Annotated in this window: 40 protein-coding genes, 2 tRNA genes, 3 rRNA genes and 1 riboswitch (2 of these 46 only partly in view); of the genes, 15 read left to right on the top strand and 30 right to left on the bottom strand. The window is 62.6% G+C overall.

The genetic code is table 11. From position 1 onward, the window contains the following. The 3 genes from gmd to GGD40_RS35265 form a co-directional block, all read right to left on the bottom strand. Window positions 1–448, bottom strand: the 5' portion of a protein-coding gene (gene gmd / locus GGD40_RS35275) for a GDP-mannose 4,6-dehydratase (protein ID WP_179746834.1). It extends 587 nt beyond the left edge of the window; the window shows 448 of its 1,035 coding nt (coding positions 1–448); the start codon lies at window positions 446–448; its stop codon lies off the left edge, out of view. 142 nt (window positions 449–590) lie between these two features. After that, window positions 591–1,904: a glycosyltransferase family 4 protein gene (locus tag GGD40_RS35270; protein ID WP_179746833.1), complete on the bottom strand. Its 1,314-nt coding sequence runs from the start codon at window positions 1,902–1,904 to the stop codon at window positions 591–593. Between the two features lie 68 nt (window positions 1,905–1,972). After that, complete coding sequence (locus GGD40_RS35265) at window positions 1,973–3,139, bottom strand: polysaccharide biosynthesis/export family protein (RefSeq protein ID WP_179746832.1); 1,167 nt, start codon at window positions 3,137–3,139, stop codon at window positions 1,973–1,975. 160 nt (window positions 3,140–3,299) lie between these two features. Here GGD40_RS35265 and GGD40_RS35260 point away from each other — a divergent pair, with 160 nt between their 5' ends. Both GGD40_RS35260 and GGD40_RS35255 read left to right on the top strand, forming a co-directional pair. After that, the gene (locus GGD40_RS35260; protein ID WP_179746831.1) at window positions 3,300–4,448 is read left to right on the top strand and encodes a glycosyltransferase family 4 protein; all 1,149 of its coding nucleotides are present in this window, start codon (window positions 3,300–3,302) and stop codon (window positions 4,446–4,448) included. Beyond that, entirely contained in the window at window positions 4,449–6,359 is a 1,911-nt protein-coding gene (locus tag GGD40_RS35255) for a capsular polysaccharide export protein, LipB/KpsS family (protein WP_179746830.1), read from the top strand. Window positions 6,360–6,489: 130 nt separating this feature from the next. Here GGD40_RS35255 and cyoD read toward each other — a convergent pair whose 3' ends face one another. The 5 genes from cyoD to GGD40_RS35230 all read right to left on the bottom strand — a co-directional run bounded on the left by cyoD (window position 6,490) and on the right by GGD40_RS35230 (window position 12,258). Beyond that, window positions 6,490–6,822: a cytochrome o ubiquinol oxidase subunit IV gene (gene cyoD / locus GGD40_RS35250; RefSeq protein WP_035556882.1), complete on the bottom strand. Its 333-nt coding sequence runs from the start codon at window positions 6,820–6,822 to the stop codon at window positions 6,490–6,492. Next, window positions 6,823–7,443, bottom strand: a complete 621-nt coding sequence (gene cyoC / locus GGD40_RS35245) for a cytochrome o ubiquinol oxidase subunit III (protein ID WP_179713747.1) — start codon at window positions 7,441–7,443, stop codon at window positions 6,823–6,825. Beyond that, the gene (cyoB, locus tag GGD40_RS35240; RefSeq protein WP_179746829.1) at window positions 7,443–9,431 is read right to left on the bottom strand and encodes a cytochrome o ubiquinol oxidase subunit I; all 1,989 of its coding nucleotides are present in this window, start codon (window positions 9,429–9,431) and stop codon (window positions 7,443–7,445) included. The genes cyoC and cyoB overlap by 1 nt, the downstream gene beginning before the upstream one ends. Window positions 9,432–9,434: 3 nt before the next feature. After that, entirely contained in the window at window positions 9,435–10,334 is a 900-nt protein-coding gene (gene cyoA, locus GGD40_RS35235; protein WP_179713750.1) for a ubiquinol oxidase subunit II, read from the bottom strand. A gap of 370 nt (window positions 10,335–10,704) precedes the next feature. Then, the gene (locus GGD40_RS35230) at window positions 10,705–12,258 is read right to left on the bottom strand and encodes an NADH-quinone oxidoreductase subunit M (protein ID WP_179746828.1); all 1,554 of its coding nucleotides are present in this window, start codon (window positions 12,256–12,258) and stop codon (window positions 10,705–10,707) included. A gap of 690 nt (window positions 12,259–12,948) precedes the next feature. Between GGD40_RS35230 and GGD40_RS35225 the strand changes: the two genes are divergently transcribed. The 3 genes from GGD40_RS35225 (at window position 12,949) to GGD40_RS35215 (ending at window position 17,487) form a co-directional block, all read left to right on the top strand. Beyond that, on the top strand, window positions 12,949–13,710 hold the full coding sequence (locus GGD40_RS35225) for an ABC transporter ATP-binding protein (protein WP_257030668.1): 762 nt from the start codon (window positions 12,949–12,951) through the stop codon (window positions 13,708–13,710). Between the two features lie 19 nt (window positions 13,711–13,729). After that, entirely contained in the window at window positions 13,730–16,270 is a 2,541-nt protein-coding gene (locus GGD40_RS35220) for an FtsX-like permease family protein (protein ID WP_257030667.1), read from the top strand. 119 nt (window positions 16,271–16,389) lie between these two features. Beyond that, window positions 16,390–17,487: a lipocalin-like domain-containing protein gene (locus GGD40_RS35215; protein WP_257030666.1), complete on the top strand. Its 1,098-nt coding sequence runs from the start codon at window positions 16,390–16,392 to the stop codon at window positions 17,485–17,487. Between the two features lie 120 nt (window positions 17,488–17,607). Here GGD40_RS35215 and rrf read toward each other — a convergent pair. The 5 genes from rrf to GGD40_RS35190 form a co-directional block, all read right to left on the bottom strand. After that, a 5S ribosomal RNA gene (gene rrf / locus GGD40_RS35210) occupies window positions 17,608–17,721 on the bottom strand. 146 nt (window positions 17,722–17,867) lie between these two features. Then, window positions 17,868–20,748: ribosomal RNA gene (locus tag GGD40_RS35205) — 23S ribosomal RNA — on the bottom strand. A 322-nt stretch (window positions 20,749–21,070) separates the two neighbouring features. Then, window positions 21,071–21,146: transfer RNA gene (locus GGD40_RS35200), tRNA-Ala, on the bottom strand. Window positions 21,147–21,205: 59 nt separating this feature from the next. Then, a tRNA-Ile gene (locus GGD40_RS35195) sits at window positions 21,206–21,282 on the bottom strand. A 65-nt stretch (window positions 21,283–21,347) separates the two neighbouring features. Next, a 16S ribosomal RNA gene (locus tag GGD40_RS35190) occupies window positions 21,348–22,878 on the bottom strand. Together the 16S, 23S and 5S rRNA genes with 2 tRNA genes alongside form the textbook arrangement of a ribosomal RNA operon. Window positions 22,879–23,468: 590 nt before the next feature. Here GGD40_RS35190 and GGD40_RS35185 point away from each other — a divergent pair. Then, window positions 23,469–24,407, top strand: coding sequence for a flagellar brake protein (locus GGD40_RS35185; RefSeq protein ID WP_179746826.1), 939 nt, complete (start codon window positions 23,469–23,471; stop codon window positions 24,405–24,407). 267 nt (window positions 24,408–24,674) lie between these two features. Here GGD40_RS35185 and GGD40_RS35180 read toward each other — a convergent pair whose 3' ends face one another. From GGD40_RS35180 to cobW, 4 genes are all read right to left on the bottom strand, one after another. Beyond that, a complete protein-coding gene (locus tag GGD40_RS35180; RefSeq protein WP_179746825.1) occupies window positions 24,675–25,214 on the bottom strand; it encodes a vWA domain-containing protein in 540 nt (179 codons plus the stop codon). A gap of 149 nt (window positions 25,215–25,363) precedes the next feature. Further along, on the bottom strand, window positions 25,364–26,587 hold the full coding sequence (locus GGD40_RS35175; RefSeq protein WP_179746824.1) for an ATP-binding protein: 1,224 nt from the start codon (window positions 26,585–26,587) through the stop codon (window positions 25,364–25,366). After that, on the bottom strand, window positions 26,584–30,414 hold the full coding sequence (gene cobN / locus GGD40_RS35170) for a cobaltochelatase subunit CobN (RefSeq protein ID WP_179746823.1): 3,831 nt from the start codon (window positions 30,412–30,414) through the stop codon (window positions 26,584–26,586). The genes GGD40_RS35175 and cobN overlap by 4 nt, the downstream gene beginning before the upstream one ends. Before the next feature lie 6 nt (window positions 30,415–30,420). Beyond that, entirely contained in the window at window positions 30,421–31,512 is a 1,092-nt protein-coding gene (gene cobW / locus GGD40_RS35165; protein WP_179746822.1) for a cobalamin biosynthesis protein CobW, read from the bottom strand. A gap of 89 nt (window positions 31,513–31,601) precedes the next feature. Then, window positions 31,602–31,880: riboswitch (cobalamin riboswitch) on the bottom strand. A 294-nt stretch (window positions 31,881–32,174) separates the two neighbouring features. On the opposite strand from cobW, the gene GGD40_RS35160 reads away from it, so the two are divergent. From GGD40_RS35160 to bluB, 4 genes are read left to right on the top strand one after another with little or no spacing between them, the layout of a single operon-like run. After that, complete coding sequence (locus GGD40_RS35160; protein WP_179746821.1) at window positions 32,175–32,591, top strand: cobalamin biosynthesis protein; 417 nt, start codon at window positions 32,175–32,177, stop codon at window positions 32,589–32,591. Continuing rightward, window positions 32,588–33,190 (top strand): cob(I)yrinic acid a,c-diamide adenosyltransferase, encoded by a 603-nt coding sequence (gene cobO / locus GGD40_RS35155; RefSeq protein ID WP_179746820.1) that lies wholly within the window; start codon window positions 32,588–32,590, stop codon window positions 33,188–33,190. The genes GGD40_RS35160 and cobO overlap by 4 nt, the downstream gene beginning before the upstream one ends. A 3-nt stretch (window positions 33,191–33,193) precedes the next feature. Beyond that, the gene (locus GGD40_RS35150; RefSeq protein ID WP_179746819.1) at window positions 33,194–34,492 is read left to right on the top strand and encodes a cobyrinate a,c-diamide synthase; all 1,299 of its coding nucleotides are present in this window, start codon (window positions 33,194–33,196) and stop codon (window positions 34,490–34,492) included. After that, entirely contained in the window at window positions 34,476–35,147 is a 672-nt protein-coding gene (gene bluB, locus GGD40_RS35145; RefSeq protein WP_179746818.1) for a 5,6-dimethylbenzimidazole synthase, read from the top strand. Before GGD40_RS35150 ends, bluB begins: the two co-directional genes overlap by 17 nt. A gap of 32 nt (window positions 35,148–35,179) precedes the next feature. Here the strand turns inward: bluB and GGD40_RS35140 are convergent, their stop codons facing one another. The 7 genes from GGD40_RS35140 to GGD40_RS35110 form a co-directional block, all read right to left on the bottom strand. Next, window positions 35,180–35,788 carry a DUF4136 domain-containing protein gene (locus GGD40_RS35140; protein WP_179746817.1) on the bottom strand — a complete coding sequence of 203 codons (609 nt, stop codon included), beginning with the start codon at window positions 35,786–35,788 and terminating at the stop codon, window positions 35,180–35,182. 36 nt (window positions 35,789–35,824) lie between these two features. Next, window positions 35,825–38,410, bottom strand: coding sequence for a CHASE2 domain-containing protein (locus GGD40_RS35135; protein WP_179746816.1), 2,586 nt, complete (start codon window positions 38,408–38,410; stop codon window positions 35,825–35,827). Between the two features lie 66 nt (window positions 38,411–38,476). Further along, entirely contained in the window at window positions 38,477–39,934 is a 1,458-nt protein-coding gene (locus GGD40_RS35130; RefSeq protein ID WP_179746815.1) for a FecR domain-containing protein, read from the bottom strand. Beyond that, a complete protein-coding gene (locus tag GGD40_RS35125; protein ID WP_179713764.1) occupies window positions 39,931–40,668 on the bottom strand; it encodes a response regulator transcription factor in 738 nt (245 codons plus the stop codon). Before GGD40_RS35125 ends, GGD40_RS35130 begins: the two co-directional genes overlap by 4 nt. A gap of 964 nt (window positions 40,669–41,632) precedes the next feature. Next, window positions 41,633–45,142 (bottom strand): DEAD/DEAH box helicase, encoded by a 3,510-nt coding sequence (locus tag GGD40_RS35120; protein ID WP_179746814.1) that lies wholly within the window; start codon window positions 45,140–45,142, stop codon window positions 41,633–41,635. A 316-nt stretch (window positions 45,143–45,458) separates the two neighbouring features. Further along, window positions 45,459–46,244: a DeoR/GlpR family DNA-binding transcription regulator gene (locus GGD40_RS35115; RefSeq protein WP_179713765.1), complete on the bottom strand. Its 786-nt coding sequence runs from the start codon at window positions 46,242–46,244 to the stop codon at window positions 45,459–45,461. 105 nt (window positions 46,245–46,349) lie between these two features. Continuing rightward, window positions 46,350–46,757 (bottom strand): type II toxin-antitoxin system MqsA family antitoxin, encoded by a 408-nt coding sequence (locus tag GGD40_RS35110; RefSeq protein ID WP_179746813.1) that lies wholly within the window; start codon window positions 46,755–46,757, stop codon window positions 46,350–46,352. A 155-nt stretch (window positions 46,758–46,912) separates the two neighbouring features. Here GGD40_RS35110 and GGD40_RS35105 point away from each other — a divergent pair, with 155 nt between their 5' ends. Next, window positions 46,913–49,408, top strand: a complete 2,496-nt coding sequence (locus GGD40_RS35105; protein WP_179746812.1) for a GcvT family protein — start codon at window positions 46,913–46,915, stop codon at window positions 49,406–49,408. Between the two features lie 71 nt (window positions 49,409–49,479). On the opposite strand, the gene GGD40_RS35100 is transcribed toward GGD40_RS35105, so the two are convergent. The 3 genes from GGD40_RS35100 to GGD40_RS35090 all read right to left on the bottom strand — a co-directional run bounded on the left by GGD40_RS35100 (window position 49,480) and on the right by GGD40_RS35090 (window position 51,488). After that, a complete protein-coding gene (locus GGD40_RS35100) occupies window positions 49,480–50,007 on the bottom strand; it encodes a cytochrome b (protein WP_179746811.1) in 528 nt (175 codons plus the stop codon). Next, window positions 50,004–51,095: a catalase family peroxidase gene (locus GGD40_RS35095; RefSeq protein ID WP_179746810.1), complete on the bottom strand. Its 1,092-nt coding sequence runs from the start codon at window positions 51,093–51,095 to the stop codon at window positions 50,004–50,006. The genes GGD40_RS35100 and GGD40_RS35095 overlap by 4 nt, the downstream gene beginning before the upstream one ends. A gap of 114 nt (window positions 51,096–51,209) precedes the next feature. Then, entirely contained in the window at window positions 51,210–51,488 is a 279-nt protein-coding gene (locus GGD40_RS35090; RefSeq protein WP_179746809.1) for a DUF4148 domain-containing protein, read from the bottom strand. 280 nt (window positions 51,489–51,768) lie between these two features. Here GGD40_RS35090 and GGD40_RS35085 point away from each other — a divergent pair, with 280 nt between their 5' ends. From GGD40_RS35085 to GGD40_RS35075, 3 genes are all read left to right on the top strand, one after another. After that, window positions 51,769–52,494: an anti-sigma factor family protein gene (locus GGD40_RS35085; protein WP_179746808.1), complete on the top strand. Its 726-nt coding sequence runs from the start codon at window positions 51,769–51,771 to the stop codon at window positions 52,492–52,494. 150 nt (window positions 52,495–52,644) lie between these two features. Continuing rightward, window positions 52,645–53,163, top strand: coding sequence for a sigma-70 family RNA polymerase sigma factor (locus tag GGD40_RS35080; protein WP_179713771.1), 519 nt, complete (start codon window positions 52,645–52,647; stop codon window positions 53,161–53,163). Further along, on the top strand, window positions 53,160–53,984 hold the full coding sequence (locus GGD40_RS35075) for an anti-sigma factor family protein (protein ID WP_179746807.1): 825 nt from the start codon (window positions 53,160–53,162) through the stop codon (window positions 53,982–53,984). The genes GGD40_RS35080 and GGD40_RS35075 overlap by 4 nt, the downstream gene beginning before the upstream one ends. A 15-nt stretch (window positions 53,985–53,999) precedes the next feature. Here GGD40_RS35075 and GGD40_RS35070 read toward each other — a convergent pair whose 3' ends face one another. From GGD40_RS35070 to GGD40_RS35060, 3 genes are all read right to left on the bottom strand, one after another. Continuing rightward, window positions 54,000–55,076 carry a lipase secretion chaperone gene (locus GGD40_RS35070; protein ID WP_179746806.1) on the bottom strand — a complete coding sequence of 359 codons (1,077 nt, stop codon included), beginning with the start codon at window positions 55,074–55,076 and terminating at the stop codon, window positions 54,000–54,002. 4 nt (window positions 55,077–55,080) lie between these two features. After that, complete coding sequence (locus tag GGD40_RS35065) at window positions 55,081–56,181, bottom strand: triacylglycerol lipase (RefSeq protein WP_179746805.1); 1,101 nt, start codon at window positions 56,179–56,181, stop codon at window positions 55,081–55,083. A gap of 104 nt (window positions 56,182–56,285) precedes the next feature. Next, window positions 56,286–57,212: an AraC family transcriptional regulator gene (locus GGD40_RS35060; protein WP_179746804.1), complete on the bottom strand. Its 927-nt coding sequence runs from the start codon at window positions 57,210–57,212 to the stop codon at window positions 56,286–56,288. A 227-nt stretch (window positions 57,213–57,439) separates the two neighbouring features. Here GGD40_RS35060 and GGD40_RS35055 point away from each other — a divergent pair, with 227 nt between their 5' ends. After that, on the top strand, window positions 57,440–57,671 hold the start of the coding sequence (locus GGD40_RS35055; RefSeq protein ID WP_179746803.1) for an NAD(P)H-binding protein. Its footprint extends 671 nt past the window's final position; only the first 232 of its 903 coding nucleotides appear in the window; the start codon lies at window positions 57,440–57,442; the stop codon falls past the right edge of the window.

Below are 57,671 nucleotides of genomic sequence, written 5' to 3'. Positions count from 1 at the left end.
GACTGCGCGGATAGAACGGCGTGCTCTCGATCTGCGGAATCGCCTGTACCTTGCCGAACATCTCCGACGTGCTGGCCTGATAGAAGCGGATTTTCCGATTAACGATGCGAATGGCTTCCAGCAGGTTCACCGGGCCCACGCCGGTGATCTCGGCGGTCGTGATCGGCTGCTCGAACGAGACACCCACGAAACTTTGAGCGGCCAGGTTGTAGACCTCGGTTGCTTCGGTGGTTTGCAGGAGCCTGATACTCGCGCCCAGATCCGTCAGGTCATATTCGACCAGATGCAAGTTTTCGTGCTTATCAATACCGAGTTCTTCGATGCGCCAGAAATTGACCGAGGCCGTGCGGCGGTACGTGCCGAATACCTGGTACCCCTTGCTGAGCAACAGTTCGGCCAGATATGCCCCGTCCTGCCCCGTGATCCCGGTAATAACAGCTTTTTTCATTATAAAAACCTCGTCCAGTTAAACATCTTAAGCGTTCTGGCTGCCCGCAATTGCTCGACAGCGATGCCGGTTCCACAGGTGCAGTACCTTGCCGCATCTCACACAATGTCAGCGTTCACGACATGATCGTTAAAGGCACACCTTATACGGTCTCGCTTTGGATACGCGGCAGAGCTTGCGACCTGCCGGGCTGCACTTGATTGGCTGGCATTAGCCCCAAACAGGTGAGCAATTCGTTTGCAGCACTTTGCCAACTTGGCGCGGACAACGTGTCGAGTTGTCTTTCCTCGCTGCAGGGCCCCTCGAGCCACGCCACCACAGCGCGTGCGAGGTGCTCCGCGTCCGTACCGGAGAAATACGTGATCTTCTCGCCGGCGATCTCTCGAAACACAGGCAGATCGCGCGCAAGAACAGGTTTTTTATAGTGCGCTGCCTCGATCACGGGCAAGCCGAATCCTTCCCCTTCCGACGCAATGAGCACGCCGCTACATGCCTCGTAGAGATTCTTGAGCATCTCGTCGCTGATGTTTTGCAACCAGTCGACTCGCGTTTGCTTCAGTGGGTGATTCAATAGCCGTTGCTGAAGGGCCTCCGTTTTCCAACCCGATTTGCCGACAATAACGAGGTTGAGTTCGCGGCCCTCTTGCCACAGTTGCTCGAACGCCGCCAATGCTTGCGCATGCCCTTTTCGAGGCTCCAGTGTTCCGACCATCAATACAGTGGGTCGTGCCCTCAGGCGTTCCAGCAATTGCGCACTGCCGTCAGGTAATCCTGTGCTGGGAACACTCGCTTCTATATTGGCGCCAAGCACAATCGATTTGATCGGCAGCGTTTCTCTGGAAAAACCATAGCAGTCGACCAGCCATTCGGCCAACTCAGTTCCCACGGCATTGGAAATGCAAATCGCGCTGTCCGCAAATAAGGCCACCGTGCGCATCCAACGTCGGAAGTTCCTGGAAGTACTCGGATTGAACCAGTCGGAACGCTTGAGCGGCAGAAGATCGTAAATAACGACATGCACCCCGACACCCGATTTCTTCCAGACCGACAGTTGGGCGTGGTGACGGGGCAACAGATGCGCCGCCAGATCGAGTCCAAGGAAGATATCGCCCTGCTCCACGGTGACGCGCCCAGAGGCCGGACCCGCGTTCGCACCCAGTTGAAGAAAGTCTGGAGCGTAGTGGTAGTCGTGCTGGCGAGTCGCGAAAACCGGGCAAATCCGATAGCCGGGAGGCGGTGCGCAGAGCAACTGAGACAGTAGCGCTCTGACTACACGCTGAATACCGGTGCGAGCGTCGCCATGAACGATCACTGACACGTCGACCAGTATTTGCGCCTTTCCGGCATTCGGTCCAAGCACGCGGTTGCGCACCTTGCCCTGTTGAATAAGCCGACGCGCCACCGCCACCGGTAGAAATTTGATCAGCGAAAGCTGTTTTCCAATGAACACATTCATTATCAGACTGCACGTTTCAGAAGCGGATCAAGCCGTTCTCGCCACCGTCAAACCTTCGGCGACACCGCTTATCTGAACGTCTGAACCCCCGTAATCACCGGATACGCCACCGAGAACACCACATTCAAGAACTTCTGCACCTCGGCGATCGGCGCATTCGACACATACAGCAGATCCTTGTTATCCATCATGAAACTCTGCGCCACGAAAAACGAGTTCGGGTCACGCAGATTCACGCGATAAACCACCGGCACTTTGCCGTCCGCGGTAGTACGCACGGGCGTATTCGGCCACGGCAACGCTTTCGCGTCTTCGAGCCGGAAAATAAATACGCCTTGCGCGTCCGAGCGTGAATCTTCCAGACCGCCCGCGCGAGCCAAAGCCTGCGCCAGCGTAATGCCTTGCGCCTCGAAATTGATTTCCTGATTCTTGCCGGTCGCGCCGAGCGACGTAAAACTGAACGGCTGGAATAGTGCCGTCACCACGTCGCCCGCATGCAGCGGCACATTCTGGCGCGGATCGCGAATCACGGTTTCAAGCGGCAGCGACGCCACGATGTCGCCACGCGTGACCTGAAGCGTGATCTTGTCGACCGGCTGCTTGACGCCGCCGGCAGCCGCCAAAGCATCGAGCAGACGCTCGCCGCGCGCGCTCAGCGGCATCCGGTTGCTGCTCGCCACGTCGCCCACCACCGTCACGTACGACGTCGCATTGCGCGAGAGCTTCACCAGTACCTGCGGATCGTGCGCGATGTTCTTCAAGCGCGCCGTGATATCACGCTGCAATTGCGTCGGCGTACGGCCCACGGCTCTCAATTCGCCGGCAAACGGCACGTTGATCTTGCCATCGCCGTCGATGGTTTGATCGGGCAGAACCGTTACTCGCGCATTGGTCGTACCGCCCTTCGAATCGATTTGCGCAGCGCCGAACAGCGTGGCGGGCGGCGCTTCCCAGATCGATACTTCGATCGTGTCGCCCACGCCAAGCTGCTGCTGGAACGTCGTGCTATTACCCAACGTAGCCGAGAAGTCGCCAATACTGCGCTCCGCAAAAAGCTTGCGCGCGACGTCATCCGTCACATCGACAATCTGGATTCCCGCTGGATTGGCGGCAACACCGGCATTGTTAATCTGTGAAGTACTGGGCCCGGAAGTCGGAATACTCGAGCAACCACTCAGCGAGACCGCCCCAAAGGCGACTGCGGCAAAAACCATACGGCTAGACAGACGCGACATTTATTGCAACAGTAGGCAAGAGTTAGTAAGTAAAACTTCGGCGCGGATTGTCTCATGCACTCGGGTAGAATGGCGCATTCTCAAGAAAATTCATTAGCAGAAACACTAAAAAAGTTCTGCGCGCCAGATAACAATACCGCCAAAACCGCACTACGCTCTCGTGTCAACCCTCTTTCTCGACGTCACACGTCTTCTTACACGCCTATTTGACGGGCTTTTGCCGACCGGCGTAGATCGCGTCGGCCTTGCCTACATTGAAAAATATGGCGCAAAAGCGCGTGCCATTCTTAGTGAGCGCGGTTTTTCCACTCTGTTAAGCGAACGGGATTCGCAGCAAACGTTTGCATGGCTTCTCTCGTCCACTCGAAATCGGAATGCAATTCGCGCGCTTATCGCGCGCGCCTGCCTAAATCGCCTGCGAGAATCACGGCTTAACGGAATCCTGCTGCACACCAGTCACAACGGCATGGAATTCGGCCGTTATTACGACGCAATGGCACGGCGCCAGATTCGCTCCGTATTCATGGTTCACGATTTAATTCCGTTGACGCACCCAGAATATTGCCGGCCTGGCGTCGATTCGATTCATCGGCGCCGTATGCATACCGCATTAAAGCGGGCAAGCGGACTGATCATGAATTCGCAGGCCACGCTCGACTCGCTCACGGCCGAAGCGCAACGCGCCGGCCTCGAACAACCGCCCTGCGTGGTCGCACGCCTGGCCTCCGGCGTCATGCAACGCCCTCTTGCACCGCGTCCGCTGGCCACGCCTTACTTCGTGATGCTCGGCACTATCGAGCCGCGCAAGAACCACTGGTTCATCCTGCACGTATGGCGGCGTCTCGTCGAACAACTCGGTGCGGCCGCACCGAAGCTCGTCGTGGTCGGCCGGCGTGGTTGGGAATGCGAGAATGTCGTCGATATGCTGGAGCGCTGCGAGAGCCTGAAAAGCGTCGTGATAGAAGAATCGCACTGCTCCGACGAGCAGTTGCACGCTTATCTGCAGCACGCTCAGGCGCTGTTGTTTCCGTCGTTTGTCGAAGGCTATGGCATGCCGCTCGCCGAAGCACTCGCGCTCAAAGTACCGGTACTCGCGAGCGATCTGGATGTATTCCACGAAATCGCCGACCATATTCCCGAGTACCTCGACCCGCTGGACGGCCCCGGCTGGCTCACTCGTATTCAAGCCTATGCTCGCGCGAATAGTCCCGAGCGCAATGCTCAATTGAAGCGTATCGAGAACTTTCGAGAACCCACGTGGGCGGAGCATTTCGAACACGTCGACGGCTTTCTCGAGAGGCTGCGCTAGATGAAGCAAGGTGTCGATGCCACCTGGCCCGGTCCTGTCTGGTCACGCGGGCCGTCGGGCACACCTTTACTGTCGTGGTTCGTCGCACCGCTGCGCGATACGTGCGCCGAATCGTTCGCTGCCGCATTGAATTCGGCGCTAAGCCGTAGCAATGAAGAAGACCAACAGAACCTTGGCACGGCACGAGAACTCAACACCGAGTCAGCCGTCGAACGCCTGATGCAACGCTTCGCGCGTAGTCATGCGTCGATCGTGCGTCGCTCGCAAAACAACTGCCCTGCCGCGCTACTCGAAACCAGCCGCACAACTCGCGTCATGCTCATCGACGAGCGGGCGCGATCGAACGGCCTCGGCGCAATCGCGATACGCAACTCATCGCAAGCATTCACGCGCATGCTGCAAACCGCGCGCACGAATCATCCACACGCCGAATTCTGGCTCGCGCAATCGGACGATCAAGGCAGTGGGCGCTGGCTGTCGGCATCGGCGAACATGTTGCCGCACGACATTCAACGCGTGGCCGAACACGAATCGTTGTGCGCCGCGTTGGCGCATGTCGATCACGTCTATACGCTCGGCGCGTCGGAAGGCATGCAGGCGCTGCTCGCGGGTGTTCAGGTTCACACGTTCGGCGCGCCTTATTACGCCGGCTGGGGTTTAACCCACGACGACCGGCTCTTCCCGCAACGCACCGCCCGCCCCACGCTCACCACCTTGTTCGACGTAGTGTTCCTACGCTTCACCCGCTACCTGAACCCGGCCACGCACACACCCGGCACGCTCGACGATCTGCTCGACAGCATCGAATTGCAGCACGCCGTGCAACAGCGTTTCGCCGATCTGCGGAATGTGGTGGGTATCCGCTTCCAGTGGTGGAAGCGCCCGTTCGCGACGCCCTATATCAGCGCCGGTGGCGCCGCCTTGCGCTGGACGCAAACGCCGCAATCGGTGCGGACCAGCGAATGCGCGGTACTGTGGGGCGCTCGCAGCGCGGAAGGCCTCGCGCCCGAGGTTCAGCGCGTTCGCATTGAAGACGGCTTCTTTCATTCGACAGGGCTCGGCTCGGACATGATCGCGCCACGCAGCCAGGTGATCGATCGTCGCGGCCTCTATTTCGACGCGAGCCAGCCCAGCGATCTGAGCGTGCTGCTGAACGAAACCACCTTCTCCGAAGCCGAATTGGCGCGCGCGGCAGCCTTGCGCGACAAGGTTGTGAAACTCGGCGTCACCAAGTACAACCTCGGCCGTCGGCGGCCCGCCTGGACGGCGCCGGCGGGCAAGCACATCGTGCTGGTCCCAGGCCAGGTGGCCGACGACGCGTCGATTCGCCTCGGCACGCGCGCGATCGGCACGGCCGACGCATTGCTGCGCGAAGTGCGCAGACTACGTCCCGATGCCTTCGTGGTCTACAAACCGCACCCCGATGTGCTGTCGGGCAATCGCCGGGGACTCGTCGACGCACAACAACTCGCGGATGTCGTCGATACGGAAAGCGATCTGTTGTCGCTCGTCGACGCGGCGCATGAAGTTCACACGCTATCGTCGCTGGCCGGCTTCGACGCGCTATTACGCGGCAAGGCGGTCTTCACCTACGGACTGCCGTTTTACGCGGGCTGGGGATTGACTCACGACGCGCTCGCGCCGCTGCCGTGGCGGCATCGCACGTTGACGCTGGACATGCTGTGCGCGGGCGCGTTGCTGCGCTATCCGCTCTACTGGGACTGGCACACGCGCCTCTTCACCACACCGGAAGCCGTGGTGGAACAGCTCGCGCCGCAAGCCGCCCGCCCGCTCGACAAAGTGCGCGGCAACCGGATGCGGCCGCTGCTCAAAGCAATGCGTTGGACGCGCAACGGAATACGCCATGCCGCATGGCGCTTCCAGCAGCGGCGCCAGATTCGCGCGCAGTAGAACGTGAAATAGCCGCTGCGCTTCAGTCGCGCCGACACACAAGCGCGCCCCACGTCACGCCCACGACAAAGAAAAAGCCCCGCAAGACTTTCATCTTGCGGGGCTTTTCAACAACAAGCTGCGTTTCCGCTTAGCGGGACATCATGTGCATGCTGACGTTATGCATGACCCACAATGTGCCGCCGATCACGATCACCGCGGTCAGCACCGTGAAGGCGAACGCCATCACGTTCCAGCGCTGCGCCGACGACGAATTCAAATGCAGGAAGAACACCAGGTGAACGACGATCTGCACGAACGCGAGACCCGCGATCGCGAGCAGTGCATTCTCACCGGACAGCGTGCCCGTCATCACGAGCCCGAAGGCCGCCACGGTCAGAACGACGGAGAGAATGAAACCGATCGTATAGCTGCCGAGGCTGCCGTGACCTTCACCCGAGTGTGCGTTATGGCTATGGTCCATTTAGATCACGCTCGCAAGATAGACAAAGGTGAAGACGCCGATCCACACGACGTCCAGAAAGTGCCAGAAAAGACTCAGGCACGTCAGGCGAATCATGTCGCGTTCGGTCAGGTCGCGGTGCCGCGTTACCTGAATGGCGAGCACCACCATCCAGATCAGGCCGAACGTGACGTGCAGACCGTGCGTGCCGACCAGCGTGAAGAACGACGACAGGAACGCGCTACGGCTCGGACCCGCGCCTTCGGCGATCAGGTGCGAGAACTCGCGCAATTCCAGCACCAGGAACGACAGACCGAGCAGGAACGTCACGCCGAGCCAGAAGAGCAACACGCCCTTGCGGTTCTTGTACGCGCCCAGCATCGCGAAACCATACGTGATACTGCTGAGCAGCAGCATCGTGGTTTCGAGCGCGACGCCCGGAATCTCGAACAGGTCCTTGGCGGTCGGGCCGCCGGCGAACTGGTGACCCATCACCGCGAACACGGCGAACAGCGCCGCGAAGATGATGCAGTCGGTCATCAGGTACAGCCAGAAACCGAACACCGAATGCGACGGCACGTGGTCCGCGTCGTGGTGATGTGCCCCTGCGGCTGCGCCCACGTTAATTGTATTGCTCGACATCAATCCACCTCCATCGCCAGCTGGGCGCCTGCGCCCGAGCGCTTCTCTTCGATCGCCGCGACTTCAGCCGCCGGGATGTAATAGCCTTCGTTCTTCTGGAAGCTATAGACGATCACCGTGCCGATCGAGCCGACCAGACCGATGATAGCCAGCCACCAGATGTGCCAGACACCGGCAAAGCCGAGCACCAGCGAGAACATGGCCGCGATCAGACCTGCCGACGTGTTCGACGGCATATGAATGTCGCGATACACCGGCTTGGCTTGCACGCTCTTGTCTGCCTTCATGTCGGTGAACGCGTCCAGCTTGTGCACCGTCGGAATGATGGCGAAGTTATACGACGGCGGCGGCGAGCTCGTGGCCCATTCCAGCGTATGACCGTCCCACGGATCGCCCGTGAGGTCGCGGTTCTCCGGCAGATTGCGATCGCGAATGCTGACGACGATCTGCAGCACCTGGAAAGCAATACCGATAGCGATCAGGCCGGCACCGGCCGCGGCCAGGATCAGCCACGGGTGCCACAGCGGGTTGTCGTAGTGGTTGATACGACGCGTCATGCCCATGAAGCCGAGCACGTACAGCGGCGTGAACGCCACCCAGAAACCGATCTGCCAGAACCAGAACGAAGCCTTGCCCAGCTTTGCATTCAGCTTGAAGCCGAACGCCTTCGGGAACCAGTAGTTGAAGCCGGCCAGATAGCCGAACAGCACGCCACCGATAATCACGTTGTGGAAGTGAGCAATCAGGAACAGGCTGTTGTGCAGCACGAAGTCCGCGCCCGGGATCGCCATCATCACGCCGGTCATGCCGCCGATGGTGAAGGTGATCATGAAGCCGATGGTCCACAGGATCGGCGGCGTGAATTCCAGACGACCCTTGTAGATCGTGAACAACCAGTTGAACACCTTCACGCCGGTCGGGATCGCAATAACCATCGTGGCGATACCGAAGAACGCGTTGACGTCGGCGCCCGAACCCATCGTGAAGAAGTGATGCAGCCACACGAGGAACGACAGCACCATGATCGCGCAGGTCGCCCACACCATCGTCTTGTAGCCGAACAACGGCTTCTTGGCGAAGGTCGCCACGACTTCCGAGAAAATACCGAACGCCGGCAGGATCAGGATGTACACCTCAGGGTGACCCCATGCCCAGATCAGGTTCAGGTACATCATGGCGTTACCGCCACCGTCGTTCGTGAAGAAGTGCATGCCGAGGTAACGGTCCAGACCGAGCAGCGCGAGCGTCACGGTCAGGATCGGGAACGACGCCATGATCAGCACGTTGGTGCACAGCGCGGTCCACGTGAACACCGGCATCTTCATGAAGGTCATGCCCGGAGCGCGCATCTTCACGATCGTCGCGAAGAAGTTCACGCCGGTCAGCAACGTGCCGATACCGGAGAGCTGCAAGCTCCACAGGTAATAGTCGACCCCGACACCCGGACTGAACTGCAACTCGGACAGCGGCGGATAAGCCAGCCAGCCCGTTTGCGCGAATTCACCGATCACCAGCGAGATGTTGATCAGGATCGCGCTGACTGCCGTCATCCAGAAGCTCAGCGAGTTGATGAACGGGAACGCCACGTCGCGTGCGCCGATCTGCAGCGGCACGATGATGTTCATCAGGCCGATCATGAACGCCATCGCCATGAAGAAAATCATGATGACGCCGTGCGCCGTGAACACCTGGTCGTAGTGATGCGGCGGCAGATAGCCCGGGTTCGCATACGCGAGGGCCTGTTGCAGACGCATCATGATCGCGTCCGCGAAGCCGCGGAACAGCATGATCAGCGCGATCACGATGTACATCACACCGATCTTCTTGTGGTCGACCGACGTGAGCCACTCGGTCCACAGGTAGCGCCACTTGCCGAAATAGGTGATCAGACCCAGCACCGTCGCACCGCCGAGGGCGATCATCACGGCCGTGACCATGATGATGGGCTCGTGGTACGGAATCGAGTCTAGTGAGAGTTTGCCGAACATGCGTTACCCCTTACCCTTTGGCGCACAGTTAGCGTCATTCATGTTGTCGATGACGTTACCGTTGTTGTATCGGGCAATGATGTTGTGAAAGAGCTTCGGATCGACCGACGAGAAGTAGCGCACCGGGTCCTTCTCGCTCGGCGCCGATACCGTGTGGTAGCGGTCCATGCTGAGGTTGTCCGACGAAGCGCGTACTTTCGCGACCCACGCGTTGAACTCTTCCGGCGACGAAGCGAGCGTGCGGAACTTCATGTCCGAGAAGCCCTTGCCGCTGAAGTTGGCCGACTGGCCCGCGAAATTGCCGGCTTCGTCCGCGATCAGATGCAGACGCGTTTGCATGCCGGCCATGGCGTAGATCTGGCCGCCGAGTTGCGGAATGAAGAACGAGTTCATCACCGTGTCGGACGTGATCACGAAGTTCACCGGCGTGCCGACCGGAATCGCCAGCTGGTTCACGGACGCAATACCGAGGTCCGGATAGATGAACAGCCACTTCCAGTCGAGTGCGACGACTTCGACGTTGATCGGCTTGACCTGCGACTCGAGCGGCTTGTACGGATCGAGCTCGTGCGTGGTCTTCCACGTCAGGACAGCGAGGAACAGAATGATCAGCGTCGGAATCGTCCAGATGGCAATTTCAACACCGGTCGAATGCGTCCAGCCCGGTTGATAGTCCGCGCTCTTGTTCGACGCGCGATAACGCCAGGCGAACAGCAACGTCAGCGCAATCACCGGAATGACGACGATCAGCATGGCCCAGGTGGACGTTGCGATCAGCTCGCGTTCCGCCAGACCCACACTCCCCTTCGGATTCAAAATATCGAGGTTGCTGCAACCCGAGAGCAACAACACGAGGCTCGAGGACAGGAAACCGATCGACCCCCGCAGAGTCTTTCCTTTCATATCCATTGCCTCTTTTTTACGACTTCAACGAACGTCATTCGACCGCTCTCCATTAGTAAGCGCTCGCATAGTAGGGGCACGTCAAGCGCTAATAAAGCCTCGATTTAGCAACGATCTATTGCGTCGCAGCACTGTGCGACACGTTGCCGCAGGCCTGCGCAAGGATCAGTACTTGCCGTGCTCACTTGCTGAGCTTCAAACAACCGTCACAGCACGAAAGTCCCTTCAAACAAGCAATAAAACGCAGGGCGACCTCAAGGGTTGCGCTGCGTCAGAGGCATGCGACGAGACTTGTGCCAGACTGAAAAAAGCAGATCGACACTGCAGCCCCATTCACCGGATGCTGCAGCAGCGAAATGCTTCATTCCACTCAACCCGGCGTGCGGGTCGTTGCGGCAACCGGCGCGGGCGCCGCTGCCTGCAGATGCTCGCCACCATCAGGCGCGGAGTCCGACGGATGCACCGAACGTTCCGATTGAGCCAGCAGCGTGCCGACCGACGGATCGATCGCATCGGTGAACGGCTTCGGATTGAGGCCGATCGCCAGCACCAGCAGCGCCAACGCGCCGAGCAACATGAATTCGCGGTTGCCGAGATCCTTGAGTTTGGCGACGCGCGCATTGGCGATCGCGCCGAAGATCACGCGCTTGTACATCCACAGCGTGTACGCCGCGCTCAGGACCAGCGTGGAAGCGGCCATCGCGCCGATCCAGAAGTTGAAGCGGATCGCGCCCATCAGCACCATGAATTCGCCGACGAAACCCGACGTGCCCGGCAAGCCGATGTTCGCCATCGAGAACAGCATCACGAACGCGGCGAAGCGCGGCATGGTGTTCGCGACACCGCCGTATTCGGCGATCGAGGCGGTCCTGGTGCGGTCGTAGAGCATGCCCGTGCACAGCAGCATCGCGCCGGACACCACGCCGTACGACAGCATCTGCACGATCGCGCCGGCCTGGCCGATGCGGTTGAAGACGAACAGGCCGAGCGTCACGAGGCCCATGTGCGAGATCGTCGAATACGCGAGCAGGCGGCGCATGTCGGTTTGCACGAGCGCCAGCAGGCTCGAATAGATCACCGCGATCAGCGAGAGCGTGATCATCATCGGCGCGAAGAAGTGGCTCGCCTGCGGTGCGATCGGCAGCGCGAAACGCAGCAGACCGTAGCCGCCCAGCTTCAGCATGCCGATCATCACGGCGGCGCCGGTCGGGCCGTCCAGGTGAACGTCCGGCAGCCACGTATGCAGCGGCCACATCGGCACTTTCACGCCGAATGCCGCGAGGAAGCCCAGGAAAATCAGCACCTGCGGCCACGTGCCGAGATGCGTCTCGCGCCACAGGGCGAGGTCGAAGCTGTGCGTCTGGCTATATAGATAGAGCATCGACATCAGCATCAGCAGCGAGCCGAGGAACGACACGAAGAAGAACTTGATCGCGGCGTAGCGGCGGTTCGCCTGGCCCCATGTGCCGATCAGCAGGTACAGCGGAATCAGCGTGGCTTCGAACGAGATGAAGAACAGCATGCCGTCGAGCGACGTGAACACGCCCTGCATGAAACCCGACAGCATCAGGAACGCGCCGAAGTACTGCGCGGTGCGCTCGGTGATCGACTCCCACGAGGCGACCACGATGATGATCGTGGTCAGTGCCGTCAGCGCGACCAGCCACAGGGAAATGCCATCCACACCTACATGCCATGCGATGTCGAAGGTCGGCGACCACTGAACGTTCTCGACGAACTGCATCGACGTCACGTCATTGCGGAAATTCGCGACCAGCGGAATCACCGGCAGAAAACCCGCCACCGCACCAATCAGCGCGATCCAGCGGGTGCGGCTACGTGCCGCGTCGGACCCTGCGCGCAAGACCACCAGGCCAGCGACAATAGGGATCCAGATTAGTAGGCTAAGAAGAGGCAATGGCATGTGCTCTGTCGAAAACTCTGTCGAAAACTTGAAATACAAAACGCCGCGTCAACGCCTTCAAAAACGAAAGCATTGAAATGGATATGTAGGCTGAATTTCGCTGAAATTGACGTGGAAACGGCGGTGTCCGCCTCACGTTTACCCGCAGCCGAATGATCAAGGGTGGGAGATTACCAAGATAAGAATACTTTTGCAGCGCAACAATGCAGCAACGCCATAGTCAATGCGTCATTGCTACGCACGGCCTTGCGAAATGGATAAAAATGTGCAGACGCACAATGTTGTTTTGGCGTGTCGGCGAGTGCAAATTTTGCCGGTAAATGAACGCAATTAAGCGTCAGTTGAAGACTCTTGCAGGGACGCCTCGGCGTGGTGCATGTGGCGGAATAACGCCTGCTACGTCTCAGGGTCTTCCCGAGGTCATTTTCGGGTGGTTGGCAAAAATTTCGCTGATGTCGGAGCCGAAATATTTTTTGATCCAGCACTCTAGAGAAACGTCGGCATACGCTCAAAAACGGCGGCGCTGGCGCCCGATCAATCGCTTCTTCAGTGTGGTCTCGACAGTCGCGGCAGCCATCTGCGCACCTTACGGAAGCCGAATATACTTCGGCGATTCGGCAACGACATTCAGCCTGCAGTGCGCGTCGTGCGCACGCTTGATCGATCGTCGGCCTCACTTTCGGAAACCGCATGCCTGATGATGAAGACGTCGTTCCCGCACTCGAGTGCCGCGGCCTCAGCAAGACCTATGGCGCTGGACGCATCGTGTTGGCGCAGCTCGACTTCATACTCAGACCGGGTGAATTCGTCGCGATCATGGGCGACTCCGGCGTCGGCAAATCGACGCTGCTCAATCTGATCGCCGGCCTCGACAGCGCGGATAGTGGCGACGTGATCATCGACGGCAGTCCCGTTGCACATCTCGACGACAACGCGGCGACCCGCTTGCGTCGACAGAAACTCGGCTTCGTGTTTCAGGCGTTTCATGTGCTGCCGCATCTGACGCTGGCGCAGAACGTCGCGCTGCCGCTGCTGCTCAATGAGTTACCCACGGACGGCGCGCTCGACATGCTCGCGGCGGTCGGATTGAGCGGACGTGGCGACGATTTTCCGCGGCAACTCTCCGGCGGCGAACTGCAGCGCGTGGCGATTGCGCGCGCGCTCGTGCATCGCCCGAAACTGATTCTCGCCGACGAACCCACCGGCAACCTCGATCCCGATACCGCGCACGACGTGCTCGGTCTGTTCCGCGCGCAAAGCAAGGCGACCGGTGCGGCCACCATCATGGTCACGCACTCGGAGGCCGCGGCGGCGGTGGCCGATCGTATTCTGATTCTGAGCGAGGGGGGTTTGCATGCGTCGGCGGGACGGCCGGTGCGTGATGGTTCAGAGTCAGGTTCGAGTTCAGGCGAGGCTCGCGTCCCGGCACGCTCCTCCGGCCATGTCCGCTAACCCACGGTCACCGTTGCGCATGCAAGGACATCGCGTTCTCGCGCGCTGGTTACTGGGCGCTGAATGGCGCAGTCATCGCGGCCGCGCACTGGTTGCAATTGCAACGATCGCACTCGGCGTGGCGCTGGGTTACGCGGTGCAATTGATCAACAGCGCGGCGTTCAACGAATTCTCCGCGGCGACCCGCAGCCTTTCCGGCGAGGCGGATTTGCAGGTGCGCGGCGCACAAGCCTGGTTCGACGAGTCCGTCTATCCGCGACTCGCCGACCAACCCGGCGTGGCGCTCGCCAGTCCCGTGCTGGCGCTCGATGTCACCGTGCCGGGCCGGAACGCCGCCCTGCCGCTGCTCGGTATCGATGTCTTCAAGGCTGGCCGCATCGCGCCGGATCTGATCGGCGTGCCGTCGACGGAGCGCCCATTCGATACGCTCGCGTCCGATACGGTGTTCCTCTCCGCAGCCGCACAGCAATGGCTCAACGTGAAAACCGGCGATGTGCTCGCGCTGCAGAGCGGCACGGCGATCGTGCGGTTTCGCGTCGCGGGCGGCCTGGTCAGGACGCGGCCGGGTCAGCGGCTCGCGGTGATGGATATCGCTGCGGCGCAGTGGAAATTCGGCAAGCTCGGCAAGCTGTCGCGCGTCGACGTGCAACTCGAACGCGGCGTGAATCGCGAACGCTTCAAGCAGGATCTGCAGACGCAGCTCGGCAGCCGTTGGGTGATCGCCGAAACACGCGATGCCGAAAGCCGCACGGATCGCCTGTCGCGCGCTTACCGGATCAACATGAATGTGCTTGCGCTGGTCGCGTTGTTCACCGGCGCGTTTCTGGTGTTTTCGACCCAGGCGTTAGGCGTCGTGCGACGGCGCGCGCAGTTCGCCATGTTGCGCGTGCTGGGCCTGACGCGCGGCCAACTGCTACGTCAGATACTGATGGAAGGCGCGCTGCTCGGCCTGCTCGGCGCGCTGTCCGGACTCGCGCTCGGCTATGCATTGGCGAGTGGCGCGCTGCGGTTTTTCGGCAGCGATCTGGGCGGCGGCTATTTTCCTGGCGTGCAGCCTCAAGTCGGTTTCGAACCGCTGGCGACCGCCTTGTTTCTGACGCTCGGCGTTGCCGTGTCGGTATTGGGCAGCCTCGCGCCGGCATTGGAGGCGGCCCGCGCGCGGCCCGCCGCGGCGCTCAAGGCCGGCGCCGAAGAAGGCGCGTTGGCGCGGCTCGCCACGCCGTGGCCTGCGTTGTTGTGTTTGTTAGCCGCCGCCGTGCTCACACAGATGCCGCCGTGGTTCGATACGCCGATCGGCGGCTATCTGGCGGTCGCGTTGTTGCTGGTCGGCGGCATTGCGTTGATGCCGCGTGTCACCGCGCTGGTGTTCGGTGCGGCGAGCCGCGCTTTCGGCACGCGACGTCGTGCCGGTGCCGCGAGTACGCTGGCGCTGGCGCGTCTCGCGAATGCGCCGGGCCATGCGTCGATTGCCATGGGCGGTGTGTTGTCGAGCTTTGCGTTGATCGTCGCGATGGCGATCATGGTGGCGAGTTTCCGTGTTTCCGTCGAAGACTGGCTGGTCCATCTGCTCTCCGCGGATCTGTATGTACGGGTCGCGCCGAACGGCGACACCGGCGGCTTGCGGCCGGATGAGCAGGCGCTTGTCGCCGCCGTGCCCGGCATCAAGACGGCCGCGTTCGCCCGCACTGCGCGTCTCACACTCGATCCGGCACGGCCGGACGTCGTGATGCTCGCCCGCGAAATCGACGCGGCCGATCCCGGCGCGAATTTGCAGATGACGGGGGCGGTGCTGCGTCCTGTGGATTTTCATGCGGATGAAACGCCGATCTGGGTATCCGAAGCCATGGTCGATCTGTATGGCTACAAGCTGGGACAGCGTGTGCGATTGCCGCTCGGCAAACCGGGACAGGTGTTCGTGGTGGCAGGCGTATGGCGCGACTACGTACGGCAAACCGGCGCGATTCAGATACGGCTCGCCGACTACCGTCGCTTGACCGCCGACACGAGCGCAACCGATGTGGCCGTCACCGCTCAACCCGGTGAGCCGGTTGAACGCGTTATGGCGGGGCTGCGTGCGCTGCCCTTCGGCGCGTCGCTGGAGCTTGCGCAACCGGGTGAAATCCGCGCACATACGCTGGTCATCTTCGATCGAAGTTTCGCGGTCACCTATCTTCTCGAGGCGGTCGCGATTGTGATCGGCTTGTTCGGTGTGGCCGCGACGTTCTCCGCGCAGACGCTCGCGCGGGCACGTGAGTTCGGCATGCTGCGACACGTCGGCGTCACCCGTTCGCAGGTGCTTGGCATTCTCGCGCTCGAAGGCGGCATGCTCACGGCTTGCGGTATCGCGATGGGTTTCATGCTGGGTTTTGCGATCAGTTTAATTCTGGTGTTTGTGGTCAATCCGCAGTCGTTTCATTGGACCATGTCGTTGCATGTTCCGTGGACGGTGCTGGCCACCGTCGCGCTGGTGATGCTGGTGTCGTCGTGTTCGACGGCGGTGATCGCGGGACGCGGCGCGGTGTCGGTGAATGCCGTGCGCGCGGTGAAGGAGGATTGGTGATGGGGGTTCTGCCGCTGGAGCGGATTCGCGACGCGATGCGCACGATCCCACGCTCACGCTCACTCTCACTCTCTCGTTACGGATTGGGCACTTGCGCGCATGGCGTGAATCGACAGCGAATGCTTGGTCTGTTGTGCGTCGTTGCACTGACTGCATCGAACGCTTTTGCCGCCGCGCCTCAATTTGCCGCGGTCACACCGGACCATGCGATCGCGTTGCCGCAGGACAGCGGCGCACACCCGGCGTTTCGCACCGAGTGGTGGTACGCGACGGGTTGGCTCACCACGCCGGATAATCAACCGATCGGGTTTCAGATCACCTTTTTCCGCTCGGCAACCGGACACGACAGCGCCGATCCGAGTGCTTTCGCGCCGTCGCAGTTGATCATCGCGCACGCTGCGTTGAGCGATCCGGCGCTCGGTCATCTTGCGCACGATCAGCGCATCGCGCGTGAGGGTTTCGACCTCGCCTATGCAAAGCCGGCAAATACCGACGTCAAACTCGACACCTGGAAAATCGTTCGCGCCGACGACGGCCACTACAACGTCACCATCGATGCGAACGGCTTTTCATTGCATCTCGTACTGACACCTTCTCAAGCACCGCTGATTCAGGGCGAACGCGGTTATTCGCGCAAAGGTCCGCGGCCCGAGCAGGCGAGTTACTACTACAGCGAACCTCAATTGCGCGTGAGCGGCAGTGTCGTGCGGCCGGCGGTCGGCGCCGGCAGTTCATCGCGCGGCGACACGGCGGTGACAGGCATGGCGTGGCTCGATCACGAATGGTCGAGTACCTTGCTCGACGCGAATGCCGTCGGATGGGATTGGCTAGGCGCGAATCTCGCTGACGGCTCCGCGTTGATGGCGTTCAAAGTGCGTAGTCGCGATGGACATGCCATGTGGGCACACGCGGCGCTTCGCCAACCCGATGGTCAGGTAACGCAGTTCAGCCGCGATGAGGTGGATTTCACGCCGGTTCGTACGTGGCGCTCACCTCGGACGAACACGTCGTATCCCGTGTCGATGTCGGTGAAAACGGGCCGGCTGACATGGCGACTCGATCCGTTGATGGACGATCAGGAACTGGATTCCCGGCAATCGACCGGCGCGGTGTACTGGGAAGGCGCAGTGCGCGTGAGCCGTGACGGCGCGGACGTGGGACGAGCCTATCTGGAGCTGACGGGTTATGCGGATGCGCTGCGGATTGGCAAGGAGTAAAAGCTTGATCGGGATCAGTTTTGCAGGGGTATGCGACAGGTGGTTGTTTGCGATTTTTTCATGGCCGTAAACGCAGAAACCCCACCTTTTGGGGTGGGGTTTCTGCGTTGCTGCTTGGGAGCCTGACGATTACCTACTTTCACACGGGCAATCCGCACTATCATCGGCGTGGAGTCGTTTCACGGTCCTGTTCGGGATGGGAAGGGGTGGTACCGACTCGCTATGGTCATCAGGCATGACTTGTTGCCGCACTGCCCTTTGGGCAATACAGCCAATCTGGAAGAAGTAGTTGAGAGAATGTCTCTCGGTATTACTTTGGGTTGTGCCTGTATTGCACAACACTGATCTCAACCGTGTGTCGAGAGAGACACACCTGTTATAGGATCAAGCCTTACGGGCAATTAGTATCAGTTAGCTTAACGCATTACTGCGCTTCCACACCTGACCTATCAACGTCCTGGTCTTGAACGACCCTTCAAGGGGCTCGAAGCCCCGGGGATATCTCATCTTAAGGCGAGTTTCCCGCTTAGATGCTTTCAGCGGTTATCTCTTCCGAACATAGCTACCCGGCGATGCCACTGGCGTGACAACCGGTACACCAGAGGTTCGTCCACTCCGGTCCTCTCGTACTAGGAGCAGCCCCCTTCAAATATCCAGCGCCCACGGCAGATAGGGACCAAACTGTCTCACGACGTTTTAAACCCAGCTCACGTACCTCTTTAAATGGCGAACAGCCATACCCTTGGGACCGGCTACAGCCCCAGGATGAGATGAGCCGACATCGAGGTGCCAAACACCGCCGTCGATATGAACTCTTGGGCGGTATCAGCCTGTTATCCCCAGAGTACCTTTTATCCGTTGAGCGATGGCCCTTCCATACAGAACCACCGGATCACTATGACCTGCTTTCGCACCTGCTCGACTTGTCGGTCTCGCAGTTAAGCACGCTTATGCCATTGCACTATCAGCACGATTTCCGACCGTACCTAGCGTACCTTCGTACTCCTCCGTTACACTTTGGGAGGAGACCGCCCCAGTCAAACTGCCTACCATGCACTGTCCCCGATCCGGATTACGGACCAAGGTTAGAACCTCAAACAAACCAGGGTGGTATTTCAAGGATGGCTCCACGCAGACTGGCGTCCACGCTTCATAGCCTCCCACCTATCCTACACAGACCGGTTCAAAGTCCAATGCAAAGCTACAGTAAAGGTTCATGGGGTCTTTCCGTCTAGCCGCGGGGAGATTGCATCATCACAAACACTTCAACTTCGCTGAGTCTCGGGAGGAGACAGTGTGGCCATCGTTACGCCATTCGTGCAGGTCGGAACTTACCCGACAAGGAATTTCGCTACCTTAGGACCGTTATAGTTACGGCCGCCGTTTACCGGGACTTCAATCAAGAGCTTGCACCCCATCATTTAATCTTCCGGCACCGGGCAGGCGTCACACCCTATACGTCCACTTTCGTGTTTGCAGAGTGCTGTGTTTTTATTAAACAGTCGCAGCCACCAGTTTATTGCAACCCCTTCACCCTTCTGGCGCGAGCCAGTCAAGCTACAGGGGCGTACCTTATCCCGAAGTTACGGTACCAATTTGCCGAGTTCCTTCTCCCGAGTTCTCTCAAGCGCCTTAGAATACTCATCTCGCCCACCTGTGTCGGTTTGCGGTACGGTCTTGTTAAACTGAAGCTTAGAGGCTTTTCTTGGAACCACTTCCGATTGCTTCTTCACCTAGGTGAATGGCCTCGCACCCTTGAATTCCGCGCCCGGATTTGCCTAAGCGCCTTCTCCAATGCAAGGACCGGGACTTCCAACACCCGGACAACCTTCCGCGATCCGTCCCCCCATCGCATTTAACAATGGTGCAGGAATATTAACCTGCTTCCCATCAGCTACGCATTTCTGCCTCGCCTTAGGGGCCGACTCACCCTACGCCGATGAACGTTGCGTAGGAAACCTTGGGCTTACGGCGAGGGGGCTTTTCACCCCCTTTATCGCTACTCATGTCAGCATTCGCACTTCCGATACCTCCAGCGCACTTTTCAATGCACCTTCGCAGGCTTACGGAACGCTCTCCTACCATGCACATAAATGTGCATCCGCAGCTTCGGTATATTGCTTAGCCCCGTTACATCTTCCGCGCAGGACGACTCGATCAGTGAGCTATTACGCTTTCTTTAAAGGATGGCTGCTTCTAAGCCAACCTCCTGACTGTTTTAGCCTTCCCACTTCGTTTCCCACTTAGCAATATTTGGGGACCTTAGCTGGCGGTCTGGGTTGTTTCCCTCTTGACACCGGACGTTAGCACCCGATGTCTGTCTCCCGTGATTGCACTCTTCGGTATTCGGAGTTTGCTATGGCGTAGTAATCCGCAATGGACCCCACAACCATGACAGTGCTCTACCCCCGAAGGTGATACACGAGGCACTACCTAAATAGTTTTCGGAGAGAACCAGCTATTTCCAGGTTTGTTTAGCCTTTCACCCCTATCCACAGCTCATCCCCTAACTTTTCAACGTTAGTGGGTTCGGACCTCCAGTACGTGTTACCGCACCTTCATCCTGGCCATGGATAGATCACCTGGTTTCGGGTCTACACCCAGCGACTGAATCGCCCTGTTCGGACTCGCTTTCGCTACGCCTGCCCTAATCGGTTAAGCTTGCCACTGAATGTAAGTCGCTGACCCATTATACAAAAGGTACGCAGTCACCCCTCAAGGAGGCTCCTACTGTTTGTATGCATGCGGTTTCAGGATCTATTTCACTCCCCTCCCGGGGTTCTTTTCGCCTTTCCCTCACGGTACTGGTTCACTATCGGTCGATCACGAGTATTTAGCCTTGGAGGATGGTCCCCCCATCTTCAGACAGGATTTCACGTGTCCCGCCCTACTTGTCGTACACCTAGTTCTTCCTCGCTGTTTTCGTCTACAGGGCTATCACCTGCTATGGCGGCACTTTCCAGAGCCTTCGACTAACAATGAAGATAAAGAGTACAGGCTGGTCCCATTTCGCTCGCCACTACTCTGGGAATCTCGGTTGATTTCTTTTCCTGCGGTTACTTAGATGTTTCAGTTCACCGCGTTCGCTTCGCATGACCTATGTATTCAGTCATGGATACTCCATTCGGAGTGGGTTTCCCCATTCGGACATCTACGGATCAAAGCTCGTTTGCCAGCTCCCCGTAGCTTTTCGCAGGCTACCGCGTCCTTCATCGCCTGTGATCGCCAAGGCATCCACCACATGCACTTGTTCGCTTGACCCTATAACGGGTGTGTCTCACACCGCGTTCACTCGGAACGCAGCGCGGGTCACATCGTTACAGGTTGAGTATTCGTGTTGCGCCGTATTCCAAGGCAATCTTTCGATTACCTTTTCATACATTGATACAATCACAACCCTGATTCACCTACTCGCCTACCCATCTCTAGATAGCCTTTCGTGAATCTCTTTACTACTTCTTCCTGATTGTTAAAGAACGACAGCCGATATCATGATTGCTATAACCACGTATCACTCTGACTGGCTCAATCGCCAATGCACAACCCTCTGCAGTACTTCCGCAGAACGCTATGCATTGATGATTGGTGGAGGATGACGGGATCGAACCGACGACCCCCTGCTTGCAAAGCAGGTGCTCTCCCAGCTGAGCTAATCCCCCAGTCACACATGAACTTCAAGGGTGCCTTCAACCGGTTAGCACAGCCACCGCAGAAACAGTGGTGGGTCTGGATGGATTCGAACCATCGACCCCCGCCTTATCAAGACGGTGCTCTAACCGACTGAGCTACAGACCCCTGAGTCTGTCTGAATTTACAGCCGATAAGCGTGAGCGCTCAACGTTCGACACGTTCAGCTCTAGAAAGGAGGTGATCCAGCCGCACCTTCCGATACGGCTACCTTGTTACGACTTCACCCCAGTCATGAATCCCACCGTGGTAAGCGCCCTCCTTGCGGTTAGGCTACCTACTTCTGGTGAAACCCACTCCCATGGTGTGACGGGCGGTGTGTACAAGACCCGGGAACGTATTCACCGCGGCATGCTGATCCGCGATTACTAGCGATTCCAGCTTCACGCACTCGAGTTGCAGAGTGCGATCCGGACTACGATCGGTTTTCTGGGATTGGCTCCACCTCGCGGCTTGGCAACCCTCTGTTCCGACCATTGTATGACGTGTGAAGCCCTACCCATAAGGGCCATGAGGACTTGACGTCATCCCCACCTTCCTCCGGTTTGTCACCGGCAGTCTCCCTGGAGTGCTCTTGCGTAGCAACTAGGGACAAGGGTTGCGCTCGTTGCGGGACTTAACCCAACATCTCACGACACGAGCTGACGACAGCCATGCAGCACCTGTGTTATGGCTCCCTTTCGGGCACATCCACCTCTCGGCAGACTTCCATACATGTCAAGGGTAGGTAAGGTTTTTCGCGTTGCATCGAATTAATCCACATCATCCACCGCTTGTGCGGGTCCCCGTCAATTCCTTTGAGTTTTAATCTTGCGACCGTACTCCCCAGGCGGTCAACTTCACGCGTTAGCTACGTTACTAAGTCAATGAAGACCCAACAACTAGTTGACATCGTTTAGGGCGTGGACTACCAGGGTATCTAATCCTGTTTGCTCCCCACGCTTTCGTGCATGAGCGTCAGTATTGGCCCAGGGGGCTGCCTTCGCCATCGGTATTCCTCCACATCTCTACGCATTTCACTGCTACACGTGGAATTCTACCCCCCTCTGCCATACTCTAGCCCGCCAGTCACAAATGCAGTTCCCAGGTTAAGCCCGGGGATTTCACATCTGTCTTAGCGGACCGCCTGCGCACGCTTTACGCCCAGTAATTCCGATTAACGCTTGCACCCTACGTATTACCGCGGCTGCTGGCACGTAGTTAGCCGGTGCTTATTCTTCCGGTACCGTCATCCTCCCGCCGTATTAGGGCAGAAGTTTTCTTTCCGGACAAAAGTGCTTTACAACCCGAAGGCCTTCTTCACACACGCGGCATTGCTGGATCAGGGTTTCCCCCATTGTCCAAAATTCCCCACTGCTGCCTCCCGTAGGAGTCTGGGCCGTGTCTCAGTCCCAGTGTGGCTGGTCGTCCTCTCAGACCAGCTACAGATCGTCGCCTTGGTAGGCCTTTACCCCACCAACTAGCTAATCTGCCATCGGCCGCCCCTGTAGCGAGAGGTCCTAAGATCCCCCCCTTTCCTCCGTAGAGCGTATGCGGTATTAATCCGGCTTTCGCCGGGCTATCCCCCACTACAGGACACGTTCCGATGTATTACTCACCCGTTCGCCACTCGCCACCAGGATTACTCCCGTGCTGCCGTTCGACTTGCATGTGTAAGGCATGCCGCCAGCGTTCAATCTGAGCCAGGATCAAACTCTTCAGTTCAAACCTGTTACTGTTTTTCGGTTCCGTTAAGAACCGGTCGCTCACTCAACGTACTGACGAATTGTTCGACCATCTTGCGATGCTCAAACCTTCCTTTCATTACTGTGTGAGACTTGATACTTTCGCTTTGCGGCAGATCCCGAAAGATCCGCCTCGCGTCTCGCATCAAGCGCCCACACTTATCGGCTGTTAATTTTTAAAGATCGATTACGCATTCACTACCGAACCCGCACCGCTGTCGTCAACTTCACAACTACCGGTACCGCTTCGTTCTGCGTCGCTGCATCTGCAGCAGAGAAACGAGATTATGGAGATAGGCTTGCAGGTCGTCAACCCCTTTCACGCAATATTTTCCGAAGAGGGAGAAGATCTCGATGAGTCGCCGCGACTCATCCTTGAAATTAGTTAGCGATCCGATTTAAATGGGATCCTGCCGAAGGAACATCGCACTCACGTCGATCCGATAGTGATCTCGTGGCAAATCAACACCATAGCGAAGCCACGATCGCCCTCGAACGACCGGAAACTAAAGTTTTTCGCCACTCGTCCGTTAGCCATAGATATCCCGTCACTCACAAAAATAGCCGACCATGGACAATCCAGTCGAGCAACACTCCGAGGAAAACCCGCCCGCCGCTTCGTCGGCGGCCCTATCAATGGACGCGGTGCCGGTAGGCGCGCCGCTCGAATGGCCGATCGTCGACGCCGACGGCACGCTCCTGTTTTCCAACGGCACCATTCTCGCGACCACGGACGAGCGCAACTTCCTGTTCACGCACTTCCAGCCGCATCGCGGCGATCTGCTGGACCGAACGACGCACGAGCCGGCCGAGGCCGAACTCCACGCCGATCCCGCAAACCCTTTGACAATCAAGGACATGCACCTTGAAATCGGCGCGCTGATCGGCGTGCGGTCGCAAGTCGGCAGCGCCGCGCCCATGCATCCGTGCCGGATCATCGGCTTTGCGCCGAATCACGCGTTATTCGTCACGCCGCCGCTGCATCAAGGTCGGGTCCTGCCGCTGGGGCTGGGTGAAAACATCGAAATCGTCGCGATAGCGAGCCATGCGGTGTTCCGCTTCGTCTGCACGATCGAGGCGATCTGCCGTTCGCCATTCGATTATGTCGTGCTGTCGAAGCCCGGCGTGATCCGCCGTCTGCGCGAACGCAAGTCGATTCGCGTCAATACGCACCTCGCGGTGCGTTTCGGTATTGGCGAAACCGGGGAATCGTATGAAGGCCTCGGGCTCGCGAAGGGGATCAGCGCGCTCGGCATGTCGCTGGCCGCTTCGTGGACCGTGGGCACGGTTGGTGAGCGGCTGCGGGTCGCCTTCCGGTTGAAGTCGGCGGAAATGGACACCGAGATTGAAACCACCGCGATGATTCGGAATGTGCACAAAGCCGGCAGTCCCGGCGAGCCGTCGACCCATGGGCTGGAATTCGACCAACTCGACACGGCGCAGCAAATGGCGATGAAAGTCTTCGTGTTCGATCGTCAGGACGATGTGTCGCATTGGACGAACGGTTGACGCGGGGGCAAACGGCGAGCGGCGCGGCGGATGTGTTGCGTGGGCGTGCGGTTGGGGAGTTGTCGGGACGTTTGGTCGGAGCCTTGGGGCGGAGTGCTTGATCGGAGGCTTGATCGGAGGCTTGATCGAAGCGTTTGATCGAAGCGTTTGATCGAAGCGTTTGATCGAAGCGTTTGATCGAAGCCTTTGATCGAAACGTTTGATCGAAGTGCTTGATCCGGGCGACCGATCGAGGTGTTCAATCAAATCGCCTCGCCCCCCATTCAATCAACCAATCAACTCTTCCGCCGTAACATACCGCGCGCCCCAGCCATCGGCGAGTGATGCGCACCGTCCCAGCCGTATCGCGCCCTGCTCGAAATCGACAACTACGATCTGATCCACATCGCGCGGCCGCGCCGGTTCATCGCTTGTGCGGCCGTCGGTCAAGATCCACAGCCAGCGCTGCTGGGCAGGTCTACGACGCGCGCTGTCTTCCAGCAACCGCACCGCTCGCCCGACACCGACCGCAAGCGGCGTCCCGCCGCCACCACCCACGGGCCTGAGCCAACGCTCGTTCCACCAGCGCGGCACGGCCGGGCCGAAACGCACATCCGCGCCCGAGCCGCCGAAACAGACCAGCGCCGCCTCGGCGCGCGCGGCGCTTGCGCGGTCGAACAATCCAATCAGCAGCCCTTTGGCCAGCGCGAGTCGCTCTCCGGCCAGCATCGATGCCGAGCAATCGAGCAAAAAACAATGCAGCACGCCACCGCGCGGCGCTTCACGCACGAACCGCAAATGGTCCGCTCGCAGCGTCTGCCGGCGCATTGCCGCCAGTGTGGGCGGCCACGCTATGCGCTTGCCCTGCTTGTCGACCCATTGATCACGCGGACCCGAAAGCGGTCCTGCGCTCGCGCGCGCGCCTTGCCGCCATCGAAAACCGCTGCGTGAATCAGCGGCTGCGCCCTTCCGATGGCTCAGCGTTTTTTTACGCTGAGCGGTATAACGCCTTTGACTTGAGTGGTCCCAGCGGGCTCGGGCGGTAAATAACCCCAGTCAGCTTCGCCGGAATCGCCATTGGAATTAGCACCGACGGACGACATCCCGACGCCTCGCGAAGAAGCCGACGAAGAAGCCGACGAAGCCGCAGACGAAGAAGACTCAGCGCGCCGCTCAGGCTCATCTCCACTCCGCCCCTGCCGCCCGGCATCCCCATCACGCGACTCACCCGGCGCCGAACTCTCCCGCTGATGACGCCGATGAACCAGCACCGCCTCGGCGACACGATCCACATGCTCGGCCGTCACCGCCGCGGCCTGCTCCAGCGCCGCCAACGCTCGCGCCGCGCGCAGCATCACGAGATCGGCGCGCAAACCATCGACGGCCGCGTCGATACACAACGCGCTGACGCGCGCGTGCACCGCGTCGTCGAACGCGAGTTGCGGCAGCGTCGCGCGGGCGGCCTGAATCCGCCGAACATAAAGCGCCTGCTGCTGCGCATAGCCCGCGCGAAAACCCTGCGGATCGAGATCGAACGCAAGCCGCGCCTTCACGATCTGCTGGCGCACCTGCGGCTCAAAACAGTTTTGCAATTCGACCATCAACCCGAAGCGGTCGATTAGTTGCGGCCGCAACTCTCCCTCTTCCGGATTCATCGTGCCGATCAGCACGAAGCTCGCGTCGTGGCTGTGCGAAACGCCGTCACGTTCGATGCTATTCACGCCGCTTGCCGCCGCGTCGAGCAAGGCATCGACGAGCGCATCCGGTAGCAGATTGACTTCATCCACATACAGCACGCCGCGATGTGCCTTCGCGAGCAAGCCGGGTGAGAAGCGCACCGCGCCGTCGCGCAGCACGGTTTCGATATCGAGTGTGCCGATCAGGCGGTCTTCGCTGGCGCCGAGCGGCAGGTTGACCAATTGGCCTTCCGGCAACAACTCGGCCAGCGCGCGCGCCGCAGTCGACTTCGCCGTGCCGCGCGGCCCGGTGACCAGCACGCCGCCCAGCCCCGGATCGATCGCGGCCAGTAGAAGCGCCTGCTGCAACGGCGTCTGCCCGACCAGCGCGGCAAACGGAAAAGCGAGGCGTGGGTTTGCGCCTTGAGTAACGCCTTGGTCCGAGCCCTGAATCACGCCCTGCGTCAAGTCTTGGTCCGCGCCCTGAATCACACCCTGATCGCCGCCCCGCTTCCCCTCACTCATATCCGCGCCCCCTCGATCTGCTGCTCGCTCGCGAGCAAATGCCGTTCAACCTGCCCACGATACTCACCCGGCGCCTGCCACAACCCTCGCTGCATGGCCTCAAGCAGCCGCTCGCAAATCGAATGGAACGCATGCGGATTGTGCCGCTGCAAGAACTCGCGCGTATCCGCATCGTTCAGATAGGCATCGGTGACGAGCGCATATTGATGATCCGCGACCACGCGCGCGGTCGCGTCATAACCGTACAGATAGTCCACCGTCGCGGCGATTTCCGCTGCGCCCTTGTATCCGTGACGCTTCACGCCGTCGAGCCACTTCGGATTGACCACGCGCGAGCGAATCACCCGCGCGATCTCCTCATGCAGCGTCCGCACGCGCGGCGCGGCCGGATTGCTGTGATCGGCGTGATACACGCTCGGTTGATCGCCGGCCAGATGCCGCACCGCCGCGACCATGCCGCCCTGGAACTGGTAGTAGTCGTTCGAATCGAGCAGATCGTGCTCGCGGTTGTCCTGGTTCTGCAGCACCACGTCCATCGCGGCGAGGCGCACGCCGAACGCTTGCCGCGCTTCTTCGCCCGCGCTCTTCTGCGTGTACGCGTAACCGCCCCACGCCTGATACGCATTCGCGAGATCGGCGTCGGTCTGCCATTGTTGCGAGTCCATCATGTCCTGCAGACCCGCGCCATACGCACCGGGCCGCGCGCTGAACACGCGCCAGCCGGCGCGCCGGCGCGCCTCGGCGGCGTCCATGCCGCGCGCGACCAGCGCGTCGCGTTCGCGCAGCACGCGCGCACGAATCGGATTCAGGTCCTCCGGCTCATCCAGTTCGGCCACGGCTTGCACGGCGGCGTCGAACAGATGCATCACATTGGCGAACGCATCGCGGAAAAAACCGGACACGCGCAGCGTGACGTCGATACGCGGCCGGTCGAACGCGTCGATCGGCATGATCTCGAAGTCGGTCACGCGATGACTGCCCGGCGCCCACTTCGGCCGCACGCCGAGCAAGGCAAGCGCCTGGGCGATATCGTCGCCGCCGGTGCGCATCGTCGCGGTGCCCCACACCGAGAGACCGATGGCGCGCGGATAGTCGCCTTTCTCCTGCAAATGCCGCTCGATCAGTTGCTGGGCAGACTTCAATCCGAGCGACCAGGCGGCTTGCGTCGGAACCGCGCGCGTGTCGACGGAATAGAAATTGCGGCCGGTGGGCAGTACGTCAGGGCGTCCGCGCGATGGCGAACCGCTCGGCCCCGGCGGCACAAACCGCCCTTCGAGGCCGCGCTTCAATTGCATCATTTCCTGCGGACCGCACGCGTCGAGGCGAGGCAATACATCGTTGCGCAGACGCTCGATCACACGCTCCGCTTGCGGCAAACCGCCAGCGGCCGGCGTTAAATCCACCTCGGCGCGAGCGTCGCCATCGCCGCGATCAACACAATCCCCACACACGCCCCGCAACATCTCCGCCGCGAGCAATTCCAGCCGTTCGCGCGTATCGCCGCAATGCCGCCACGGCGCGTCGCTCACGCGCTGCAACACATCAGGACGCGGCCCGTCCCACACCGCCGACCAATCCACCGACAGCGGATCGAACAGATGATCCATCCGCAGATCGCGGGCCAGCGCATCGATCAACCCAGCCTTGCCGCCTTGCCCGTCACCGACGGGAAAGCGCCCCAACGCCAGCAACGTATCGCGCCGTTGCACACCGTCAGGCGATTGGCCGAACGTGTGCAAACCATCGCGAATCTGCGCTTCTTTCAACTCGCACAGCCAGGCGTCGACGCGCGTCAGCAGCGTATCTTCCGCGTCCTGCCCGTTCGGCGCCGCGAGACTCAGTTCTTCATGCAGCTTATGTTCGACGATGGTCGCCAGAATCGTGCTCCGCAACAGCTTCGAGCGGCGCGGGTCGACCATCAGCGCTTCATAGTATTCGTCGACCTGGCGTTCGAGGTCCTGCAAAGGCCCGTATGTTTCGGCGCGCGTGAGCGGCGGCATCAGATGATCGATGATCACGGCCTGCGCGCGACGCTTCGCCTGGCTGCCCTCGCCCGGATCGTTGACGATGAACGGATACAGATGCGGCATCGGCCCAAGAATCAGATCGGGCCAGCACGCCTCGCTCAGCGCGACGCTCTTGCCGGGCAGCCATTCAAGATTACCGTGCTTGCCGACATGCACGACCGCGTCGATCCCGAACTGATGACGCAGCCAGAAATAGAACGCGAGGTACGCATGCGGCGGCACGAGTTCGGCGTCGTGATAGCTCGCGTAGTCGCCCTGCTCGCGCGAACGCGACGGCTGAATGCCCACGAACACCTGTCCGCAGCGCCATCCCGCGATCATGAAACGGCCGCGCCGCAACGTCGGGTCCTGCTCGGGCGTACCCCAGCGCGCGTTCAATGCCTCGCGCGCATCGGCGGGCAACGCGTTGAAGTAAATCAGATAGTCGTCGAGCGCGAGGCTTTGCAACGCCGGCCGCAAATCCCGCACCACGGGGTCGTTGGTCACGCCTTCGGTGAGCTGCCGCAACAGCGCGCCGCCGTCCGCGGGTAAATCGGCGAGGCGATAACCCTCGTCGCGCAGCATCGCCAGAATGCCGACCACCGAAGCCGGTGTATCGAGCCCGACGCCATTGCCGATCCGCCCTTCGCTCATCGGATAGTTGGCGAGAATCAGCGCGAGTCTCTTGTCCGCGTTATCGAGCGTGCCGAGACGGCACCAACGGCGGCTCAGTTCGGCAAGAAAGTCCACGCGTTCGAGATCCGGCTGATAGCGGACCACATCGACTTCGGTGTGCGGACAACGATAGGCCAGACCCTTGAAACTGATCGCGCGCGTGATGATCCGCCCGTCCACTTCCGGCAGCGCGATGTGCATCGCGATATCACGCGAATTGAGGCCCTGGTTGTCCTTCAGCCAGTCCTCGCGATTGCCGCCGCTCAGGATCACCTGCAGCACCGGCGCGTCGCCGGCGAGCGCGAGCGGCTCGGGATCGTCGATCGCGGACGCGGCGAATGCGGTCGTGTTCAGCACCAGCGCGACCTTATGTTGCGCGCACAACGACTGCACGACGTCGCGGCTCATCGCATCTTTCAGCGACGTAATCGCGACCGGCAGCGGATTGAGCCCTTGCGCCTCAAGCGCGTCGATCAGCGCATCGAACACTGCCGTATTGGCCGCCTGCAGATGCGCCTTGTAGAACAGGATCGCGGCCACCGGCGCGCCGACGCGCCAGCGCGCCTGCCAATCGGCGACGCTCGGCGTATCGCGCTCGGGGTGATAGAGCGTGGCGGCGGGCAACGCGCGCGGCGGCGCCGGTTCACGTCCCCAGCCGAACGTGCGGTGCGCGATGCAGCGCAAAAACGCTTCCGCATTCTGCGCGCCGCCTTCGCGCAGGTAGCGCCACAACTGATGGCACAGATCGGCGTCTGCGGTGCTGCGCGCCAGTAGATTCGGATCTTCCTGCAGGTCGCCGGAAAACATCGCAAGCGTCTGCTGCTTACGCTCGGCGAGCGCGACCACCTGCTCGATGCCGTAAGGCCAATACGCCTCGCCACCGAGATGATCGACCACCACCACGCGCGCATGCTGCAACACGTCTTCGACATAGAAGTCGACCGAAGCCGGCTGCCGCAGATACGTGACGTTCGCGAGCCGCAGACTCGGAAAGCCTTCACCCAGACGTGGAAAAACGCTCGCCAGCAGCGACAGCGTGGTGTCGGCGGAGCTGAGCACGACGATCTCGGCAGGCTGCTGATCGATACGGATCACGCCTTGCGTATCGTCGACAAAACCGCCCGGCGTCGTGCGCAGCAGATGCATGAGCGCTTACGCCTGTTGCGCTTCGTGGCGGGTCGAGACGCCCAGCGCGACGTTGAACGCGCGTTGCAGCGCGGCCTGGTCGAGGTCTTCGCCGATCAGCACGAAGCGGCTGCGGCCGCCTTCGCCGGCCTGCCAGCGTCGATCGAAATAGCTGTCGAAGCGGCGGCCCACGCCTTGAATCACCAGCCGCATCGGCGCGCCCGGCAGCGCGGCGAAACCCTTCACGCGGTAAATCGTGTTGGTTTCGACGAGCGACTGCAACGCGGCGATCACCGCTTCGCGCGACGGCGCATCCGCCTGCACCACCACCGAATCGAATTCGTCGTGATGGTGATCGGCATCTTCAGCGGAGCCGTGATGGTCGTGGCGCAAATGGATCGTTTCTTCCGACGCCGCTTCGAGCCCGAGCAACGTATGCAGATCGAGCTGGCCCATGTGTGCGCGCACGATCTTCACTTGCGGCGGAATCTCCTCGCGGATCACGGCCTCGACCGCGCCTTGCTGCGCGTCGTCGAGCAGATCGGTCTTGTTCAGGATCACCAGATCGGCCGCGGACAACTGGTCTTCGAACAGTTCGTGCAGCGGCGATTCGTGATCGAGATTCGGATCGGCCTGGCGCTGCGCGTCCACGGCGACCGGATTGTCGGCGAACTGGCCGCTCGCGGCAGCCGGGCCGTCCACCACCGTGACCACCGCGTCGACGGTGAAGCTGTTCTTGATCTGCGGCCAGTTGAACGCCTGCACGAGCGGCTTGGGCAACGCGAGGCCGGAGGTTTCGATCAGCACGTGATCGATCTGGCCGCGGCGTTCCACGAGCTTTTCCATCACCGGGAAGAATTCTTCCTGCACCGTGCAGCACAGGCAGCCGTTCGCCAGTTCATACAGTTGGCCTTCGGTCTCGACGCCGTTTTCGTCGCAACCGATACCGCAACCCTTGAGGATTTCGCCGTCGATACCAAGTTCACCGAACTCGTTGACGATCACCGCGATGCGCTTGCCGCCCGCATGCTGAAGAATGTGCCGCAGCAGCGTGGTCTTGCCGCTGCCGAGAAAGCCCGTGACGATGGTGACGGGAATCTTGCGCATTTGAGTTTGCATCGTGAGGTCCATCCGTAGGAGTTGCACGGGTACGCCGGCGCGTTTCGTTTTGTGCGGAGGTCATGAGCGCACGCCGCATCCCCGCGGCGTTCGTTCTGCATGTTCTGGCCGGTATCCGGGCTGGCGAAAGCGCCGCTTCCCCTTCCCGGGCGAGGAGTTTCTCGCCCAGTGGTGACATGCCGACGCGGCCTTGCGCGTGGACATTGAAGCCGGCTCCGCGACGCCGGAGACTGAACCGGACGCCACATTTCGCTTACCGTTGCGGGGGCAGCACAGGTTGACCCGGTCCTTTGCAGGCGGGCACCCTGTTTCCCGTTTAACTGCGTGCGCGAGAGCGCGCACACGAGCACCAAAAGTGCGTGCGAGTGTAGGCCCGCGGCCCGCCGCCGTCAAGGAAACACCGGCCGCGAAGGCTTATCGGGCGGGGTGTCGTGTGCTATCGTATGCGCGCGTTTGGTGCCTGCCCATGCGTTCGCATGTGCAGTTAAACGGGAGTTAGTTGTATTGCATGACCTCGATGCCGGACCTCAGACGCTTCTGCCTATTTCGTCCTTCCAATCCGCTGACGACGTGATGCACGCCGAGATGAGCCGCGCGTGGCTCAACGGCGAAATGAAGTCGGCGTCGATGTCGGCATTGCCGCGAATCACGGCGAATGCCCAATGAAAACGCTAAGTGTCGGCATCGGCTGCCGCTTGCATAGTTCGGCCGAACAGATCGAAGCGGCCGTGCGTGCCGCGCTCGGCACGTATCGGTTCGATCAGATCCGGGTCGTCGCTTCGATCGACACTAAATCGCAGCAAGCCGGTTTACTTGATTTCTGCACACGCTATGCTTTGCCGCTGGTTTTCTTCAGCCGCGAGCAGATCGCGGCGGTGCCGGTAGAAACATACTCGGCAGCGGCAAAGACCCATCTCGGCGTGGACGGTGTGTGTGAGCCGTGCGCGCTGCTGGCTGGGGCGGCCGAACCGCCGGCGTCGCGAGCCCGCCTTATCGTCCGCAAGACGATCCATGCCGGTGTCACCGTGGCTATCGCCGCATCCACCGACCGCGCCATCCAACAACAGGACCTGCCATGAAAACCGACCCCGAATCCCATCAACGGATGACCGAGCGCCGGCGCGAAGGCCACGAAAAGAAACAGGCCCAGGCCACCGTCGAAAAAGGTCTGCTGATCGTCAATACCGGCACCGGCAAGGGCAAAACCACGGCCGCGTTCGGCATGGCCGTGCGCGTGCTCGGCCACGGCATGCGGCTGGGCGTCGTGCAGTTCATCAAGGGCGCGTTGCATACGTCGGAGCGCGACTTCCTCGGCGCGATCGCCCATTGCGATTTCGTCACGATGGGCGACGGCTACACGTGGAACACGCAGAATCGCGACGCCGACATCGCCACCGCGCGCAAAGGCTGGGACGAAGCGCGCCGGATGATCGAAAGCGGCGATTACCAGATGGTGATCCTCGACGAACTGAACACCGTCCTCAAGTACGAATACCTGCCCCTCGACGAAGTCCTCGCCGTGTTGAACGCGCGCGCCGGGATGCTGCATGTGGTCGTGACCGGCCGTCACGCGCCGGACGCGCTGATCGAAGCCGCCGACCTGGTCACCGAAATGCGCATCGTCAAGCATCCGTACCGCGAGCAAGGTGTGAAAGCGCAACGCGGCGTGGAGTTTTAAGCCATGTCCGCGTGCCCGGCGCTCTTCATCAGCGCGCCCGCCTCAGGACAAGGCAAGACCACGATCACCGCGGGCCTCGCGCGCTATCACCGGCGCCAGGGAAAGCGCGTGCGCGTGTTCAAGACCGGCCCGGACTTTCTCGATCCGATGATTCTGGCGCGCGCGAGCGGCGCGCCGGTGCTGTCGCTCGATCTGTGGATGGTCGGCGAGCCCGCGTGCCGCGCGTTGCTCGCGCAGGCGGCGGCCGAAGCGGACCTGATCCTGATTGAAGGCGTGATGGGCCTGTTCGACGGCACGCCGAGCAGCGCCGATCTCGCCACCGCGTTCGGCGTGCCGGTGCTCGCGGTGATTTCAGCGAAGGCGATGGCGCAGACCTTCGGCGCGGTCGCCTTCGGTCTTGCGCAATTCCGGCCACAGGTGCCGTTTTACGGCGTGCTCGCAAATCGCGTCGGCTCCGCGCGGCATGCGCAGATGCTTGAAGAAGCGCTGCCGGCCGGGCTGCGCTGGTGCGGCCACATTGCCGCCAGCGACGAAATCCAGTTGCCGGATCGCCACCTCGGTCTGCACCAGGCGTCCGAGATCGACGATCTGGACGCGCGCCTCGATCGCGCTGCCGACACGCTCGGCGAAACCGCGCTGGCCGTGCTGCCGCCGCCGGTCGAGTTCGGCCCACCGTCGGCCGCCGAGTTGCCGCGCCTGCTGGAAAGCAAAACGATCGCGATCGCGCGCGACGCCGCGTTCTCGTTCATCTACCCGGCCAACCTCACGCTGCTGGAAGCACTCGGCGCGCGCCTCGCCGACTTCTCGCCGCTCGCCGACGAAGCCCTCCCGCCGAATGCCGATGCCCTCTATCTGCCAGGCGGCTATCCGGAACTGCACGCGGCAACGCTCGCAAGCAACACGCGCAGCGCGGCAAGCATTCGCGCGCATGTGGCGGCCGGCAAGCCGGTCGTCGCCGAATGCGGCGGCATGCTGTACCTGCTCGACCAGCTCACCGACACGCACGGCACCAGCACGCCGATGCTCGGCCTGCTGCCCGGTCACGCGACGATGCAAACGCGCTTCACCGCGCTCGGCATGCAACAGCTCGACGGCCCGCACGGCGCGCTGACGGGCCACACGTTTCACTACTCGAAGCTGAGCACGCCGCTCACGCCGCTGCACCACGCCACGCGGCCGAACAGCGCGACATCGGGCGAAGCCCTATATCGTCACGGCGCCATCGTGGCAACCTATATGCACGCTTACTGGCCCTCCAACCCGGCCTTCACGGCCGCCCTGTTCCATGGCAACGCCTTTTAACGATTCCGAGCGCGACGCCGTCTACCGCGCCATTTATGAACGCCGCGACATGCGCCACTTCGTGCGCGATCCGGTCGATCCGGCTGTGCTGCAGCGTCTGCTCGACGCGGCGCATCACGCGCCGAGCGTCGGCTATATGCAGCCTTGGCGCATCGCGCGCATTACCGATCCGACGTTGCGCACGGCGTTGCACGCCACCGTCGAAAGCGAACGGCTCGCCACCGCCGACGCGCTCGGCAAGCGCCGCGAAGAGTTCATGAAGCTGAAAGTGGAAGGCATGCTGGAATGCGGCGAACTGCTGGTGATGGCGCTGATGGACGGCCGCGAGCGGCATATTTTCGGCCGCCGTACGCTGCCGGAGATGGACCTTGCGTCGGTTGCATGCGCGATCCAGAACATGTGGCTGGCCGCTCGGGCGGAAGGACTGGGGATGGGCTGGGTGTCGCTGTTCGACGTCGACACGGTTCGCACGCTGCTGCATATGCCGACGGGCGCGCGGCCGGTGGCGATTCTGTGTCTCGGCCACGTCGACCGGTTTTATAGTGAGCCGATGCTTGAAACGGAGCGCTGGGCGAGCCGCATGCCGCTCGCGGAATGCGTGTTTGAAAACCGCTGGCCGGAACAGGGAGAGGATCCCGTCAGCGGGGCGCGATGAGGCTGCTGTAGCGTTGCAGCAAACTCCACGCGTTACGGCTGCAGCGGCTTCACCGACACCACATCCGGCACGCCACTGGTCTTATCCTCGCGCAATTTCACGTGCCAGTCCGCCGGCGCCGCGAACGGCAACTGCGCCAGCGCGCTTTTCACGAGCGCCGGGGCGGCGTGCAGCGGATCGGCGTCGCGATCGCTGCTGACCGCGCTGACCTTGTAGACCTCCTGGCCGGTCGTGCGCTCGAAAAACCTCAGCGTCAACGCATGCCGGTAGGCGGGGCCGCCGAACAGCGCGAACGGCGCGCCCGGCTGATGGCCGCAATCGCCCGGCGCGCAATCCTTCACGTCGACGCCGATCGCCGCCGGCCGGGTGTCGTACGCGACCGACAACAGATAACGCGCCGATTTGCCCGGCGTCTCGGCGAAGCCCCGCTTCGCCAACACGTCGCGCAGCAAGCTTTCGAATTGCGGATGATCCGCGCTGGCATCCTGCGACGGCATGCGCTCAAGCGCATAGGTCCGCTCGCCTTGCAGCGCCGCCGCGGCATCCGTAGCGTGGGCGGTGTGCACGTCGGCGCTCAGGCCCGCACAACCGGTGAGACTCGCCGCGGCCAGCGCGGCACAGATCAGGATCGCTTTCACCATCTTCTCGCTTCAATAAAGTGCGTATTCATCGTCGTGTCAGGCGCGCCGCAACTCGGACGCCTCGGATTGCGCGTCGTCGAGCGCCGGCAGCTCAATCGTGAACGCGGTGCCCTTGCCAGGCGCGCTGACCACCGCGACATCGCCGCCATGGCGCGTCACGACGGTCTTCACGAATGCCATGCCCAAGCCCGCGCCGCCTACTTCGGGCCGCTCGGTCTCGTGAAAGCGCCGGAAACGCTCGAACAACCCGGCCTGCTGTTCCATCGGAATCCCGTAGCCTTCGTCGCGGATCGTGCACGACACGCGTCGCGCGCCGCCGCGTACGGACGTCGATTCAAGGCTCGCGAGGCTGCACGTGATCCGTGTGTCCGGCGGGCTGTACTTGACCGCGTTGTTCAGAATGTTGACCAGCGCGCGCGTCATCAGCGAGCGGTCGGCGCAGATCCAGTGGCCTTCTTCGGTATCGGCATCGGCATCGGCATCGGCTTGCGTTTGAGCTTGCGTTCCCTCGCCGGTGACCGTTTGCAGCGTGATGCGTTTGGCGTGCGCCTGCGGCCAGACCTCGTCGCTGGCGTCGATCAGCAACTCGGTCAGACTCACCGGCTCAAGCACATACGCTTGCGATTCGGCGCGCGCCAGTTGCACAAAGTCGTCGGCGAGCGTCAGCGCCCGCTGCGCATAACGCTCGATGCGTTCCAGCAAGCCGCGCGCGAGCACCGGCTCGTCGCGGGCGCGCTCGATCTCCACCAGCGCCAGAATCGACGCCTGCGGCGAACGCATATCGTGCGACAGCAGCCGCAGCGCATCTTCCCGCTGACGCTCAGCCGCGTGTAGCGCCGACACGTCGACGAGACCCGCGATCCACCCCGTCGTCTCACCCTGTTCGTTCGTGCAATTCGCGTAGCGCAGAAGATAATCGCACTCGCTCGCGTCCCGCACTTCGACACCCTGCGCCATCAAGCCGGCGAATTCGCGGCGCGCCGGATCGAGCAGCGCAGGCCACTGCGCGTGCGCGAACAGATTGTTGTCCCCGTCCGTGGCGGCATCGCGGTCGATGGTCTTGACCAGCGTCAGGCCGCCCAGCACCGCCTGCATGGAACGGCCTTCGGGCGCCGGCGCATTGAGCCGCGCGAAATGCGCCTTCGCCGCATGGTTCGCAATCAGCACGACGCCGCGCACATCGCTCACGAGGATCGGCTCCGGTATGCTGTCCAGGCTGTCCCACACGAAGCGCTTCATGTCCTGCACGCGCTGCGCGGCCTGCGCCATCAGCGCCATGTGCTGCTCCAGCACGTCGCCGCCGAACTCGCGGCCACGCGACGGCGTCTCCGGCAGCAGATGCGGTTCATCCGCGAGACGCTGCAGTTCGCCGCGCAGATAGGCCATCGTCATTTCGAGGCGTCGCCAGTTCCAGATCGGATACACGACCACCGCGCCGACGATCGCCGGGACCGGCGACATCCAGAGCCGTGCGCCGAACAGCAAGGCGGCGCTGCCGGCCGCGGCGAGCGCGCACAGCGCGCCGGTCAGCAACATCGAGCGGCGCGGCGACAACACCAGAAACCCGGCCAGCAACGCGCCGAGCGGCACGAGCGAGACCGCGCACAACACCCACGGCTCGGCCGGCTCGATCTGGCGGCCGGTGAGCAGCGTGTCGAGCACGTTTGCGTGGATATACACGCCGGGCAGCGGACCCAGTTCGCCGGACACCGGCGTCGCGAACCGGTCGTACAAACCGGACGCGGTCACGCCGATCAGCACGATGCGGCCGCGCAACTGGTCCGCCGGGACGTCGCCGCTGAGGACCTTCGCGAAACTTAGCTTCGTGTAGCTTTGTGCGTTCGGGCCGAAGGGGATGAGGAAGCGGCCTTCGTCGCCGCTGTCTTCGTTCTGGGCGGGCGTCGCGCCGCTCGTGGTCGTTGCGCCGCTTTCGCCCGTCGCACCGTCCGCAGCTCCGCTCCCCGCCACCACGCCGTCCCGCCTCACGTCATTCAAATGCAGCGTGCCGCGCTCGACCGCCTGCGCGGCGAGCACCATCAGTTGCGGCCAGCGCGACTGCGCGTCGCCCTCGAATTGCGCCACGCTGCGCACAATGCCGTCGCTGTCTACTTCGAAATTGATATGCCCGAGCCCCGCCGCCGCCTGCGCCAACGGCGCGACCGGTTCGACCACGCTGCGGCGCCCCGCGCTGTCCGGCGCAGTGAGCAGCACCGGCAGATAAGTCGGACTCAGCGCGATCGCGCGAGCCAGTGCCGCGTCTTCCGGATTGGCCTCGGTGAACAGCACGTCGTAGATCACCGCGGCGGGTTTGGCCTTGGCGATCTGCTCGAGCAGCCGCGCGTGAACGCTGCGCGGCCACGGCCAGCGCCCGAGTTGCGCCACGCTTGCGTTGTCGATTTCGACCACCACGATATCGGGCAGCACAGGCTGCGCATGCAAGCTCAGAAAGCGGTCGTAGACCAGATGATCGACGCTCGCGCTCAGCCGACCCAGCGAACTGAGCAGAATCACTACGATGCCGAGGCAGCCTATCGCCACCCATTCGATCAGGAAACGGCGACCGGCGCGCCGCCCCAGGCGGGCGCGCGGATCGAGGCTCAGACGCGTGGGTGTGATCGACAAGGCGTTGCGTGGTTGGAATCGTTGGAGCGGGCCGACGTCCGGCCCGCTCCCGAGAATCTACCAGCCTCAGCGCGCAAGCGTAAAGGAGCGGACCGCGCTGCTCTTCTCATAGAAGCGGCCGTTCTCGAACTGCTCGGCGACGATCGTCCAATAGTAGACGCCGGCCGGCAGGTTGCTCACCACCAGTTGTCCGCCCTTCAGATCGGTACGATCGATGAGCGGATGACTCAGATCCGCGCTCGCGGCGAGCACGAAACGAAAGCGCGTCTCGACCGTGCTGCGGCTGACGAACCAGCGGAATTCATAGTCGCGGCTGCCGGCGCGCGGCTCCGCCGACGCGGACAGCCCGAGCTGACGCCGTTCGAACGCGTACACCTGGGGCAGGCCTTCGAGCCCGTGCGCATCGATCGCGGCGATCCGCACGAAGTACGTGCCGTCGGCGAGATCGCCGAAGTCCGCGTGCGGCCCGCTGACGCGCAGATCGCGGATCAGGTCGAGTTGATCGGCGTCGCGCGCGATCTGCACGCGGTAGCCCACCGCCGCGCTGCCCGGCACGAGATCGAACGCGACCGTTTTGCCGTCCTGCACCCTGGCCGGCTGCGTAAGCGCCGGCGCCGCCAGCAACGCCACCGGATCGCCGATCGCCTCGCCCGTGCGCGTGACGCTGCCGAAACTCGCCTTGACGAGTTGCGCGGACGCCTGCAACGGCACGCCGGGCGGCGGCGCCGATGCCGGCGCGTGGCCGTCGAGCGTGGCCGGATCGACACCGACCGCGCCGTCCAGCACTTCCACCGCCGTGGTGTGCGCGTCGCCGTCGTAGGCCACCTTGAAACGCGTGCCGCGTACGCCCGCCACCACCGACGGCGAGCGGATCTGGAAGCGGTCGTCTTTTTTCGTCGCGTGCGTGACCTGGCTTTCGACTTCGCCGCGCTGCAGATCGAGAACGCGATCGCCCGCGCCGGTCAGCGTAGTGCGCCGCAGCCGTGCGATGTCCACCTCGGCATCTTGCGCCACCGTCACGTGCGAGCCGTCCGGCAATTCGAGCGAGACGAAGCCGTTGCGGCCGGTGCGGATGTGATCGCCTTCGCCGAGTGTCGCGCCTTCCGTGAGCGGCATGAACGGGCTCTTGCCGAACGCGTGCTCGGCCGGACCGCTCGTCGCGATCACGCGCGCGGATTCCTGATCCTGTTTGAGCTCGTCGGCCGGCAAGCGCAACGCGATGCCCGCGGGCATACGGCGCGGCGCGGCAACACGATTGAGGCGGCTCAGCACGGCCCAATCGTCCGGATCGCGCAAATAGCGGCCGGCGATCTCATACAGCGTGTCGCCGTCGTGAGTCGTGTACTGAACGTACGAAGGCGCCGCCGTCGGCGGATGCGCTTTCGCTTCGCGCGGCACTTGCGCCTGCGCCGGCATCGACGCAACACAAGTCAACGCGACCAACCCGGCGGCCAGCCACACGGCGCCGCCGCGGCGCTGCGAATTCGCACTGCCGCGCCCTGCCACCCCCGTGGAAACCGTCACGCCTCCCCCGCTTCAGGGCGTTCGTCGGCGGCTACCGGCTGCGTGGCGGATTCGATCCGCTCAAGGCGATAGCCATACCCGTAAATCGGCGTCAGGCGGTAGCCATGCTCGGGCCGCAGGCCCAGCTTACTGCGCAGCATCGAGACGTGGGTATCCATGGTGCGCGACGGAATGTCGGTCGCCTGTTTCCAGATCACGTCGAGAATATGCGCGCGCGATAGCGGCCGGCTGAGGTGCTGGAACAGCAGTAGCGCGAGTTCGAATTCCTTCTGCGTCACCGCGACGGTCGCGCCGCGCACCACCACGTGCTTGGCACCCAGATCGAACTCGAATTCGCCGAACACTTCCTTCACCGCGGTCGGCTTCAGGTGATACGCGCGGCGCAACAGCGAGCCGACCCGCGCCAGCAGCACGGCGGCCGAAACCGGTTTGACGACGTAATCGTCAGCACCGGTGTTGAGGATCGAGGTGATATCGGTTTCGCGGCCGCGGCTCGTCATGAACAGCACGGGCAGACGTTCGGAAAGGCTCTCGCGCACCCAGTGCAGCACCTCTTCGCCCGACATATCGGGCACATTCCAGTCGAGCACCAGCAGATCGAAGGTCTGGCGCCGCAACTGCCTCACCAGTTCGCGGCCCGCGCCGAATGCGTGGCAGATATGGCCGGCGGCCGACAGCGTTTGACATACCAGATCGGCCTGAGCCGAATCGTCATCCAGGACAGCAATTCTCATAAAACCCCGCAACGCGACAACGTACTACGTAACTGATGGCCGGCTGGCCGGCAGATGACCGGGATGCCGGCATAGGCGCCAACGATCCGAGTTCCCTTTCCAACTCCGGCTGCATTTCTTCGACTTACGGTCCTTTGCCTTGCGCCCTGTTCCGTTCTGCCGCCGCCTCGTCTCAAAATTTGCGCGTAATTCGGCTTTATGGCGCAGATTATCGAGGGGGGACTACTTCATCATAATCGAAAAAACGGCCGTTCTTTTCGGCGGATGCGGTGATGCCGCTATCCAGGCGGCTCACCGATTGGAGCTGCCTTTTGGGCTTCGCCCCGCCGTCTCTCAGGTTCCGCCGGAAGGCTGGTGTCGACCCTTAAAGGTAATTACTCAGTATTTACGCGAGTCATTACGCGGATCGTTTCTGGTCTCGCTCGCGGATTGGCCCCGTCTACCTTTGGATATCCACATCGCATGTCGATTCGAGATGCGACGATTTGACAATTTGCGAGTCAGTATAGGAACAGTCTCAAAATAAATCGTTTAAATATTGTTAAGCGGATGGACGGTGCGCCGTGACGATCTCGCAAAAAAATGCGGCGTCGCTTCGCTGACGAAGCCGACGCCGCTCAACACACCACACGCTCGCGGGGGTCAAGCCGCACGAGTGAGCTCAACGTAGCCGCTTCGAAAAATCCGCTCAAGATGAAAGAACTGCCTTTGTAACGGCGCGAGAGGTAGCTATTACGTGTGACGTAAACACCGCCCTCGCCGGATCAAGGCTGCGCCGAGCGACAAAATCGTCTGAATTTAAACGTTGGCGAAGGTCAATTTACATACGAAGACGTTTGTTACAGACGCGTCTTTTTAGTACCAGCGTTCGCGACGGAGGCGAAATCGTGGCGGCGTTTAAGGTCGCCGCTTTCATGCAGGGAAAATGCCGCTTTTCGGCGGCCTTTTCTGCCTTTTCTGCCTCTTATCGGCCGCCTTCAATCTCCGGCATCGGCGCAAACAGCGCGTCGAGGTCGTCGTCGGAGAACTTCGTGGCGCCGGCGGCATCTTCGGAAAGAATGCTGTCCGCGAGCCCCGCTTTCTGCTCCTGCAACTCCACGATCTTTTCCTCGATGCTGCCTGCCGCGATCAGCTTGTAGACGAACACCGGCTTGTCCTGACCCAGCCGATGCGCACGGTCGGTCGCCTGATTTTCGGCGGCCGGATTCCACCACGGATCGTAGTGAATGACGGTGTCGGCGGCGGTCAGATTCAGCCCCACGCCGCCCGCCTTCAGGCTGATCAGGAACAGCGGCACCTCGCCTTGCTGGAATCGCTGCACGGGCGTGACGCGATCGGTCGTGTCGCCGGTCAGTAGCACGTACGGAATCGCCGCTTCGTCGAGCGCTTCGGCGATCAGCGCCAACATGCCGGTGAACTGCGAGAACAGCAGCACGCGGCGCCCCTCGTCGATCAGTTCCGGCAGCATGGAAAGCAGCAGATCCAGCTTGGCCGAGCGCATCGCGCGCGCGGCTTTGTCGGTCTTGTCCGCTTTGTCCATTTTGTCCGCTCGCTGCGCTTTAGCGCGCCGGCCGACGGGATTATCGAGCGACTGCTCCGCCTCGCCGCCCGTTCTGAGCATTCTGACGAGGCGCGGATCGCAGCACACCTGGCGCAGCTTCAGCAACGCGTCGAGCACGATGATGTGACTGCGCGCGAGACCCTGCGCGCTGACCGCGGCGCGCACTTTTTCCTGCATCGCCGTGCGCACGGTTTCGTACAGATCGCGCTGCGCGCCCTCCAGATCCACCGAACACACAATCGTGGTCTTGGCCGGCAACTCCTTCGCGACCTCGTCCTTGCGACGGCGCAACATGAACGGCCGGATGCGCCGCGCCAGCAGCGCGCGGCGCACGCCGTCGCCATTCTTTTCGATCGGATTGCGCCAGCGTTTGGTGAAGTCTTTCTGGCTGCCGAGAAAACCCGGCAGCAGAAAATCGAACTGCGACCACAGTTCGCCGAGGTGATTCTCGAGCGGCGTGCCCGTCAAACACAACCGATGCCGCGCGCGCAAGCCACGGATCGCCTGCGCGGCCTTGGTGCTGGCGTTCTTGACGTACTGCGCTTCGTCGAGAATCAGCAGGTGGTAGTCGTGTTCGGCGAGCACTTTCTGATCGCGCCACAGCAACGCATACGTGGTCAGGACCAGTTCGTGTTCGCCGATCAGCTCGAAGCGCTCCTTGCGTTGCGGGCCGTTCAGCGCCAGTACTTTCAGCTCGGGTGCGAAGCGCCGCGCCTCCTCGCGCCAGTTGTGCACGAGCGTGGTCGGCACGACGATCAGCGCGGGCCGCGTCAGCCGCCCGGCTTCCTTCTCCGCGAGGATATGCGCGAGCGTCTGCACGGTTTTACCCAGGCCCATGTCATCGGCGAGCACGCCGGCCAGATCCTGTTCGCGCAGGAACTGCATCCAGTTGAGACCCTGCTGCTGGTAAGCGCGCAAGTCCGCTTTAAGGCCGCGCGGCACCGGCACCTCGCGCAATCCCGGTCCCGCCTGCAGACGCTGCGCAAGTTGCCGCACCGAGTCGTCGCCGTGGAATTGCCAGCGGCCCGTGCTGTTCAACGCTTCCAGCCGGCCGGCGTCGACGGCGGGCACGCGCAGCGGCGCACCATCGGCCAAGGCGCCGCCGAGCGCGTCGAACAGATCGACCAGCACGCGCACCACTGGCTTCAGGCGGTCGGCGCGCAGCCGCAGACGCTTGTTCTCCTCGGTCTTCAGCTCGATGGGTTCGTTGTCGGCGATCGCTTCGAGCGCGCCGCTCAGCCAGCGCCGGTCGCGCCGGAACAGGTCGGCGAGCAGCGGTTCGAGCCGCACGTTGCGCTCGCCGATGCGGATGCCCATCTCCAGATCGAACCAGCCGTCGCCGGCCTGATGCGCGGTCCCGTCGATCGCGTCGATCTCGATCACGTTGTAGCGAAACGCCGGCGCCATCGTGACGCGCCAGCCTCGGCCGACCAGGTCGGGCACGGCGTCGTTGACGAAAGTGGACCACGCGTCGGCATCGGGCAGTCCGAGCATCGTGTCCGGCAGCAGACGCGACGCGTAGACGCGACTGGTCGGCACTTTCTGCAAGCCGGTGCGGCGCAGTTCGAGCAGGCGCTTCTTCTCGGCCTCGTAACGGCGGCGGATATGAATCACGTCGCCGCCGGGCATTGGCACCAGCGTGACGTTGCTGTCGACGTTGATGCTGACGCCGTCGTAGTCGAAGCTCACGGCGGCCAGTTCGACCGCCTCGGTTTTGCGCATGCCCGCCTTGCCCGTCGACGGCAGCGTGTGGCTGTTCAGCGTCAAGACAGGCACGGGGTCGACGTCGATCACGCGGATCGCGGAATTGTCGTGGGTGGGCGGCAGCGGCAATTCCGGCGCGATCTCGCGCAATACCGACGCAACCAGCGGCGCTTCGGCGAGCGAGATGGGCGGCATGGCGAGGTAATCGGGCAACTGCTGAAACGGCAGCGACAACTGCACGATGCCGGCTTCATTCGCGACGCCGTCCACGTACCAGACCGGCTCGGTCGGCAGCACCATGCTGGCGCGCGGCTCGGTGCACAGCACGGGTCGCAGGCGCTCGTCGGCGAGCGGCTCCCATTCGATCCGGCCGGGCCGGTCGACGCCACGCGACAGCGGCGCCGGTCCTTCGCGACCGAACGCGGGGCTGAATTCGAAGAACAGACGGCCGGTCGCGATCAGCTTCTGCAACATCTCGGCGCCGCTGGTGCCGCGCAGGATGAACTGGCCGAAGTCCTCGCGCGAACGGCCGAGCCACAGGCCGCGCAAGATCGACAGGTCTTCGTCGGAAACGAATTTGGGTTGCTTGAGCAGCGCGGCTTCGACATTGGCCCACGGCTCGTCGACTTCGAAAACCGTGCCGTCCGGATTGCAGCGCGCGCGGTACAGCACGACCTCGTGGCGCATGTGGAAGTTGGACCAGTTCAGCAGATAGGCCAGCGTCTGGCTGCGCGCGGCGCCGGCTTTCTGGGCGTCGGCATCGGCGGCTTCGGCGCGCGCGCGGAAACGCTCGAGCCAACTGACCAGTTCAGGGCGCACGCCGGCGGGCGGCGTCGGTGTCGGTGTCGCTTTTTCCGCGGAGCTGGAGCTGGCCGACGGATAGGGTTCGCCGCTGTCGTCGAGGTTCACGTTGGTGATGTGGTCCATCTCGTCGTGATAGTCGAGTTCGGCGAGCAACAGTGCGGCCACGTGCTTGCAATCGCGGCCCACCGGGCAGGAGCAATCGCTGAGCGCCCACGGCCGGCCGCCGTCGGTGCGAAATCGCACGCGCGTTTTGTACGGCAGCGGGCGCGTGCCCTGCACGTTGCCACTCAGGGAATCGCCGTGCCACTTCACATTCGTGACGGCGCCGACCGAGCGCGCTTTGGCAACGGTGTGATCACCGAGCCATTCCGTAATCCGTTCCCGATCAAAGAAAACTGACGACATCAGGGTCCATCCCGGGGTTCATCTGTTCTGGCAAAGGCGCAGGCGGCCGAGCGCGGATCGTGCGGATCGTGCGCTTGCGTGGAAAGCGGCTGAGGTCCGCGCAAGTGAGTCTTCGGTGCCGTTTGCCTACGGTAACCGGCCATTTTACGCGGTGGCGGGCTTACGCTGTGGTGGGTGTTTTTGCGTCGGGGCAAGTGTGGCGAGCACGAGTGGGCTGGAGCTAGTGCAAGCGCGCTGGGGCGAGAGCCGTGAGCTGGGGCGAGTGCAAGTGCACTGGGGCGAGCGCCGGTGCTCTGGGTCGAGCGCAGGCGCCCAATCAAACTTCCGCGGCAGGCCCCGCATTCGCGCCCACGAGGACCTCCACATCCGCCGCCGCCAATGCTTGCCCGAGCACCAGCGCGGGCGTCTGATCGGTGACCAGCAGATCGACCGCGTCCGCCCCGAACGCATGCACCAGCGCGCTATGCCCGAACTTCGCGTGATCCGCCGCGACAAGCCGGAGTTCGGCCTGGGCGAACGCCGCCTGCGCAAACGCCACATCGGCGGGAAGCGCGTCCATGAAACGCGCCTGCAGGTCGATGGCGGTCACCGAAACGATCGCATAGCGCACGTGAAACTGGCGCAGGAACGCCAGCACGCTGTCGCCGAACGCGGCGGAGTCGTCGGCGCGCAGCTCGCCGCCCGCGATAAAGACGCGGTTGCCGTTGCGCGCGCTCAGCACACGGGCGACTTCGATCGAATTGGTGACGACCGTGAGACGCGAGCGCGCGGCCAGCGCCTCGGCGATGCGCAGACAGGTCGTGCCGCCTTCGATAATCAACGACTCGCCGTCTCGCACCAGTTCGGCGATACGCGCACCGATCGCGCGTTTGCCGTCGAGGCTCGCCACCATGCGGCGCTGGAACGGCGGCTCGTCGAGACGCTCGGGCAGCATCACGCCGCCGTGGACTTTGATCAGCAGGCCTTCCGCGATCAACGGCTTGATATTGCGCCGGATGGTTTCGTCGGAGACGTCGAAGCGGCCGGCCAGATCGGTGATCGTGCAGGTGCGCTCGTCGCGAACGAGTCGCAGGATTTCGGCTTGGCGCTGGTTGGAGAACATGGCTGCGGGGACAGATAGTGAGCGGTCGAGTCTAGCAAATACAACAATTTTTGCCAGTTTACCTCAACACAACCCCACATAAAGCCACGCCCCACTATGGAGGCGTCAAGTCGCCCTTATCTCAACCAATAGTTCCGGATGCTGATCGAGGACTTTGAGTAATTTCACCAGCGCGACCGGCGGCTTGGTTTTGCCATTTTCGTAGCGCGAAAAGGCGTTCACGCCGCCGCCGAAAATCTCCGCTGCCTCGCGTTGATCGAGTTGCAATTTCTTGCGCACCGCCGCGATAAACGCCGGATCGACCTGCGACGCGTTCACCTGTTTGTTGAACGCCAGCATTAACTGGCCGGTGCGAGTCGCCTCGTCCAGCTTCAGCACGGCTTCACCACAGGCCGGACAATATTCGCCGACGACGGCGTCGAACACCGTGGCCTCGCCTTTATAGACATAACGCATGTCGCGACTTTCCCTGACGAGTTCGGCCGCACCGCAGCTCGGACATTTCGTGCTCACCACTCCTCGAACGATACGACCAGGACATCTTCGACTACGGTCAGGCTTTGCGATTTAACCTACTTGGTTAAATCGGCAATAGTAACAACTTCGATCGTTGCTTTTTGCAAAATTTTGTCGCATTCTACGCATCTCAAAACCATGCATATCCACACATGCCCACACTCATTCCTTCCCATGCCCGAGTTGTCATCATTGGCGGCGGGATCATCGGCTGTTCGGTGGCCTACCATCTGACCAAGCTGGGTTGGACCGACGTCGTGCTGCTCGAACAAGGTCAGTTGTCGTGCGGCACGACCTGGCACGCGGCCGGGCTCGTCGGCCAGTTGCGCGCGCAGGAAAGCATGACGAAGCTGATCCGCTACTCGACCGCGCTCTACGCCGAACTCGAAGCCGATACCGGCCTCGCCACCGGTTGGAAGCAATGCGGCTCGCTGTCGGTGGCCCGCACGGCCGAGCGCATGACGCAGCTCAAGCGCACCGCCGCCGTCGCGCGCGCGTACGGCGTGGCGTGCGACGTGATCAGCCCGCGCGAAGCCGGCGACCTGTGGCCGGTCATGCGCACCGACGACCTGCTCGGCGCCGTCTGGCTGCCCGGCGACGGCAAGGCGAATCCCACCGATCTGACCCAGGCACTCGCCCGCGGCGCCCGCACGCGTGGCGCGCGCATCGTCGAAAACACCCGCGTGACCGCCATCCACACGCGCACCGAGCAAGGCGCCCAGGCGAACGGCGCGCGCGAAGTCAGCGGCCTCGCGTGGCGCAACAAGGAAGGCGAAGAAGGCACGCTCGGCGCGGACATCGTCGTGAATTGCGCGGGCCAGTGGGCCAAAGCCGTGGGCCGCCTGTGCGGCGTCACCGTGCCGCTGCATTCGGCCGAGCATTACTACATCGTCACCGAACGCATTCCCGGCGTACACCCTGACCTGCCGGTCATGCGCGACCCGGACGGCTTCATCTACTTCAAGGAAGAAGTGGGCGGCCTCGTGATGGGCGGCTTCGAACCGGACGCGAAACCGTGGGGCATGAACGGCATTCCCGAGAATTTCGAATTCCAACTGCTGCCGGACGATTGGGACCAGTTTGAAATCCTGATGGAGAACGCGCTGCAACGCGTGCCCGCGCTCGAAACCGCGCAGGTCCGGCAGTTCTACAACGGCCCCGAATCGTTCACGCCGGACAACAACTTCATGCTCGGTGAAGCGCCTGAATTGCGGCGCTTTTTCGTCGGCGCGGGTTTCAACTCGATGGGGATCGCGTCGGCGGGCGGCGCCGGCATGGCGCTCGCCGAATGGATCGTCGCGGGCGAGCCGACCATGGACCTGTGGCCGGTCGATATCCGCCGCTTCGCGCGTTTCAACGGCAACGACACGTGGCTGCACGATCGCGTGAAGGAAACGCTCGGCCTGCACTACGCGATGCCCTGGCCGAATCGCGAACTCGACAGCGCGCGGCCGTTCCGCCGCTCGCCGCTGTATGGCCTGCTGCGCGACGACGGCGCGTGCTTCGGCAGCAAGATGGGCTGGGAGCGCGCCAACTTTTTCGCGCCGACGCCTGCGCAAGCGCAGATCGACTACGCGTTCGGCCAGCAGAACTGGCTGCCCTGGAGCGGCGCCGAACATCGCGCGTGCCGCGAAGGCGTCGCGCTATTCGACATGACGTCGTTCTCCAAATTTCTGATCAAGGGACGCGACGCGCAAGACGTGTTGCAAAGCCTCGTCGCGAACGACGTCGACGTGCCGCCCGGCACCACGGTGTACACCGGCATGCTCAACGAGCGTGCCGCGTACGAGTCGGACTTCACGCTCACACGTCTCGCCGACGACCAGTACCTGCTCGTCACCGGCACCGCGCAAACCACGCGCGACTTCGACATGATCGACAAGGCGATTCCGCGCGACAAACATTGCACGCTGGTCGACGTGACCGGCCAGTACGCGGTGCTCGCCGTGATGGGTCCGCGATCGCGCGAGCTGCTGCAAAGCGTGTCGAAAGCTGATTGGAGCAATGCGGCGTTCGGCTTCGGTCAAAGCCGCGAGGTCGACCTCGGTTATGCGACGGTCCGCGCCACGCGGCTCACCTATGTCGGCGAACTCGGCTGGGAGCTGTATGTGCCGGTCGAATTCGCGGTCGGCGTGTACGAGACGCTGCACGCAGCGGGTAAAGCGTTCGGTCTCGTCAACGCCGGTTACTACGCGATCGATTCGCTGCGGATCGAGAAAGGCTATCGCGCGTGGGGCCGCGAACTTACACCGGACACGAATCCGTTCGAAGCGGGCCTGTCGTTCGCGTGCAAGCTCGATAAGGACATCCCGTTCCGCGGCCGCGACGCGCTGCTGAAACTGCGCGCCGAACCGCTGCACCGCCGCATGGTCGTGCTGACCGCCGACGGCGCCACCGACCGCATGCTGTGGGGCGGCGAAGCGATTCTGCGGGACGGCGAACCGGTGGGCTTCGTGACTTCGGCGGCGTTCGGACACACGCTCGGTTGTCCGGTTGCGATGGGCTACGTGAACCATCCGGACGGCGTCGCGGATGCTGCGTATCTGACCGGCGGAACGTACGCCATCGACGTTGCCGGCGATCTGCTGCCGGCAACCTTGCATCTGAAGGCGCCGTATGACCCGCGTTCGGAGCGGGTGAAGGGCTAACTCCGGGCTTAACTTATGGGCTTAACGTCCGGGCTTAACGTCCGGGCCTAACGGTTAGGCCCAAACCCCGCCTAACGCCCACCCCGCGCCATACTCGAAAACACGCCATCGCGGCGGATCAGGCCATGAAACAGCGCCGCCGCGAGATGCAGCAAAACGGTTGCGAACAACGCGAACGCGAGCCACGTATGCAACGCGCGCAACAGCGCAAATAGCGCGACGTTATGCGGCGCGATCGGCGGCAGATGCAGCGGCAGCGGATAGCCCGCGGCCGACAGCATCGCCCAGCCGATCAACGGCATCGCCGCCATCAACGCATACAGCACGAGGTGCGACGCCTTGGCCGCAAAACGCTGCGGCGCGGCCATGTCGTCAGGCAACGGCGGGCTGCCGCGCAGGATACGCACGCCCACACGCAGCACCACCAGCAGCAGCAACGCAATGCCAAGCGGTTTGTGAATCGCGATCAGCGTGCTGTGCGCGTGCGAAACGGTCGCGACCATGCCCACGCCGATAAACAGCATCGCGATGATCAGAGGCGCCATGAGCCAGTGCAACAGACGCGCGAGCGGACTGAAATGGGTACGCGTCGGCGTCATGAGTGATCTCCGTTGGCCTGGGTTCGATGCAGCGCGGGGTTCAATGCCTCTTCGCGAGTCCGGCGTTGGTATGACACCGCGTACGCCGCCGAACGCGCCGCGAGCAGCGGATCGTCGGAAGGCTTGATGCCGGACGGCAGGACGGTCGGGTCGAAGTTGACGTCGCGGCACGTGCCGTCTTCCTGCGATGTCGTGTGTTCCAGCACCAGCGTGCCGGCGTCGATATGCTGACGATCGTCGGGCCATTGCAACGTGGCGTCGCCGATCGGGTCGCCCGGTTGCGCGACGGTCAGGATCAGATGCCAGCGCAAGGGTCCGCTGTCGAGGCGCTGATTCAGATCGGCCGCAAGATAGTTCCTGGCGGCCTTTTGCGCGTCGGTGATCGGCGCATACGGCGTATCGGGCACCATCGCCCAACGCACCGCGCGCGTATTGCCCGCACGGTCCGTGAACAGGAACGCGTTGATGCCGTAGTACGCGCCATTGGCCAGACTCGACGAAGGCGAATGCCCCTTCACCCATGCCTGAAACGGCTGGGTCTCGGGATTGGCGGCGTAGAACGCCTTGAGCTTTACAGGGTCCGGCTTGCCGGTTGCCGGATCGGGTTTGGCGGCCAGCAACTGCTGATAAAACTGCTCCGGCGTATGCACCGCGAACACGGGCGTCGAGTTCATGCCGGTGCGCCACTGTTCGCCGTTCGGCAACTGGAACAGCAAGGCCAGGCTGCGCACGGGCGTACTCGTATCCGGCGCGGACGGATTGCCGCCGGGAATCGCGAAGCGTCCCGTGACCGGCGTGCGACCGGGTGCGAAGACGGCGGCGCTCGACAATACCGCGCCGTCGCCATTGCTATCGAAATGGCCTTCCACGCACAGGCCCTTCGCATGATTGCGCCGGTAGCCCGGATGCGGCTGCCCGGCGGCCGCCTGAAACGTGTTGACGATGCGCGAGGTGGTCAATCGCGCGGGACTCAGCCAGCCCGCGGTGTACGCGAAACCGCCGGCGAGTACCGCGACGACAGCGCCGATCGCGGCGAGCCGGCACGGTACGCAGACTGAGCCGGAAAGGGGAACGGGGGGTTTGGGCACGAAGCCTCCTGGTTGCTCGGATAGATGCACTGACCGGCTAACACGCAATTCAGCGATCTATTCCAATCGACTTCCGGCGCGCCCGTTCGATCGTCGCGCCGGTAGCCGGCACGTTCAATTGGCGCTGCCCGACTCCACGGTGCCGCTCGCGACGCCGCCGGTGTCGGCCGCGCGAGCGGCTTCGGCCGCCAGCGCCTGCTTATGCTGCCGGACCTGCTGCGCGAAGATGGGGTTCACTTCGGGATACGACGTGTCGGTCACGTAATCCAGGCCGTTCTGTTGCGCCTCGATCAATTCCTGGTAGACCTGAGCGCGGGTCTTGGCTTGTGCGAAAGCGCCCGACGAGGTGGCGAGAATAGCAATGGACAAAGCGGCAAAAGCGATCTTCTTCATGATGAACTCCTGAGAGTGTTGTGCAGGTTTGCATGAGGGAGAACCACACGTTGCGGGCTTTTATTCCTGCGTTCACGCTCGATAAAAAACAAATTTCCAGGTGGGAATAAAAGGCGCATTGAGTGGGTTAGCTCGCGTCGCCACACACAATAAAAATGACGCGCGCATCATGGAGAATCAATGGAATAAATGCGCCCCGCCCTGTGTTCGCCTCCTCGATAGCCGACCTTTGACGCACCTCTGACGCACCTTCGGCACCCCTTCGACGCACACCGATACCATGACCTCGACCCACGCCCCGCCCGACTCGCCGCTTTCCGAAGCCGACATTCAGGCCTATGCCGACGGCACCCTGACGCCGGAACGCGCGGCGTTTCTGCAGGACTATCTCGGCAAGGAACCCGCGGAGGCGCGCCGGGTGGCGTTTTACGGCCGGCTCAATGCGCAGATCCAGGCCGCCTTTCAAACCACCGACGAACCCGCACCGGAGCACGTCAAGGGTTCACGCGGCGGGCGCGAACGCGCGCACGGGACGATGCGCCCTAACCGCCTGCTCAACACGCTGGCGGCGCTGTTCCTGACGGTGGCGGCCGCGAGCGGCTGGCTCGCCGCCTCCCAGGTATCCGCGTCGGCGCTCAACAACGCCGCGGTCATGGCGTTGGCCGAAACCGCCGCGACGCCGTTTTCCGCGACGTCGCCGACCCGCGCCGACCCGGCCGCGCCGAATCTGTCGGGCATCGGCCTGCGGCTCGTCGACCAGCGCGTGCTGTCGCTCGGGCCGTTTCAGCGCGCCAGCGAATTCGTCTACCTGAATGGCGACAATCAGCCGGTGGTGTTGATCTCGACCCTCGCGTTGCTGGCGTCGGATCGGCCGCAGTGGACCGCGCGGCGCATCGGCGATCTGCGGCTGCTGGGCTGGACCGCGCAGCGGCAGCGTTTCGTGGTCGCCGGCGACGCCCGCACCCATGGCCTGATGCGTGCCGCCGACGCCATGACCCTGCGATGAACGCCGCCGTCTCCTACCCTCGTCCTCACAATCACGCAACGCGAAGGAATAAACTCCGCCCAGGCGTGTTAGCCACTGGAATACCGCAGGTGGCGCGCTCGGCGCGCGTCGGTCTTCCGTCTCACACAAGCCCCACAATTGGGATGAACCATGGATGTCCGTGACGAGTTGATGGAGCATGTGCCGCGTTTGCGGCGCTATGCGCGGGCGCTGATCAACAATCGCGACCTCGCCGACGATCTGGTGCAGGACACGCTCGAACGCGCGCTCGGCCGCACCGGCCTGTTCCAGCCGGGCACCGATCTGCGCGCGTGGTTGTTCACGATCATGCACAACGTCTTCGCCAATCAGGCGCGCAAGGCGTCGGCACGCGCCGTTCACGTGGCGGTCGACGACGACAGCGTCCACGAAAGCGAATTCGCGGTAGCGTCCGACCAGACCCGCTCACTAGAAATGCGCGATCTCGACTACGCGCTGCAACGCCTGCCGATGGAACAGCGCGAAGTCGTGCTGCTGGTAGGCCTCGAGGAAATGAGCTATGCCGACGTGGCGCTCGCGTTGAATATTCCGCTCGGCACGGTGATGTCGCGTCTGTCGCGCGGCCGCGAGCGGTTGCGAGCGTTGATGGCGGGCTCGCAGCCCGGTGCAAAATTACAGGTGGTGCGATGAGCGACCAATCCATGCCGATCGGCGAAGAAGACCTGCACGCCTACGCGGACGGCACGCTGTCCGACGAACGGCGTGTCGAGGTGGAGCGCGCGCTCGAACAGAACCCCGAGCTGGCCGCGCGCGTCAGCGATTATTTCTCGCTCAACAGCCTGTTCCACGAGCGCTACGACCGCGTGCTGAGCGAGCCCGTGCCGAAACGGCTGCAGGCGCCCGCGCCGCGCCGCTGGCGCATGGCCGCCAACTGGCCGCAGTTCGCGGGCATGGCGGCGGCGCTGGTGCTGGGGATCGGTATCGGCGTGGGCACACATATGGGGCAGGACGTGGCGATGCCGATGGGCGCGAGCCATTCGGATACGCGTCCGGTCAGCGCGGACAGCAGCGAAATGTTCGCGCGCCAGGCGGCGATCGCGCATGTGGTCTATATGCCCGCGATCGACCGCCCGGCCGAGATGAACGCCGACCACGAACAGGACTTCGTGCAGTGGCTGTCGAACCGGCTCGGCACCAACGTGCATCCGCCGGTGCTGTCGAAGAGCGGCTTCGATCTGTCGGGCGGCCGGCTGTTGCCCGGCGCCGATGGCCCGACCGCGCAGTTCATGTATCGCGGGCCGAACGGCGAACGCGTGACGCTGTGCATCTCGCATCGCAAGGTGAATTCGAACACCACCGCGTTCAAGCTGTATCAGGACGGGCCGGTGAATGTCTTCTACTGGGTCGACGGCGACTTTGGCTATGCGGTGTCGGGTGGGATCGATCGTAAGCAGCTGTTGCAGCTGTCGCACGATGTGTATTCGCAGTTGACGGGGGCCACGCCGGGTTGAGGGTGGGGCGCGCCCTCAACCGCCGGAACCGCTGCCACGATCGAGTGACGCCGCCCGCATCGCGTCGCTCGGATTCGTGAAGAACTGCTGACGCAGTTGCGTGACCTGCGCGTCACGTTGCTGCGCCGGCAAATTCTGTTTGTCGATCTGCGCGCGCTGATTGGCATAGTCGGCATAGCGCGCCTGCCACGCGTTGTCGGCCTGCTGCATTTTCACCGCGCGTTCCGCCGCTTCGGGCCCCAGCGTCTGCGTGATCTGCGCTCGCATTGCGTCGAGCGAACCGCCCTGCTTCTGTGCCTGCGCTTGCGCCTGGCTCAACGTGTCGAGCGCGGCCTGCTGCTGACGGATGCGCTCGTGCGCGGCGCGCACTTCGGGTGGCAACGCGGCATCTAGCGCCGCGAGACGGGCCGCTTTCTGCGCGTCGCTCAATGAAGCATCCGACGCGATGCTCAAGCGCGCCAGATCGGTGTGTTGCTGCTGCGACTCCGCGCCGAAGAACGGCGCGTTCCATTCGCCCATGAGTCGCGTGCCCACCGCGTCGCGCTGATCGAGTTCGAGTTGCAACGCGTCGAGATTCGGCTTTGCGCCGGTTTGTGACGGCGAAGGCGAAGGCGAAGCCGATGTTTGCGGCAGCTTCCCCACTGCGCTCAGATAGGCGTTGTAGCGTTGCCAGACGTTGAGCGCTTCGTCCGCGGCCGGTGTGCCGTCGAGTTGCGCGGCGATCTGCCGGCGCACTAACGCGTCGAGCGTCGCGGCGGGAATTTCGTTTTGCGTCGTCAGAAAATAGTCGAAGAAATCGCGCACCGCACGCGTGCGTGCAAGATGACCGCGCCCGTCGGTAGGCAAACGTGGCGGCGACGAGCCGTCGAGCGAGGCCGGCAGCGCGCCCGCCGCCGACGCGTTCGGATCTTGCCCCAACGCAGGCGCCGTTTGCGCGGCGCTGGCCGCCTGCCCCACCCGCGCCACGGACTCGTGTTGCGCAGTCGGCGCGCGATTCACCCACAGCGCCGCGCCGGCCGATATCGCACCGACCGCGACGTAGGCGAACCATTGCTTGCGCGCACCGCCTCGTTGCCGTTCGTCTTGCGCCATCCGCTCAAACGCCTTGCGTCTTCAGCCGGTTCGCCTGAGTACGGATCACCGCGACCGGGTCTTCCGCATTCGCGCCGCGCACGCCGAGCAACTGGTTGATCTCGTCGAGGTGATTCCACTTGTAGCTGGTGCCGAGCACCTTGCCGTACAGCGCGCTACACACGGAGACGAGCCCGTCGTTCTGCCCCGACTGGCGTGTCAGCATCACCGTGCCGGTGCCGTACAGCACGAGCGTCGACGGGTCCAGCACGTTCGCCGGGTCGATCAGCGCGACGCTGGTGTCGGTGGCGCCGGGAATGCCGAGTACCGACGTCGGCTGAATCGCGCTACCCGCCCACGAATACAGCAGATGCGTGTTGCCGTTAACGGTTTCGGTCGCCGCGCCCGTTTGACACGAGCCGGGCGCGCCGAGTCCGGCGCTCGGATAGCGCGTATTGAAGGCCGCCGCGTTGGCGGTGGTCAGCGTTTGCAGCGCGGCTATCGCGTCCTGGTCGGTGTTGTGCGTGCTGCTCGTCAGGATCCCGAAGATATTCGCGAACGCGCCGATGATCGGCGTGGACAGACCCGTCGGGTCCTTCTGCAATACGCTTGTGACGAAGTCGGCGAATTCCGAGCCGCGATGCGGCGTGCCGATCGTCGTGACCGAAGCGACGAGGTCCGGCGCGACCGCCGCGACGTAACGCGAAGTCAGGCCGCCCTGGCTATGGCCGATCAGGTTGACCTTCGGTGCGCCGGTGGCCGCGAGCACCTGCTTCACGTACGCGAGCAGTTGTTCGCCACGGCCGTTCGGGCCGTCGTCGCTTTGAAAGCCCGAAAGATTCGCCACGTATACGGTCGCGCCATGCTGCTGCAGATCGGCTTGAATGCCGTACCAGTAGTCGAGCACGCCGAGGTATTTGTCCGTGCCCGCGAGACCGTGCACGAGAATGATCGGATAGCGTGTGGCCGCGTAACTATCGACGCTGGCGTTAGCCGTAGCGGTCGCGGCAACCGCGCGATCCATGCCCGCTGGCGTGGCGAATGTGAGCAACAGTGCGAGCGGCGCCTGAGTCAGCGCAGCGGCCATTGCCCAGGCGACAAAGCGGGAACCTTTCGATTTCGACATGTACAGCCTCCAGTTGCGAAGTCCGGGTATTTAGCTATACAAATCGATGAACGGCAATAGAGCGCGAACTCCAAACCCCGCATGCTGCAGTGCGTTTCGAACGTTTATCGCGCTGTTGCAATGCGGCGGGCATTTAACGTGGAAAGCTCGACAATGCGGCCTGCATTCGCACTTGACTTGACGAGTTCGCGCGGCGTGACGCCCAGCAAGCGGACCATCCAATGCGCCATGTGGCTCTGATGCGCGAAGCCCGTTTCCAACGCGATCTGACTCGCGCTGAGCTTGCCTTGCAGCAGTAGCGACCGTGCTCTTTCGACGCGCCGGTGCACCACGTACTGATGCACCGGCGTGCCGAGCGTCTCGCGAAACAGCACCTTGAAATGCGGCACGCTCAACTCCGCCAACGCGGCCAGTTCGCCGAGCGTGAGACGCTGATCGAGGTGCGCTTCGATGAAATCGATCACGCGCGTGGCCATGGTCGGCGCGAGCGTGCGGCGCTTGTTGTCGAGGCTGGGCGCACCGCCGATCAGGCGCACCACCATCGCCGTGCAAAGGCTTTCGGCGTACAGCGGATCGGAGGTTTCGTCGGCTTCGAGTTCGGCGTGGAGTGCCCACGCCAGATGCTGAAAACGCGGATCGCGCATCTGGAATTGCGGCCGAAGCTGCGCGTCGGCGGACTTCAGGGCCAACTGCTCGACGGTGCGCTGCGCGAATGCTTCGCCGATCCACACGCTGAAAATCGTGCAAGGGGATTCGTCGGTCCACTGCCCGTCGAGACCCGCGGGGATTACGTCGGCGTCGCCATGCGCCTGGATGCGCGAAGAACGGCGCTCGTTGCACACGCAACGCGCCCGCACCGGCGCGCCGACATGCACGCCCACCCGATGATGTTTGAACGCCGGCACCCGATGCAGCCCGGCCGACACATTGACCAGTTCCGCGCCGAAGCCCTGCCAGCCCAGCGACTGGCTGGAACGTAAGGCGATGCGGGAGCCGCTGTGCGTTAGCGGTATCGGTGTCACGGCGTTCATTGCGTGCCTCGTGGATGGCGGCCTGGGTGCGTGCATTGTGCGGGGTTTTTCGCGGCGGCGCTCGACACGATGCGATCCCGTTCGCGTGTTGCAGCGCCGCAATGCAGACCATCATCCGAATCTGCGCAATGCGATCCCTGTCTGCGCGTTTTTACGTCGCCGTCTCTCTAGGATGACGCCATGACAACCGATCCACACACCCTTGCACGGGACCAGGAGAGATCAACATGTTCGTGATTTTTGGAGCCGCCGGCCAGGTCGGCAAAGTCAGCGCGACGGTTTTGCGCGAAGCCGGTCACGCGGTGCGCGCGGTGGTCCGCGACCGCCAGCAAGGCGAGGAGCTCGCGCGGATCGGCTGCGAGATCGCGCTCGCCGATCTGCTCGATACGGCATCGGTGGCGAGGGCCATCGAAGGCGCGTACGCGGTGCAGATATTGTGTCCGGTGCCGCGCGCGCACG

The organism is Paraburkholderia bryophila (assembly GCF_013409255.1).
Taxonomy (GTDB): domain Bacteria; phylum Pseudomonadota; class Gammaproteobacteria; order Burkholderiales; family Burkholderiaceae; genus Paraburkholderia.
The sequence above is the reverse complement of the archived record's forward strand: the minus strand, read 5'-3'. Positions and strand labels throughout refer to the sequence as shown.

Bases quoted from the DNA above. Each gene is read 5' to 3' on its own strand.
- GGD40_RS35270 (WP_179746833.1), bottom strand. From the start codon at position 1,904: ATGAATGTGTTCATTGGAAAACAGCTTTCGCTGATCAAATTTCTACCG.
- GGD40_RS35265 (WP_179746832.1), bottom strand. From the start codon at position 3,139: ATGTCGCGTCTGTCTAGCCGTATGGTTTTTGCCGCAGTCGCCTTTGGG.
- GGD40_RS35255 (WP_179746830.1), top strand. From the start codon at position 4,449: ATGAAGCAAGGTGTCGATGCCACCTGGCCCGGTCCTGTCTGGTCACGC.
- cyoD (WP_035556882.1), bottom strand. From the start codon at position 6,822: ATGGACCATAGCCATAACGCACACTCGGGTGAAGGTCACGGCAGCCTC.
- cyoC (WP_179713747.1), bottom strand. From the start codon at position 7,443: ATGTCGAGCAATACAATTAACGTGGGCGCAGCCGCAGGGGCACATCAC.
- cyoB (WP_179746829.1), bottom strand. From the start codon at position 9,431: ATGTTCGGCAAACTCTCACTAGACTCGATTCCGTACCACGAGCCCATC.
- cyoA (WP_179713750.1), bottom strand. From the start codon at position 10,334: ATGAAAGGAAAGACTCTGCGGGGGTCGATCGGTTTCCTGTCCTCGAGC.
- GGD40_RS35230 (WP_179746828.1), bottom strand. From the start codon at position 12,258: ATGCCATTGCCTCTTCTTAGCCTACTAATCTGGATCCCTATTGTCGCT.
- GGD40_RS35225 (WP_257030668.1), top strand. From the start codon at position 12,949: ATGCCTGATGATGAAGACGTCGTTCCCGCACTCGAGTGCCGCGGCCTC.
- GGD40_RS35220 (WP_257030667.1), top strand. From the start codon at position 13,730: ATGCAAGGACATCGCGTTCTCGCGCGCTGGTTACTGGGCGCTGAATGG.
- GGD40_RS35215 (WP_257030666.1), top strand. From the start codon at position 16,390: ATGCTTGGTCTGTTGTGCGTCGTTGCACTGACTGCATCGAACGCTTTT.
- GGD40_RS35185 (WP_179746826.1), top strand. From the start codon at position 23,469: ATGGACAATCCAGTCGAGCAACACTCCGAGGAAAACCCGCCCGCCGCT.
- GGD40_RS35180 (WP_179746825.1), bottom strand. From the start codon at position 25,214: ATGCGCCGGCAGACGCTGCGAGCGGACCATTTGCGGTTCGTGCGTGAA.
- GGD40_RS35175 (WP_179746824.1), bottom strand. From the start codon at position 26,587: ATGAGTGAGGGGAAGCGGGGCGGCGATCAGGGTGTGATTCAGGGCGCG.
- cobN (WP_179746823.1), bottom strand. From the start codon at position 30,414: ATGCATCTGCTGCGCACGACGCCGGGCGGTTTTGTCGACGATACGCAA.
- cobW (WP_179746822.1), bottom strand. From the start codon at position 31,512: ATGCAAACTCAAATGCGCAAGATTCCCGTCACCATCGTCACGGGCTTT.
- GGD40_RS35160 (WP_179746821.1), top strand. From the start codon at position 32,175: ATGAAAACGCTAAGTGTCGGCATCGGCTGCCGCTTGCATAGTTCGGCC.
- cobO (WP_179746820.1), top strand. From the start codon at position 32,588: ATGAAAACCGACCCCGAATCCCATCAACGGATGACCGAGCGCCGGCGC.
- GGD40_RS35150 (WP_179746819.1), top strand. From the start codon at position 33,194: ATGTCCGCGTGCCCGGCGCTCTTCATCAGCGCGCCCGCCTCAGGACAA.
- bluB (WP_179746818.1), top strand. From the start codon at position 34,476: ATGGCAACGCCTTTTAACGATTCCGAGCGCGACGCCGTCTACCGCGCC.
- GGD40_RS35140 (WP_179746817.1), bottom strand. From the start codon at position 35,788: ATGGTGAAAGCGATCCTGATCTGTGCCGCGCTGGCCGCGGCGAGTCTC.
- GGD40_RS35125 (WP_179713764.1), bottom strand. From the start codon at position 40,668: ATGAGAATTGCTGTCCTGGATGACGATTCGGCTCAGGCCGATCTGGTA.
- GGD40_RS35120 (WP_179746814.1), bottom strand. From the start codon at position 45,142: ATGTCGTCAGTTTTCTTTGATCGGGAACGGATTACGGAATGGCTCGGT.
- GGD40_RS35115 (WP_179713765.1), bottom strand. From the start codon at position 46,244: ATGTTCTCCAACCAGCGCCAAGCCGAAATCCTGCGACTCGTTCGCGAC.
- GGD40_RS35105 (WP_179746812.1), top strand. From the start codon at position 46,913: ATGCCCACACTCATTCCTTCCCATGCCCGAGTTGTCATCATTGGCGGC.
- GGD40_RS35100 (WP_179746811.1), bottom strand. From the start codon at position 50,007: ATGACGCCGACGCGTACCCATTTCAGTCCGCTCGCGCGTCTGTTGCAC.
- GGD40_RS35090 (WP_179746809.1), bottom strand. From the start codon at position 51,488: ATGAAGAAGATCGCTTTTGCCGCTTTGTCCATTGCTATTCTCGCCACC.
- GGD40_RS35085 (WP_179746808.1), top strand. From the start codon at position 51,769: ATGACCTCGACCCACGCCCCGCCCGACTCGCCGCTTTCCGAAGCCGAC.
- GGD40_RS35080 (WP_179713771.1), top strand. From the start codon at position 52,645: ATGGATGTCCGTGACGAGTTGATGGAGCATGTGCCGCGTTTGCGGCGC.
- GGD40_RS35075 (WP_179746807.1), top strand. From the start codon at position 53,160: ATGAGCGACCAATCCATGCCGATCGGCGAAGAAGACCTGCACGCCTAC.
- GGD40_RS35070 (WP_179746806.1), bottom strand. From the start codon at position 55,076: ATGGCGCAAGACGAACGGCAACGAGGCGGTGCGCGCAAGCAATGGTTC.
- GGD40_RS35065 (WP_179746805.1), bottom strand. From the start codon at position 56,181: ATGTCGAAATCGAAAGGTTCCCGCTTTGTCGCCTGGGCAATGGCCGCT.
- GGD40_RS35060 (WP_179746804.1), bottom strand. From the start codon at position 57,212: ATGAACGCCGTGACACCGATACCGCTAACGCACAGCGGCTCCCGCATC.